This is a genomic window from Klebsiella sp. CN_Kp075 (genome assembly GCF_040065055.2).
GTDB classification, from domain to species: Bacteria; Pseudomonadota; Gammaproteobacteria; order Enterobacterales; family Enterobacteriaceae; genus Klebsiella; species Klebsiella aerogenes.
This window is the reverse complement of sequence record NZ_CM198050.1, coordinates 1,729,379-1,787,049: the sequence shown is the minus strand read 5'-3', so window position 1 is coordinate 1,787,049 and position 57,671 is coordinate 1,729,379. Positions and strand designations below refer to the sequence as shown.

The window sequence follows — 57,671 nt, the reverse complement described above, 5'->3', positions numbered from 1 at the left end:
CATCCGCTCGCGGCGGCGGGCGGAAAAGATCCCATCGCAGGTATCCGCCAGGCCATCAAGATGAAAACCGCCGGTCAGCAGCGCCAGCGCCAGTACGGCAAACAGCGCGGCCAACGGCAGGCCGCACCAGGCATGAAGCGCCAGCATCACCAGCCCGGCAATCGCGCCAAGTAATAACCCCACCAGTGGGAAAGTGACGATCCCGCGCTCATATTGATCGATTTCCAGCCCCTGCGACCAGCGGGCCGGAACCGGCAAGCGGCTCATAAAAGAAAGCGTGGCGAAGAACGATTTAATCATTTGATTTTGACTCCTATCCCTGAAACAACCAGCCACACCTCATCGGCGGCCGCGGCCAGCATCTGATTCACGCGCCCGGCAATATCGCGAAAATGCCGCGCCAGCCGGTTATCCGGCACTATTCCCAGCCCCACTTCATTGGTGACCAACAGCACCGGCGCCGGGCAGGCGCGGCAGGCAGCAATCAGCAGAGTGGTTTCTTGCATGACTATCCTTTCCAGCGCTGCGTAATCCCATTCATCAGGATCCGTTTCCCCACCTTCAGCGAACAGAATATTGGTGACCAGTGTAGTGACGCACTCAAGCAAAATGGCTTCATCGGGTGCATTATCGGGGGTAATAAGTGGCGCCAGGTCACGGCTGCGCTCTGCAGTACGCCAGTGCGCCGGACGGCTATTACGGTGATGTTGAATGCGTGCGGCCATTTCATCGTCAATAACGGCTGAAGTGGCGATATAGAGCACCGACGCGCAGGATTGGAGTAAAGATTCGGCGTGACGGCTTTTGCCGCTACGCGCGCCGCCGGTAATTAGTATCATCGCGGCGGTACCTGAAGCTGGGACTGCATGTGATAAACCCTTCCGGTATCAATAAGTTCACAGCGGCAGTATAACAAACTGTCGGCTTAAAGGGCGATGCTTATACGGAGGTTTAAGGCGGGAAGATGGAGGAATCCGGCGGCCTGCTATGCCGCCGGAAGAAGTGGGTATTTTATTCGCCGACTTTGGCTTCACCCATCACTTTGAGTTTTTTGGAGATATCGCGACGCTCTTTCGACAGCTCGGCGTTTTTGATGATGTAATCGTCAACGCGGTCTTCGTAGTCGGTTTTCATGCTAGCGATGATACCCTGAATGGCTTCAACGCTCATACCCGGCTTGATGTAATCGCTGAGGTTGTCCAGCAGCAGGACACGCTTCTGGTTATCACGGATCTTTTTCTCAACGTCCTGAATTTCACGCTGCAGTTTGTTCTTACGACGGAACAGACGAACAAACTCCAGAACGTCCTGGAAAGAAGGCTTAGTTGTTTCCATTTTTACACCCCTAATATTTGAGATTCGGATTCGCTAAAGCGACTGCCCTATAGGGCTAACATAACTGCTAGCAGTCGCTGATGACAATGTTTTTTCCTTTGCGTTTATCATAACCCTAAATGCTGCTGAATCGAAGCAACCTGTTCACTTCGCGCACGTATCTGCCTTTTATTTGCGCAGCGCGCGGCAAATAAGGTGCGACAGCAGCTCAAGCTGGCGCGCCAGCTCAATGGTCAGCCAAACATAGCCGTGAATCGGCGTTTCCGACAGATTATCGTCCTGATGCTCTTTGATAAGCTGTCGCAACTCGACCACGATCTCGTTGAGCTTCTCGGTGTTGGCGCGAACAGGCTGCGGGTTTCCCTCATACAGGGCATGGGCGATAGTCAGCAACGTTTGCTGGGTCATCCGTTGGGTTTCGCGCAAAGTCTGGGCGTTAAGCATCACAAAATGGCCCTGACGAGAGGCCCAATAAGCGTTGATTTGCAGTTCCAGCATGCATACCAGATTACGGCTGACGGTCTGGATGGCTTCGAAGATTGCTTTCTGAATATGCGTTTCTTTGCTGGCCGGGGTTATCAACCCGCGCATTTTCACCACGTCATTGAGCGCTTTCTGAAGATGTTTTTCCAGCCGCGGGCGCTCAACCAGATTTGGCGAAAAACCGGCCTGATACAGCCGATTAAACGTTGTGACATAATTCGCCATCTGGATGCGCCAGTGCAAAAACGCCCGCTGCGGCCAGATACCGGTAAACAGCATCGCCAACAGTGAACCAAAGATAACATCGCCGCTTCGCCACAACGCGGTGTTCATATCGCCCGGCGGCGCGCCCACCACCACCGCCAGCGTAATGCCGATAAGCAGCGCCTGATAGGGCCGCTTGCCGAGCGCCAGCCAGCCGCAAAGGAACATCGCCACCGCGCACCACAGCACCATGATTGGCAGTGAAATAAGCTCAAGTTTGAGCGCTACCAGCCCCAATACCGAACCAAGGATAGTGCCGCCAATACGTTCGAAGGCCCGCGGCACCACATTGCCCCAGAAAGAGATAGGCCCCATCACCACCACCAGGGTGATCAAAGGCCAGGTGCCCTCCGGCACGTTCAGTAGACGCACCAGCAAGAAGGTCAGAACAAAAGCCAGCGCGATGCGGATACCGTGCACAATTCGGTAATGACGATACAGTCGGATCTCAAATGGCTTAAGTGATTTATCAGCGCGCACGGCCTGCTCCGGCAAACAGAAAAAGCCAATTGTAGCCGCTTTTTTCGCAAGCGCACTGCGCTAGTGTAAGAAACCTTGTCAAAATCAGGGATAAAGGTTTATTAGCCGACGCGATTCACCGCTACGTACATCTCAATATCCCAGTGACCGTCCTGGTTGCCGTCGTTAAGGTAGATTTCAAAACAGGGTTTATCGGCAATTTGAAGATCGCTGCTCTCCAGCAGGCTGTCAAAGAACTGCAGCCACGGCGTGGAGAAATCATGGTTAATGACCCGCGCGCTGGCGCAGGCGTAGTCGCCGCCGGCGATCGCGGTGAGGATGACTCCTTCGCTATTCGGCGGGATGACGTAATCATCCGCCACGGTAACAACGGTGTCACAACGCAGTTTTTCCGCGGGCACCTGCTGCGGATTATCGTAATAAACCGCGACCCACTCCTGCGCCGGCACCTGGTGGTGACTGACCCACGCCGCCAGTTGTTCAAACCCCTGCTTTACGGTCTGCTCCCACGGGCCAACCATATGAAACCCGGCAATCTTGCGGGCGTCGAGAGATTGAATGCTGTAGTTCATAGCGCCTCCAGTGTTGATAGAATACTGTATAAATATACATCAAATTTAGCAGGCGGATGAACAACAGTATGTGCGCGGATTCACAGAGTCGCCACAAGCGCGAAATGAATGAAGCCCGCCGCAGAGCGCGGCGGGCCCATGGGTGCGGAGATTAAATGCCGTGATGCAGATAATCGCTCAGACGGGAAAACATCCCGCCCTTGCCAACGCTTTCAAGCGTCACCAGTGGCCAATGACCGACCACTTTGTCGCCATCGTAAAGCGAGATTTCGCCCACGCGTTGGTTAGCGGCGATAGGCGCTTCCAGATCCTTAGTATCCAGTACATATTTTGCTTTGATACGTGGAACTTCAGATTTCGGGATCGCGAGCCAGAAGTCCTGATCGGTGCCGAGCTTGATCTGCTCTTTGTCGCCATACCAGATATGTTCGACGCCAACCTGCTTACCTTTTTGTAGCACCTGGACGGTGTCAAAATTCTGTTGGCCCCAGTGCAACAGCTTAGCCGCCTGCTCTTCTCGCCCTTTTGGACTATCGGCCCCCATCACCACGGCAATCAAACGACGCTGTCCATCGACCGCAGAGGCAATAAGGTTGAAACCCGCTCCTGAGGTATGGCCGGTTTTCAGACCATCGACATTCATGGTTTTGTCCCACAGCAAACCGTTACGGTTCTGCTGGGTGATACCGTTCCACGTCAGGCTTTTTTCGCTATACATGTGATAGACATCCGGCTCGCCGTGAATAATCGCCCGCGACAACACCGCTAAATCATAGGCGGAGCTATGCTGGCCAGGCGCGTCGAGTCCGTGGACGGTTTCAAAATGGGTGTCTTTCAGATGCAATTTTTCAACGTAGCTATTCATCAGCGCGACGAACTGCGGTTGACCGCCGGCGACATAGTCAGCGAGCGCGACGCAGGCATCGTTACCGGAATCGACGATCAGTCCGCGGCTAAGATCGCGGACGCTAACGCGATCGCCCGCTTTAAGGAACATCAGCGAAGAACCGTTAAACACGGGATTGCCCTTGGCCCAGGCGTCTTTGCCGACGGTGACCATATCATCAAAGGTAATACGATGGCTGTCGATGGCGCGGTCGACGACGTAGCCGGTCATCAGTTTGGTCAGGCTGGCGGGGTTACGCTGTTGGTGTTCATTACCGGCGGTCAGGATTTGACCGGTAGTGTAATCCATCAGCACCCAGGAACCGGCCTGGATCGAAGGCGGCGTCACGGTGACGGGCAAATCAGCAGCGGCAAATGCGCAGGAAACGCTCGAAGCGAGCAAAGTTACAGCAAATAAAAAACGGCCTTTCAACGGCATATCCTCAAGATTTACAGATTCGCCGTCCTTTTTACGGAAGTTCGCCTGAGAGATCAGGGTTAAATTGCAAGAAAATATGACATGGTAGATTTATCGATGCTCATAATGAATAAAAAGCATAACAACTAACCTATCTAATAGAACGCCATTTATTTTAACGAGGCTATTAACACCCATAATTAGCATGGGATTTAAAAACACTCAAACACAAAAAGTAATTAAGAAAAAACCTAAAAATGCATGTCATAAAAAATTAATATGAAAAACCTTCATGAGGTTATTCTTAAATACTTTCCATAAACAATTCCTATGTAGACATTTCAACTGATCATATATTATCTATTAACATCTAATTCACAAACATATTCATTGGTGTAACGATGAGCCAGAATAAAAACTGGTCTCCTGAGCTTGATGGCTTACGAGGCTACGCTTCCTTGTGGGTCCTGCTCGGTCACATTTGTATTTTGACACGATGCAACATCCCTATCCTGAGCAACCCGGATTTTGGCGTCGATCTTTTCATTTTGCTGTCCGGTTATCTGATGGCTAAAAATTACATTGAAAGGCAGCATGTCGAACCCTGGATGTCCGTTAAAACGGTAACTTCATTTTGGACAAGGCGCTTTTTCCGAATCGCTCCGCTTTATTATGTCCTTCTAATTGTGGCATTTATTTTCGGTGAAACCTTTGGTCACTACCGGGATGCTATCGCGCTGGCATGGCCTGAAACGCAAACTGAGACCGCGAGATATACCGACTCATCAATGGCGAACGTGTTAACGCACATCTCATTCACCTTTGGTTTCCTTCCTTATTATTCATTCAGGACAGTCCTTCCTGACTGGAGTATTGGGCTTGAAATGCAATACTATGCCCTTTTCCCGTTTATCATGATGCTGGTCATGGGGATTGGTTTCATTAGGACTTGCCTGGCATTGATTGTAATGTGCGTAATGGCTGCATTTATTTTCCCTGGATATTTCGCAGCATTCCCGATGCCCTCGATGATTTTATTCAAGCTACCTTTATTTACATCAGGAATGTTGCTCTATAAAGCCGTAGCAGAGAACCGTAAGATCTACGTTATGGTTGCATTACTTTCTCCACTCGCTGCATTTTTGATGGGTTACTTTACTTCACCTATCCGTATGATCATTGAGGTTATGATAATCCTTGGGATGTCGATTCTTCTGATGCCTCATAGCGATAAATCGCCACTAAAAGGTATTGTCTTCTTTAGCAGAAAGTTACTTTCCGCCCGCTTCAGTCAGTTCCTCGGTGACGTATCATATTCGGTATATCTGTTGCATTTGATGATTGTTATTCCGATGATTGGATGGCTTGTTCAACATCAGTCCTACGTGCAACTTCCTGCATTGCTCCGTTTTGTTATTGCTGCTGTGATAATTTTACCAATAACTTATAGCATTGCCATCAATCTATACAAATACATTGAGAAGAGAGGAATTGCACTGGGTCGTAAAATTATTAAGCCTAACAGCATAAAAGTGAATGAAGCGGCTTAAACAACGGCTATAAACAATGTGAGGACGTGGCGATATTATTTAAAAATAATATCGCCACGACATTAAAAACCGCGACAAACTTTAGTTGCGCCTTCAATGTTAATAAGGGAAAATCAGGCTATCAAATAGATTATCAGAGCGATTACATTTCAATTATGGCTGACCGCGAACAACAATCCTTCCTCTTCCACGACTACGAAACCTTCGGAACCAGCCCTTCGCTCGACCGACCGGCGCAGTTCGCCGCCATCCGCACCGATAGCGATCTGAATGTCATTGGCGAACCGGAAGTCTTCTACTGCAAGCCTGCGGACGACTATCTGCCGCAGCCGCAGGCGGTAATGATTACCGGTATTACGCCACAGGAAGCGCTGGCCAAAGGTGACAACGAGGCCGCTTTCGCCCGCCGCATCAACGATCTGTTCACGGTGCCGAAAACCTGTATCGTCGGCTATAACAATGTCCGCTTTGATGACGAAGTCAGTCGCAATATTTTTTATCGCAACTTTTACGATCCCTATGCCTGGAGCTGGCAGCATGATAATTCGCGCTGGGATCTGCTGGATGTCATGCGCGCCTGCTATGCCCTGCGTCCGGAAGGTATCAACTGGCCGGAAAACGAAGAAGGATTGCCAAGCTTCCGCCTTGAGCATCTGACCGTCGCAAACGGTATTGAGCATAGTAATGCCCACGATGCGATGGCCGATGTGTACGCCACCATCGCGATGGCGAAACTGGTGAAGACCCATCAGCCGCGTCTGTTTGAATATCTGTACAGTCATCGTAATAAACGCAAGCTGGCGACGTTGATCGACGTGCCGCAGTTAAAACCGCTAGTCCACGTTTCCGGTATGTTCGGAGCCGCCCGCGGCAACACCAGCCTGGTCGCGCCGCTAGCCTGGCATCCGGATAACCGCAATGCGGTGATTATGGTTGATCTGGCGGGGGATATGTCGCCGTTGTTGGAGCTCGATGCCGATACACTGCGCGAACGCCTGTATACTCCACGAGATGAAATCGGTGATTTACCGGCAGCACCAATTAAGCTGGTACATTTAAATAAATGCCCGGTGCTGGCGCAGGCCAATACGTTGCGCCCGCAGGATGCCGACCGTTTAGGTATTAATATTCAGCGCTGCCTGGATAACGCCCAACTGCTGCGCGCAAATCCGCAGGTACGCGAAAAGGTAGTCGCGCTGTATGCCGAAGCCGAACCGTTCACGCCATCGGATAATGTTGACGCCCAACTTTACAACGGATTCTTTAGCGATGCCGATCGCGCGGCGATGAAAATTGTGCTGGAAACCGAACCCCGAAATCTGCCGGCGCTGGATATTACCTTTGCTGATAAACGCATTGAACGCCTGCTGTTTAACTACCGCGCGCGTAACTTCCCCGGTACGCTTGATGAAAACGAACAGCAGCGTTGGTTAGAGCACCGCCGTAACGTCTTTACGCCGGAATTTTTGCAGGCCTATGCCGATGAACTGCAGATGCTGTATCAACAGTATGCTGACGATAGTGAAAAACAGGCCCTGTTGAAAGCGCTGTGGCAATATGCGCAGGAAATCGTTTAACCCGGGCCAGGCCGTAACCGTAGCCCGGGAATACTGACTTAACTTTTCGCGCGGCTGGCGATGATATCGTCGGCCACGTTACGCGGCGCTTCCGCGTAATGATGGAACTCCATGCTATAGGTCGCGCGGCCCTGCGACATCGAGCGCAGCGTAGTAGAATAACCGAACATTTCGGCCAGCGGCACATCGGCACGAATAATCTGGCTACCGAAACGCTCCTCCATCCCCTGCACCATCCCGCGACGGGAAGAGAGATCGCCCATAATATTCCCCGCGTACTCTTCCGGCGTCTCCACCTCGACGTGCATCACCGGCTCCAGGATCACCGGGTCCGCTTTTCGCGCCCCTTCCTTGAAGCCGAAAATTGCCGCCATACGGAAAGCCATCTCGGACGAATCGACGTCATGATACGAACCAAACGTCAGAGTCGCTTTAACGTCGACGACCGGATAGCCCGCCAGCACGCCGGCGCCCATCGCTTCACGCAGCCCTTTCTCCACAGAAGGAATGTATTCACGCGGTACCACCCCACCTTTGGTGGCATCTTCAAATACAAAGCCGCTCCCCGCCGCCAATGGCTCCAGTGTCAGCACGACGTGCCCATACTGCCCCTTACCGCCGGACTGACGCACAAATTTACCTTCCACATCCTTCACCGTTTTACGGATGGTTTCCCGATAGGTAACCTGCGGACGGCCAATATTCGCCTCAACGCCAAACTCGCGTTTCATACGGTCGACGATAATCTCCAGATGCAACTCCCCCATCCCGGAGATAATCGTCTGTCCGGACTCTTCATCGGTGTGCAGGCGGAACGACGGATCCTCGGAAGCCAACCGCTGCAGCGCAATGCCCATTTTCTCCTGGTCGGCCTTAGTCTTCGGTTCAATCGCCAGCGAAATGACCGGTTCCGGGAACTCCATGCGCTCGAGAGTGATGACCGCATCCGGATCGCATAGCGTATCGCCCGTCGTGACATCTTTTAGACCAACACAGGCGGCAATATCGCCGGCGTGCAGCTCGTCGACTTCGTGGCGATCGTTGGCATGCATCAGCACGATACGCCCGATACGCTCTTTCTTGCCCTTCACCGGGTTAAAAACCGCATCGCCCTTTTTCAACGTCCCGGAATAGACGCGAATGAAGGTCAACTGGCCGACGTAGGGATCGGTCATGAGTTTAAACGCCAGCGCCGACAGCGGCTCATCGTCGCTCGGGTGACGTTCCGCCGGTTGCCCCTTGTCATCAATACCCTGAATAGCCGGAATATCCAGCGGCGACGGCATGAATTCAACGACCGCGTCGAGCATCCTCTGTACGCCTTTATTTTTAAAAGCGCTACCGCAGAGCACCGGCTGGATCTCGCCGCCGACCGTGCGTTTGCGTAGTCCGGCCACAATTTCCGCTTCGCTCAGTTCACCGCTCTCTAGATATTTATCCATCAGCTCATCACTGGCTTCCGCCGCGGCCGAGACCATTTTTTCCCGCCACTGCCGGGCCGTCGCCAGCAGGTCATCAGGTACAGGCGCGTAACTGAACGTCATCCCCTGCGTTGCATCATCCCACTGAATGGCCCGCATCTTTATCAGGTCAACGACGCCGGTGAAATGCTCTTCGGCGCCAATGGGGATCACAATCGGCACCGGATTGGCCTTCAGGCGGTCGATCATCATTTGCACCACGCGGAAGAAATCGGCGCCCGGGCGGTCCATTTTGTTGACGAAAGCCAGTCGCGGTACATGATACTTGTTGGCCTGCCGCCAGACGGTCTCCGACTGCGGCTGCACGCCGCCGACCGAGTCATAGACCATCACCGCGCCGTCCAGCACGCGCATCGAGCGTTCTACTTCGATAGTGAAGTCCACGTGCCCCGGAGTATCAATGATATTAATACGATGGGGCTCAAAGCTGCGGTCCATCCCGGGCCAGAAACAGCTTACCGCTGCGGAAGTAATGGTAATCCCACGTTCCTGCTCCTGCGCCATCCAGTCGGTAGTTGCCGCGCCATCGTGTACTTCACCCAGCTTATGGCTCATTCCGGTGTAAAACAGAATGCGCTCAGTGGTGGTGGTTTTACCGGCATCGATATGCGCGGAGATACCGATGTTGCGATAACGTTCGAGGGGGATGGGTCGGGGCATGATGCGTCCTTAGTCATTTTGACTGTCAATGAGCGGCTAAATCCGCCGCGGTTAGGTTTACGGCATCTATAATAGTACAACTGTACGAGTATATTCGAACTGTTTTCTCTATCACTGTTATCGGTCAGGTTGCGACGGCGCGCGTGGCGCAAGAAAAGGAGTTTGGGTATATTAGCCGCCAGCCGCCGATACGGACTGCTGTTCGCGTAAACAGCACAACCGCCGACACAGGAATATTATGATCGCCAATCACCCCGAACGTGAACAAATTCGCCTGGAAAATGTCCTTTTTGCCCTGGGTAACCCCTTGCGGCTGGAAATCATTCGCACGCTCGCCGACGGCAGCGAGCAGAGTTGTAACGCGCTACGCAAAGAAGATATCGCTAAATCCACCATGACTCACCACTGGCGGGTACTGCGCGACAGCGGCGTGATCTGGCAACGTCCTCAGGGGCGGGAAAACTTAATTTCGCTACGCCGCGACGATTTGGATGCCCGCTTTCCAGGACTGCTGGATACGCTGCTTAACGTGATGCGACAGGAGAAGTAAGCGCTCCATCCCCTGCCCCCCGGCCGCCACCGGGGATATTCAGCGGACGCCAGAAACAAAAAAGCCGGAGGTTTCCCTCCGGCTTTTGTTAGCATAAAGCGTGATTACGCAACGTCTTCGTATTGCGGTACCGGGTTGCGGAAGCTTTTGGTTACACACGCCAGGTAAATCAGACCGATACCGGCCCAGATCAGACCCAGGATCATCGAGCTCTCTTCCAGGTTAACCCACAGCGCGCCTACGGTCAGAGCGCCGCACATCGGCAGGAACAGATACTGGAAGTGGTCTTTCAGCGTCTTGTTGCGTTTCTCGCGGATCCAGAACTGCGAGATAACCGACAGGTTAACGAAGGTGAACGCCACCAGCGCGCCGAAGTTAATCAGCGCGGTCGCCATTACCAGGTCAAAGTTAATCGCCAGCAGCGCGATCGCGCCAACCAGGATGATGTTCATCGCCGGAGTGCGCCAGGTCGGATGCACGTAGCCGAAGAAGCTTTTCGGGAATACGCCATCGCGGCCCATTACGTACATCAGGCGCGCAACGCCAGCGTGCGCCGCCATACCGGAAGCCAGCACGGTGATAGTGGAGAAGATCAGCGCGCCCACCTGGAAGGCTTTACCTGCCACATACAGCATGATTTCAGGCTGTGAGGCATCCGGATCCTTAAAGCGCGAGATATCCGGGAAGTACAGCTGCAGGAAGTAGGTAGCAAAAATGAAGATCAGGCCGCCAATCAGCGCAGTCAGGAAGATAGCGCGCGGAATAACGCGTTCTGCATCTTTGGTCTCTTCAGACAGATTGCTGATGCCATCAAAGCCGGTAAATGAGAAGCAGAGTATCGTCGCCCCGGTAATCATCGGGATAACGTGCGCATCGCCGGACCAGAACGGACGGCTGCTGGCCAGCGTACCGGCGCCTTCGCCTTCAAATACGCCATACACCACCATGCCGAGGATCACGGCAATCAGTACCACCTGCAACACCACGATAACGGTATTGAAGTTGGCGACGGACTTGATGCTGCGCAGGTTAAAGGCGGTCATAAATGCGACCAGCGCGATAACAAACACCCACGATGGAATCGAAGGCACCAGCGCTTCAAAGTAGATTTTCGCCAGCAGGATATTGATCATCGGCGCGAACAGGTAGTCGAGCAGAGAGGACCAACCCACCATGAAGCCAACGGTCGGGCTAATGGATTTCTGGGCGTAGGTATACGCTGAACCCGCGGAAGGATAGCGGCGTACCAGCTTCCCATAGCTCAGCGCAGTAAAAAGAATAGCGATTAACGCAAAGGCGTAGGCCGTCGGCACGTGGCCGTCGGTCATACCAGAGACGATACCGAACGTATCGAACAGCGTCATCGGCTGCATATAGGCCAGGCCCATCATTACAACCGGAACTAACGTAAGGGTTTTACGTAATTCCACGCGAGAGGTATTTGGAGTAGCGTTATGCGACATAGTTATCCCCTTTTACGGCGAAGGCCAGCGCGTAAGCAAAAAATTGCCCCATTTCTTTCTATTCCTCAGCGACAACGACTGTCGGTTTTTAGTAAATATCTATCCGGTACGAAGCCCGGCCTCTTGGTATTGAATGATGTGTCTTTCGACCAAAAAAATAACCGACACTTTAAAAAAAGCGTCGGCTAGTCTCTGGTTTTCAGGCTGCGTATTTTGCAACAACTTCTGGCTTAATGACAAGATGTTGTAAGGTTTATTAATAGGCTAAGAATTCTAACCGCCTAATATTCATACTATTTTAGTATTGTAGATCTGACGAATAGCACTATTTGCTAATATCGCTTGTAACCACCATTGCGCGGCAAGGCCAAAAACGTCTTCATTCCAGCCAATCCATGCCCGATGCAGCCGCGCGGGTGTGGTAATGCGTTTCTCGACCAATTTGCCCTTCTCCAGCCAGGCCTTAGCCAGATAACGCGGCAAGTAGGCCCAGCCCAGCCCGGCGCATACCAGCTCCAACAGGCCGTTCATATCAAAAACCGTCACACTCTCCTGCTTTTCGCTTCGCAGCAAACCGGCATCGCAAATAATCGCCCGATATCGCTGTAACACCCGCAAATTCAGCGGTTCCTTAGCCTGCGCCAGCGGATGATTAATCGCGACCACAAAACACAGATCCAGCTCGCCAAGCAGACTAAAACCATAACCCACCAGCGTTGGCGGCTCGTTAAGCGCGCCCAGCACCATGTCGACCTCGCCTGCCGCCAGAGCATCCCAACCTCCAGCATTGGTGAATTGCAAACGGGTCACGTTGTGCTGTTGATAAAACTGTTCCATGAGTGAAGTTAAAAGAGAGAAAGGAAAAGTCATATCGACGCTAATGGTCAGGGTATTTTCCCAGCCCTGATGTAACCTGATAGCCTGCAGCTCAAGTTCACGAGCGGTATGAAGTAGCTCACGCCCCTTTTCCAACAGCATCTGCCCGGTGCAAGTAAAGCGCGCCCGATGGCCGCTACGATCCAGCAGTTGGATATTTAGATCGCTTTCTAGTTTATGGATGGTGTAGCTCAGCGCCGAGGGGGTTTTATAGAGCTTTGCCGAGGCCGCGGCAAAGCTCCCCTCTTTTTCTAAGGCATCAAGAATAACGAGGACATCCAGCAGTGGTTTCATCGCCCCCCCTTACGGTACGCGAATGCCTGCTGGTGGTTACTCCATCGGCATCACCAGCGGATCGGGGTACTGGTATTCAAAGCCAAGCTCATAGCAGATCCGGTTGCCATCAATGATTTTGCCTTTACCGCCTTCCGGGTTATCGGTAAATACCGGTAACGGCAGCCCAAGTTCACGGGCCATCTGCGGATAAAAGACACCTCGCGCCGGATGCATTGGCGCACATATATTATAGATGTGTCCGCCTTTCGGAGCCTGAAGCAATAACTCAATCGCGGCAATAACATCCTGCAGATGCACCAGATTGACCCCGTGCTGGCCATCCGGAGCCGATTTACCGGCAAAGAAACGCCCCGGGTGGCGAGAAGGCCCCACCAGCCCGGCGAGACGCAGAATATCCACCGAGGTACCCGGCAACGCATGCAGCCAGTCCTCCAGCTCTTTCAGAACCCTGCCGCTGGCGGTTTGCGGATCGCGCGGCGAATTTTCCTTCATCGTCCCTTCAGTATTGCCATAAACCGAGGTCGAACTGGTAAAAATAATGCGTGGAATATGACGCGAGAGCGCGGTATCGACAATCTCCTGCACCGCCTGTAGATAAAAATCTTCCCCGGGGCCGGTGCGCCGCGCTGGTAACGTGATGACCAGCGCATCGACGTTCATCATCGCGTCCAGATCCTCAGCATCACAGATCAGCTGGGGGTCAAGACGCAGCGGATATCCTTCAATACCGCACATCCGCGCCGCCTCTACGCCATCCTGCGTCGTTTTACTGCCGGTGACATGCCAACCACGCGCGCGCAATGACAACGCAAGCGGCATGCCCAGCCACCCTAATCCGACAATCGCGACCTTTTTCATACCCTGGCTCCTGACTCATTCGCTGTGCTGATACTAGGCTACGCCAGCCTGCGAGACCTGACAATTTGTTCGACGAATATGAAATGAATTAATGATGGAAAAAAGGGCTTGCTTTATGCGCCGGAACTGGTTTAGGTTAAAAGACATCAAATGCATAGTCATTCAAAGAGAATTTTATGAACAGCGTTCAATTTAAAAACCACCATCATCACCATCATCCTGACTAGTCTTTCAGGCGATGTGTGCTGGAAGACGTTTGGATCTTCCAGTGGTGCATGAACGCAAAGAGAGCCCCCGGAAGATTCACTTCCGGGGGCTTTTTTTTGGACCGAATTCGGACAGATTCAGACAGGTATTCAGAGGAAAACAACAATGTTAGACAACACCCGTTTACGCATAGCTATTCAGAAATCAGGCCGTTTGAGTGAAGATTCACGCGAACTGCTCGGCCGTTGCGGCATTAAAGTCAACCTGCACACCCAGCGTCTGATCGCCCTTGCGGAAAACATGCCGATCGACATTCTGCGCGTTCGCGATGACGATATTCCGGGGCTAGTGATGGACGGCGTTGTCGACCTTGGCATTATCGGCGAGAACGTGCTGGAAGAAGAGCTGCTGAGCCGCCGCGCGCAGGGCGAAGACCCGCGCTATTTCACCCTGCGCCGTCTCGATTTTGGCGGATGCCGCCTGTCGCTGGCGACACCGGTGGATGAAAACTGGAATGGCCCGGCGGCGCTGGACGGTAAACGCATCGCCACCTCTTACCCGCACCTGTTAAAGCGCTATCTCGATCAGAAAGGTATCTCCTTTAAATCCTGTCTGCTGAACGGCTCCGTCGAAGTCGCCCCACGCGCTGGCCTTGCCGATGCCATCTGCGATCTCGTTTCTACCGGCGCAACCCTCGAAGCCAACGGCCTGCGCGAAGTTGAAGTGATTTATCGTTCCAAAGCCTGCCTGATCCAGCGCGACGGTGAGATGGACGATGCGAAACAGCAGCTGATCGACCGTCTGCTGACCCGTATTCAGGGGGTTATCCAGGCCCGCGAATCGAAATACATCATGATGCACGCGCCGACCGAACGGCTGGAAGAAGTGGTGGCGCTGCTGCCGGGCGCAGAGCGGCCAACTATTCTGCCGCTGGCAGGAGACAAACAGCGGGTAGCGATGCACATGGTCAGCAGCGAAACCCTGTTCTGGGAAACCATGGAAAAACTGAAAGCGCTGGGCGCCAGTTCTATTCTGGTGCTACCGATAGAGAAAATGATGGAGTAATCCAGCAATTCGTTTACGGGACAAACAGGGGAAATGACCATGAGCTTCAATACCATTATCGACTGGAATAGCTGCAGCGCCGCACAACAGCAACAACTATTAACGCGCCCGGCGATTTCAGCTTCCGAGAGCATCAGCAAAACGGTAGCCGGGATCCTCGCTAACGTAAAAGAGAATGGCGATGCCGCCTTACGCGAATATAGCGCCAAATTCGATAAAACCACCGTCACAGCGCTCAAAGTGTCTGACGAAGAGATTGCCGCCGCCGGCGCGCGCCTCAGCGACGAGCTCAAACAAGCGATGGCGGTGGCGGTCAACAATATCGAGACCTTTCACAACGCGCAGCAGTTGCAGGTTGTCGATGTTGAAACCCAACCCGGCGTTCGCTGCCAGCAGCTTACCCGCCCTATCGCTTCCGTCGGCTTATATATTCCGGGCGGTTCGGCGCCCCTGTTTTCAACGGTGCTGATGCTCGCCACACCGGCGCGCATTGCCGGCTGTCAGGAAGTGGTACTTTGCTCGCCGCCGCCGATTGCCGATGAAATCCTTTATGCGGCGCAGCTTTGCGGCGTGCGTAATATCTTTAACGTCGGCGGCGCGCAGGCTATCGCGGCAATGGCCTTCGGCACGGAATCGGTGGCGAAAGTCGCTAAAATCTTTGGCCCTGGCAACGCCTTCGTCACCGAGGCCAAACGCCAGGTCAGCCAGCGCCTTGACGGCGCGGCTATCGATATGCCCGCTGGCCCGTCGGAAGTTCTGGTGATTGCCGACAGCGGCGCGACGCCGGATTTCGTCGCCTCCGATCTGCTCTCGCAGGCGGAACATGGCCCGGATTCCCAGGTTATCTTGCTGACCCCGGACGCCGACATAGGCTCCCGGGTCGCCGCAGCGGTTGAACGTCAGCTAGCGGCCCTGCCGCGTGCCGAAACCGCGCGTGAAGCGCTTTCCGCCAGCCGTATTATTGTCGCCCGCGATCTCGCCCAATGTGTAGAGATCTCAAATCAGTACGGACCGGAGCACCTGATTATCCAGACCCGTAACGCCCGTGAACTGGTTGACGGTATCACCAGCGCCGGTTCGGTATTCCTCGGCGACTGGTCGCCAGAATCGGCAGGTGATTACGCCTCTGGTACCAACCACGTGCTGCCGACCTACGGCTACACCGCGACCTGTTCCAGCCTCGGTCTGGCGGATTTTCAAAAGCGCATGACCGTACAGGAACTGACGCGTGAAGGCTTCGCCGCCCTCGCCCCGACTATCGAGATCCTGGCCGCAGCCGAACTGCTGACCGCCCACAAAAACGCCGTAACGCTGCGCGTAGCCACCCTTAAGGAGCAAGCATGAGCATTGAAGACTTAGCCCGCGCCAATATCCGCGCGCTGACGCCGTATCAATCCGCCCGCCGTCTTGGGGGGAAAGGCGACGTGTGGCTGAACGCCAACGAATTCCCCACCGCCGTGGAATTCCAGTTGACCGAACAGACATTAAACCGCTATCCAGAACCACAGCCGAAGGCGGTTATCGAAAACTACGCGCAATATGCCGGCGTAAAACCAGAACAGGTACTGGTGAGCCGCGGTGCTGACGAAGGCATCGAGTTGCTGATCCGCGCCTTTTGCGAACCGGGCGAGGACGCTGTCCTTTATTGCCCGCCAACCTACGGCATGTACAGCGTCAGCGCCGAAACCATCGGCGTTGAGTGCCGTACGGTGCCGACGCTCGCCGACTGGCAGCTCGATTTGCCGGGTATCGAAGCGAATCTCACCGGCGTGAAAGTGGTGTTTGTCTGCAGCCCCAATAATCCGACCGGGCAGATAATCAATCCGCAAGATTTCCGCGCCCTGCTGGAAATGACGCGCGGTAAAGCAATCATGGTAGCGGATGAAGCCTATATTGAGTTCTGCCCCCAGGCATCTCTGGCGTACTGGCTAAACGAGTACCCGCACCTGGTTATCCTGCGCACTTTATCGAAAGCCTTTGCGCTGGCCGGGCTGCGCTGCGGTTTTACGCTGGCTAACGCAGAGGTGATTAATGTACTGCTGAAAGTCATCACGCCTTATCCGCTCTCGACGCCGGTCGCCGATATCGCCGCCCAGGCATTAAGCCCGGCAGGCATTGCCGCTATGCGCGCGCGCGTGGCGCAGATCATTGATGAACGCGTATACCTGGTCAATGCGCTGCGCGGCATCGCCTGCGTCGAGCAGGTTTTCGATTCCGAGACCAACTACCTGCTGGCGCGGATAACCGCCTCCAGCGCGGTGTTTAAATCTTTGTGGGATCAGGGCATTATCTTACGTGACCAAAATAAACAACCCTCATTAAGCGGCTGTTTGCGTATCACTATCGGTACCCGTGCAGAGAGCCAGCGCGTGATTGACGCTTTGACTGCGGAGAATGTATGACCCAGAAGTTTCTCTTTATTGACCGTGACGGTACGCTTATCTCTGAACCGCCGGTTGATTTTCAGGTAGACCGGTTTGAAAAACTGGCCTTCGAACCGCAGGTGATCCCGACGCTGCTTAAGCTACAGCAGGAAGGCTATAAGCTGGTGATGATCACCAACCAGGATGGCCTTGGTACCGATAGCCTGCCGCAGGAGGAGTTCGACGGCCCGCACAACCTGATGATGCAGGTCTTCTCCTCGCAGGGCATTAACTTTGAATCCGTGCTGATTTGCCCGCACATGCCTGGTGATAACTGCGACTGCCGTAAGCCGAAGACCCAACTGGTATTGCCGTGGCTGGAAGAGGGCGTAATGGATAAAGCCCACAGTTACGTCATCGGCGACCGCGCCACCGATATAGAGTTAGCGGATAACATGGGCATCATCGGCCTGCGCTATAACAGTGAAACGCTGAACTGGCCGACCATCTGCGAACAGCTGACCCGTCGCGACCGCTACGCTCACGTTGAGCGCATCACCAAAGAGACCCAGGTTGACGTTAAAGTCTGGCTGGATCGTGAAGGCGGCAGCAAGATCCACACCGGCGTGGGTTTCTTCGACCACATGCTCGATCAGATTGCCACCCACGGCGGCTTTCGCCTGGAGATTAACGTCGGCGGCGATCTTTACATCGACGATCACCACACCGTAGAAGATACCGGCCTGGCGTTAGGCGAAGCGCTGAAGCTGGCGCTGGGCGATAAGCGCGGCATTAACCGCTTTGGCTTCGTGTTGCCGATGGATGAATGCCTGGCGCGCTGTGCGCTGGATATCTCAGGTCGCCCACACCTCGAATATAAAGCTGACTTCACCTATCAGCGCGTCGGCGACCTGAGCACCGAGATGGTCGAACACTTCTTCCGCTCGCTCTCCTATACCATGGCGGTGACGCTGCACCTGAAAACCAAAGGTAAGAACGATCACCACCGCGTCGAGAGCCTGTTCAAGGCCTTTGGCCGTACGCTGCGCCAGGCCATTCGGGTCCAGGGCGACACGTTGCCATCTTCAAAAGGGGTATTGTGATGAACGTGGTGATCCTCGATACCGGGTGCGCCAACCTCAACTCGGTGAAATCTGCAGTGAGCCGCCATGGCTATGAGCCAGTGGTCAGCCGCGAGCCGGATGTTGTTCTGCGTGCCGATAAACTTTTTCTGCCCGGCGTCGGCACCGCGCAGGCTGCGATGGATCAGCTGCGCGAACGCGAGCTCATTGACTTGATTAAAGCCTGTACCCAGCCGGTGCTGGGGATTTGTCTCGGCATGCAGTTACTCGGTGCGCGCAGCGAAGAGAATAACGGTGTTGAGCTACTGGGCATTATTGATGAAGAAGTGCCGAAAATGACCGACCACGGACTGCCGCTGCCGCATATGGGATGGAACCGGGTCTATGCCAAAGCCGGCGATCGCCTGTTCCGCGGCATTGAAGAAGGCGCTTATTTCTATTTCGTCCATAGCTACGCCATGCAGGTCAATCCGTACACTATCGCCCAATGCAACTACGGCGAGGCCTTCACCGCGGCGGTACAGAAAGATAACTTCTTTGGCGTACAGTTCCACCCTGAGCGCTCAGGTAGCGCCGGTGCGCAGCTGCTGAAAAATTTCCTGGAGATGTAATGATCATTCCAGCTTTAGATTTAATTGACGGTACCGTGGTGCGCCTGCATCAGGGCGACTATGGCCAGCAGCGCGACTATGGCAACGATCCGTTACCGCGCCTGCAATCCTATGCGGATCAGGGCGCAGAAGTATTGCATCTGGTTGATCTGACTGGGGCGAAAGATCCGGCAAAACGCCAGATTCCGCTGCTTAAGACCTTAGTTGCCGGCGTTACGGTACCTGTGCAGGTCGGCGGCGGCGTACGTACGCAAGAAGACGTTGCCGCACTGCTTGATGCCGGCGTGGCGCGCGTGGTGGTCGGTTCAACGGCAGTGAAATCGCCGGAGGAGGTCAAAGGCTGGTTTAAACGCTTTGGCCCCGAGCATCTGGTGCTGGCGCTGGATGTACGCATTGATGCCGAGGGTCATAAACAGGTGGCGGTGAGCGGCTGGCAGGAAAACTCTGGCGTCACTCTGGAAGAGCTGGTGGAAAGCTATCTGCCGGTCGGCTTGCAACATGTGCTGTGTACCGATATCTCCCGTGACGGTACTCTGGCGGGTTCCAACGTCTCTCTATATGAAGAGGTCTGCGCGCGTTATCCGCAGGTGGCGTTCCAGTCTTCCGGCGGGATCGGCGGTCTCAGCGATATCGCCGCGCTGCGCGGAACCGGCGTTCGCGGGGTGATCGTCGGCCGCGCGCTACTGGAAGGTAAATTCAACGTAACGGAGGCCATTCAATGCTGGCAAAACGGATAATCCCCTGCCTGGACGTCCGCGACGGTCAGGTAGTAAAAGGCGTGCAGTTTCGCAACCACGAAATTATCGGTGATATCGTTCCGCTGGCAAAACGCTATGCCGATGAAGGCGCGGATGAACTGGTGTTCTACGATATTACCGCCTCCAGCGATGGCCGGGTAGTCGATAAAAGTTGGGTATCGCGCGTAGCGGAAGTGATTGATATTCCGTTCTGCGTAGCCGGTGGAATTAAGTCGCTGGAAGACGCGGCGCAGATCCTCTCCTTCGGCGCCGACAAAATTTCAATTAACTCGCCTGCGCTTGCGGATCCAACGTTAATCACCCGTCTCGCCGATCGCTTTGGCGTGCAGTGCATCGTGGTAGGGATTGATACCTGGTTTGATGAACAGACCGGAAAATATCACGTTAATCAGTACACCGGCGATGAGAGCCGAACTCGCGTCACCCAATGGGAGACGCTGGATTGGGTACAGGAAGTACAAAAGCGCGGAGCGGGAGAAATTGTTCTCAACATGATGAACCAGGACGGCGTGCGCAACGGTTACGATCTGGATCAGCTCAGAAAGGTCCGTGAAGTGTGTAACGTTCCGCTGATTGCCTCCGGCGGCGCCGGTACCATGGAGCACTTCCTTGAGGCATTCCGCGACGCCAACGTCGATGGCGCCCTCGCCGCTTCCGTGTTCCATAAACAAATTATTAATATTGGCGAATTAAAAACGTTCCTGTCAGCCCAGGGCGTGGAGATCAGGGTATGTTGAGTGAACAGCTGGATTGGCAAAAAACCGACGGCATGATGCCGGCCATCATACAGCACGCTGAATCTGGCGAAGTGTTAATGCTGGGATATATGAATGAGGACGCGCTGGCGAAAACGCAAGAAAGCGGCAAAGTAACCTTCTACTCGCGCACCAAACAGCGCCTGTGGACAAAAGGTGAAACCTCCGGCAACTTTCTTAATGTGGTCAGCATCACCCCGGATTGCGATAACGATACCCTGTTAGTGTTGGTCAACCCGATAGGCCCGACCTGCCACAAAGGGACTTCAAGCTGCTTTGGAGAAACCGGACACCAGTGGCTGTTCCTCTATCAACTGGAACAACTGCTGGCCGGGCGCAAACATGCAGACCCGGAGAGCTCATACACTGCGAAACTGTATGCCAGCGGCACCAAACGTATTGCGCAAAAAGTTGGGGAAGAAGGCGTAGAGACCGCCCTGGCCGCGACGGTAAATGACAAGTTTGAACTGAAGAATGAAGCGTCAGACCTGATGTATCACCTGCTGGTACTACTTCAGGACCAGGGGCTGGATTTAGGGGATGTTATCGATAATCTTAAGTCCAGACATAAGTAAATCGAAACATGCATTGAAGGGACTCTGGTTTAATATGATCATCCTTTAAACCAGAGTCTATGTATTAACCGCCGATTAAGGATGTTGCGGTAAGGGCACATCCCTTAATTCAGAGAAACGAATAGCGTCTTCTTTTTCATTCAGCACGAAATCAGAATTTTTTACCGCGTCTTTCATATGCTCATCAGAAACAGCATAACCCATCATTTCTAACACCAGGAATTTGGTTAAATCAGATGAGAAGTAGTGGTTGTTGTTGCGCAATTGTTCAGCCTTCGCACACCAGGACGCATCATTCATCAGCAATGGAATTTTATACATTTCATTATCACTGGATGGAAAACCATGTCCCTGCCCCACAACTTCCCCATGGTCTGATACATAAACCAACTTGTAATCTTTAAGATAGGTATCAGCAAGGGTAAAAATACTCTTTAAGGTATCATCGACGTTATAAATAGACGCATCATAATCATCAACCATCGGGTTGTCCGCTTCCCCTCTACGGTCAGAATAAGGCAAATGGTTACCCATCAGATGAATGACGTAAAAATTTCTCTCTTGCGATTGCTTAAAATAATGCTTGATTGCCGGTAATAACTTTTCGTCCTGCCCCTCGTTAACTGGGAAACGGGTATTATTATCTTCCGGAGTTTGCAGTACTTCAGCATATTTTGCCAGATAACCGAAAGGCTTGTTCCACATGTTGTTTTGCATCTGAGAGTCGAACCAGTACGTATGGTAGCCCTGCAATTGTGCCATCTCGATAAGATTCTTAAATTTAAACAAGTTGCCACGCTGCAAGGGTGTTTCAAAAGAAACCAGCATCGGTACAGCAAGTCGTGTTTGCGCAGCCGGAGAGTGAACGTTATTAACGACACATATTTGTCCATCTCTATCCATCTGCGATAAGTTTGGCGTAGTATCTTTTCCATAGCCGTAAATACCATAGCGGCCAGGGTTAGATGATTCGCCAATCACATATATAATGTTCTGGCTACCTGCAGTCTCTTTTTTAATATAATCAGGATATTCTTTATGCTCTATCTTTTTGTATTTAACATCATCAACTATATTTTCAGCGATAATCGACACTGAGGAAACAAGAGGTCCAAAAAAAATCTTGTACTGATCGATGTATGGCTGCGAAATAAAAGTTGGTGAATATTCGATATTATTGATAAAGAATTTAGTCCCCCAAAAACTAACACCATCTATTACAGGCTTTGAAAGAATAAGGATAAGACTAATAGTCAAAATAACACGTTCTTTAACAGAATAGCGTGCTTTTGGTATTTTAATCGATAACAACGAAAGTGCAAAAAGTATGAAAAGAAAACCTACCAGAAATTTTAGACCAAAGGTTTGTACGGTACCTAATGAAACGGAAAGGCCAACCCCGAAGGTTGACATAACCATACTGGTTGAGAGTCCACCATATTTCTGATAGATAAAGTAAGTCAAAAACGTGATCAATGAAACAAAAACCACCAGACTATTTCTGATTATTTTATTACGAATACAAAAAATCAAACGCAAGAAAATAAAAACAGAGAAAAAAGTGGTAAAAAATATATTTGTAGGTTCAAACCAACACAACACAAGGGACAGAAAAAACAGTATAAAATATAAAAAACGTCTGGTTTTTAAATACTCTAAACATCTAAAAAAAACGCTCATGCAAACTCCGAAATAAAGCAACTTATTATTGTGCATTGTAATGTTGCTATTTTAACACACTGAACCTCACTGACAAATATCACTCCATTGATCCTGGATAATGAAAGCGTTTAAAAATAATTTATTCGGCATGATGGGTGCTGCACTCCGGGCTTAATTTCACATACTTAAGCAAATTTAATGTTAAATCAACTATCGTGAGACCGATCACAACAACAAAAAAATAACTACCAGTTAACATCAGTGTGGTAATATAAACAAATACCGTCAGGTTCTGCTTCTTGACGCGTTGGTTATGGAACACAACAAAAATAAAGCCAAACAGGCTACGGGGTCTCACTTGCAACATTATAAACATCTCGACGGACTCCGCGGAGTCGCGTCGCTTGTCGTCGTGCTTTACCATATGGATGTATTTATGGGGGTGCTGGTATCGCCAAATGGATTATATTCGCAAAACTCAGTATGGTGGCAGATATATCGAAGGATTTTGGATGGGAACTTCTCAGTTTGTCTATTTTTCGTAATGAGTGGTTATGTGTTGCTCATTGGCTTTTATAAGCGGCAAAACGACCTTTCTTATCTTAAAGAAAGCTTTATAAAAAGATACTTTAGACTTACCCCACTGGTACTCGCTTCAGTCATTCTGGCTGTTGTTTTACAAAATACGATAGGCTTCCATAATGTCGAAATGGCGGCGATCGTAGGTGGGCACGAGTGGTTAAAATCTAACTATCAATCAGAACTCACACTAACTGGAGCCATATACAATGGTCTGTATTCTGCTTATATAGGCGATACCTCCTATAATGGCCCACTCTGGACGATTAAAATAGAGTTAATGGGGTCACTTTTTCTGTATCTCTATGCCGCATTATTTTTTGTCAAAAAAAACGGTGCCCACATCATAATATCAGCAATACTAATCTATCTGATTGAACCGACACTTGGCTGCTATTTGATACTATTTATTATTGGCGGTACTATTTTGGTATATAACATAAAACTTGAACCTAAGTTTATTCTTCCAGCCAGTATATTAACAGTTGTTCTTGCAACAGAAAATCCGTGGACAATTGAAATTAACTTCTTAAATGAACTCACAAGTTTTAGTAAAGAAGGTTTGGCCACGTTGTGTCACTCAATCGCAGCAGTAGTTTTATTATTAATAGCTAATACATCATCAAAACTTTCAAATTGTCTGTCCAGACCTGTTTTTACTTTTCTGGGTAAGATCTCATTTTCCTTATATGTATTTCATATCCCTATTATCATGAGTATTGGAACGGCATTATTTGTTTATTTACATGATGCAGGTATTACTAACCAATTTGCTAGTATAATAAGCACATTAGTCAGTTTATTATTTTGTGTGCTTATCTCATGGTTTGGCTATGCATTCATTGATAAACCATCTACAAAAATTGCATCTTTAGTAGGCGACAAGCTGAATATGAGAGCCAGCCAATTATAAAAAAAAAGCCGCGAAAGAAATCTTTCGCGGCTTTTAATAAGGTGGAAGAGTTAGAATGTTTTGGCTTTTAGTAGCTTTAAATAAAACATAAATCTTTCTCTTCCTTTATTTTTGGCTATTACCAGCATATCAAATTTAGACAAAATCTTCTTAGATGCAAAAATTTGCGCCAGGACCTGCTTAAAATATTCATCCTTGAATTTAGCTTCAATGACACTCCAGGCCCAGAAGTGGACATCGAGTTCTAACTCAAATAATTTACGCTCTTCATCATAGTTGAACGTATCCGAGTTACGACTGTAGATCCAATCAAAAATAGGGAAATGAACATAAAGTCGGTCATCTCGCACAGAAATATCCTGACCTAAGCGCCCTTGACGATAATAGTAATAATCAAAAGGTATATTAGCAATAATCTTGGCGTTTAAAAAAGTCTCGAACTGGAAAGGTAAATCATCAAACCGACGAATATGCTCAGGGAAAGAAATTCCTTTGTTTTTCAGCATGTCAGCAGAGTAAATACGACGCCACATTGTTGGGCGCTCGCGTAGTAAATCCAGACGGCTGAGATTAATGTCCAGGGGGAATTTAACTATTTCACCGGTCTCATAAGCTTCTTTATAGCCACACTGGGAAATGTCAGCATTTTTCATCACCGCGGCACGGAACAAATCTTCATACATCTGAAGATCGCACCAATCATCGCCGTCAACAAAACCAATATATTGCCCTTTGGCCTGGCTAACGCCGGCATTTCTTGCCGTCGCGCACCCACCATTGGCTTTATGGATAACTTTCACTCTGCCTGGGTATCTCGCAGCCCAGGCGTCAGCTTTCTCACCAGAATCATCCGGTGTACCATCATCGACGACTAAAATCTCTAAACTTTCAATAGACTGATTTGCCAGGGACTCAATGCACTGGTCGATATAGGCGCTGATATTATATGCGGGTACGACCACTGAAACTTCATACTCATACTTCTGGCGACTACCCGCGAGAGGTTGGTGTTGATCCTGAATGCGCCAGTAAAAAGTATCCGCCGCACGCGCGCATTGACGATAAACAATTAACGGATCAACATCGTACTGATTGAATTCACCACAAATATGGTCAAGTTTCCACTGTGCAGTAACATACTCCAGAGCTGCCCGGGTAAATGCAGGAAGAGAAATACGAACACTAACGTGACGCTCACCAATCAACTCATTAATTTCAGGGTTGGAGAAATTATCAAACAGATAGACACGTTCTTTCAATTCAGGGTTTTTATTTAATAGTTCCTGAATACGTTTAAACTTGCTTGCATTAGATTCAACAACAATTATCGCGCGCGGCTTGCTGTTATAAAATGCAACCAGGAGCTCCAGACCAGTATAAGTACCGACAAAAGCCAAAACATCACTTTCGCAAGAAAGCAAATCTACGCCAAAAAAGCTTCGCTCGATGATATGCTTGTGTTGTGCTAACTCATCATGGCTAATTGCTGAAGGTAGTTTATTTAGATATGCATTCAATTGTGTTCTATTGATCATTTTATTAACCTACTACCCGTTTTCCGAACTTATTTTTTGCAAATCGCAAAGCTTTTTTGAAGATCAATTTATTGACATCAATGTTTGCAGTAGAAATAGCCTTCAACAGTTTAAATTTTGTTGATAGCGTTTGCTTACCAGTACTGTACTCTGTAAGAAAATCCGTTGCGCCATTGAAAAATGCCAACATGAGAATAAACTCTCTGTTACGCTCCGCAAAACCTAAGGATGTTTTTAAGCGCGAACGCACGCCCGGATTTGATACAGAAAACAGTTCCACACCTTGCTTGAAGTAACGACGTCGATCACTCAGAGTTGTATATCTACCACACCAGAAAATCATTTTAAATATTAGCGACATTACGCAATATTGTTGATATGCATTGAGACCTTTAACTTCAGGCTTCTGCAATAACTCTTTCGCGGTCTTAATTATATCAAATCGCTTTTCGCTTTTTTGATCCGTAATCTTTCCTTCACGATTAACTCGATAAAAATAGCCGACAGTATCTATCATGCCAATTTTTGTTGCGTTAACCAGACTTACAATATGAGGAGTAACGTCTTCAAAATGAATCCCTACCGGGAAGATAGTTATATACTTGTCAAAAAACTCTTTCTTAAGGATTCGGTTGTTGGTATTAGGTTCAAGACTGAGGATTTGCGGATATGCTGCAATATTTACTGTCTTCTTCAGCTCACCACCTAAAATGTGATCCCAAGTCGCTGCATCATAGAACGGATACGAATCTTTTGTTTGGTTGTCGTAAACGTATGAACGATATAAGACAATATCAAGATCGTCAGACTCGGCAAATTCCAGGGAATCAAGAACAGCTTTTTCGTTCAACCAGTCATCACTATCACAGAAAGAAATATATTGGCCATTCGCGTAGCGTAAGGCCGTGTTTCTGGCCTCTGATAGCCCTTTATTTTCCTGTGATACGAAAATTGCGTTACCTTTATAGGTATCAAGCCATTGCTGAACAACTTCGACACTATTATCAGTACTGCCATCATTTACAATGATAAGTTCTATTTGATCATTACCATTTTTATCAAATGAAGATAAAGTCTTCTCCACAAAACCAGAAGTATTATAGACTGGTACTATAATAGACAATTTTGGTATAACCTTTGATTGTCGAGTATCACAAACTATCATGTCGCTCATTACTGTCTCTTGTATAAATATATTTAACTTCAGACTAGATTGTAGAAACTAGCCAAATCAAAATGTGTATCTTCCGTATAAATAAATATCCTAAACTCTATCCGCAAGAGAAATATTTAACTATGACAATATTATCATTACGAATAAAGAACAAGCCATCAATATTTAAATAAAATATTTCTTCCAAAAATTCTCAGACGTTAAGTACGAGATCTTATTTCCATACTCTTCTGCAATAGCATTATAGGTAAAGAACCCTTTGCTAATGGCCCACAATGTTTTGATGATCAACTTAGCACAGCGTAATTTATCCTGCTTCAGTACGATAAAACTACCCTCAGTAGTTTCATAGTAAACTTCAGCATTCAAAAAAACCTGTTTTGTCGGATGAATTTCTGTGTTAGGGATTCGTACCCTATTTCCAGCCATAATAAACCGAGGAACCAGATGACCATTGAGAAGAAACAGCCTGATTATCTTCGCCCATTTGGACTCGGGGCTATCACGGTCAGTTTTTTTCACGCCATTACCCTGCTCTACTTCACCTGGCAATTCATCTTTCGACAGCTCACTAATCCGTCTACGCGCTTTTTGCGCATCCGCATCGTCAATCCAGAAATCAGGGCCTTGCATAACATCTGAATAAGCTTCAATGATAGCCTCAGCCGAAGAATAACGGTATGAAAAGCATAGCAAAAGTACTTTTGCTAATATCCAAAAAGCTATCTGTCTTCTTTTATGTGATGACGGGTATACAAATGCAGGAACCAACAGACCTCTAACGCTCAAATATTCAACTAATGCGCTATATTTTTGATTAAAATTCATCTGCCACGACGCAATACCATTGAGAGTAACGATCGGGTAAGCATGCATTATCCCGAATAAAATGTCATCGCCGCGGACGAAGAAAGGAAAAGCATAGTATTTTATCGCTGATACTTTAAAAGCGCAGAACCACCATGCTGCGTAATTGGCTTGTCCGTCCTCTTTATTAAACACATCCAGGCCACTTGGTGTTGAGACATCAACACCATTTTTTAAAGGCCGCATTCGTATCTGTTTATAAGGATAAATAGCACCAGCCTCGTAAACCGTTTGAGGTTTATCCTCGTATAGCATACTGCCTGCTATCATCTGTTCATCTTTTTTTGAAAAACACATGAACCAATATGCTCTTTTAATACTTTCGATTTCACAGGATGCGTCATCATCCATAAAGATACAATAAGTTTCTCTATTGTTCTTTTTCACCTCAAATAAACCACGAGTGAAACCACCAGCCCCCCCCATGTTTTTATTTTTTATATAGGTAACATTAGGTCTTGGCTCTAAATCTAAATTGCATCCATTATCAATAACATACACATGAAATTTTGACTGACCGACACTATCGGCAAATAAGTTTTTCTCAAATCTCGACAACGTCGATAATAATGCTGCCTGTCGATTATAAGTCGTGATGACAATCGCTAACTTACCAAAATCCTCTACTGCCCCATATGTAGTAAAAGAAAAACTCCTGATCTCACTATCATCAATTGACGACCAGTAAAAATAAAGCCTACCGTCACGACATTCATTTAACTCTAAATTATCTAGCGTGAATGCCCCTTCAATTTCGCGTTGAAATACTTTCTTTAATTTATCATTCGTTTTTAAGAAAATTGTGGCAATACCTCTACCAACAACATCAACTTTGAACCCAATCTGTTTAACTGTAGTGTATTTTGACCACTTTTGGAGATCAAATGAATTGTAAAAAGTATCAAAGCAAACGTCATGATTCCTCGATACTCTGACGTACCCTGCATCACTATAACATGTAGATACATTATCGGATAAAAAATACAGAGCGCTAATTTCACGGTGGTGTATATCAGGGAATACTGATGACTGTAATGCAATATTATTATTCATAACCTAACCGCATGAGTATTTTTCAGCGCTGAAACAGCTCTTCATATACTTGTAATGTTTTATCAATAACAATTTCTGATGTATAATGATTGACAATATTTTCCCTGGCATTGATACCCATTTTCTGTCTGTCAGCATCTTCATTTATTAATGCTTTAATTCTCGCGGCCAGTTCTTTGACATTTTTGCGTTCAACTATATAACCATTATAGCCGTCTTTAATTAGTGAATTGCACCCACCATTATCATAGACAACACAAGCTCTACCCACAGCACCAGCCTCAAGCAGAATTCGCGGTACACCTTCGGGATATACAGAAGGAAGAGCAACAATATTTGCCCCAGCAATCAATTCTCTAATATCATCTCGAGTACCTAACCAGACGATATCGCCTGCTGCGTGCCATTTCTCTATTTGTCCCAAGGTAATCCCATCGTCATCATTCTCAACAATGATACCTGCAACCTGAATAGTACAATCTATCCCTTCTAACTTCAGGATCCTTTTTGCCTTAATGAGATCAAGTAATCCTTTACTATGTAGCATACGACTGGCAAAAAGTATTATTCCATGAGTCAATTTCGGTTCTTGCTGGTATGAAAAATAACTGATATTAACCCCGGCGCCATCAATGACCTTTGCTTTCTCTTCTTTGACTCCCAGCAGAGAAAGTATTTTTCTTTTATCTTCTCGATGTTCAAATATTATTTTACAATCAACATTTGAGAACAAATATCGATACAACCTGAGGACAAGCCAACGTAATATTTTAAAAATGAGTTGCTCACTCTCAAACACTCGCCCTAGCCCTACAAAACTATAAACAAGTTTAGTTTTGTGATATTTGGCCCACAGACAACTTATGATCCCAGGTTTAATCGTAATGCAATGAAGGATATCAGGATTAATGCCTTTCAATATCCTCGATGCATTAATAAAGCCTTTGATAAAAGCAAAAGGATTGATGCTTTTCTCATTAATTTGGCTATTAACGCAGTGAAATCCTAATGCGGTGAGTCTGTTTGAAATTGCATCATCTACAAAATTTGCAATAACATAGACATCATATCCATTATTTAATGCAGCAATTCCTCTTTCGAGCCAATGAAGTTCAAAATACCAGGCAGAGTTAACAAAATAGCATAATTTATTTTTCATAGCGGATTATGCACCTCTACCTTTTGGCTTCCAGAAACCATCCTTGATTCCATTATAGACATTAATCATACATTCTTTCCGCTTTTCATGCTTCAGTGCTGTAAATATATACTTCAACAACCTTAATGAAACATCAAATAAGGTGAAAGGCGAATTGTCCTGGAATATTTTACGGGACAAGATAAGGTTTCTACTTAAATAATATAGTTTCCATGGGGCTATTAATTGATTAGTAGTATCAATATCATGGACAATACATAATTCAGGAAGGTAAATAATAGGCGTACGCTGCAGGACCAGATGATGACCAAAATACACATCGTCAAAATAGATAAAAAGCTCATCATATATAAACGATATAGATTTCTTTAGTGTCTCCTGACTTATCAACATTCCTACAAATGAAACGCTCACCACGGTCTCTTGCTGGCTTCCGTCAGGAATAAAACGTGCAGGATTAACTCTGTAAGCGATATTTCCCCAAAAACCATTAGGAATTTTCTTCCAGGGTATATTCATCTTGCAGCATTTGTCTGATGTATCCACCACCGTGCAGACATAGACATTTTCACTCGATAAATCAAGTGACTGAAAAGCTACGCCAAAATCTTTCTTCGGATACGCATCATCATCGTAAAATAGAACCCAATTAGTGTTCAAATTTTGCGTTATCCATTGCGCTCCATATTTAAAACCGCCAGCCCCGCCATCATTCATCTCCCGATGTAAAACTATAACGCGTTCATCGCAAACAGAATTAAGATAGGCTTGAGTGTCGTCGGTTGATGCATTGTTAACCACAACTATATATTGAAAAGGCAACGCCAGCGTTGCCTCTATTGTTGTTTTTAACTTTTCTAACCGATTATAAGTGACGATTAGAGCAGCTACATTCATCTGACTTTGACCGTGAACACAGGCATCACAGAATTCTGTTCTAATGACTTAAGATAAGTTCGCCCAGTTTCCAGAGCTTCAGCAATAGTTACATCCATATCAAGATAGCGGTATGTACCCAGACGACCAACAAAGGTAATATTCGCTTCTTTTTCGGCGCGATCGAGATAGTTTTGCAGCATAGCCATCTCCCCTACCTGACGAATTGGGTAATACGGAATATCCTCAGGCTCACATGAGCGACTAAACTCACGATAGCAGATTGATTTTTCATGACTTTCCCATGGTGCAAAGTACTTATGCTCAGTAATACGAGTATAAGGCACTTTTTGCTCACCATAATTCATTACCGCACATCCCTGATAATCACCGTCGGTTCGGAATGCATCGAAATCCAGGGTACGATAGCCCAGACGTCCCATATCATATTTATAAAAACCATCCAGCGCGCCACTATAAAATACATGGTCATATTCGCCACGAGTGGTTTCATCAAACAGGGTGTTTAAAGCCACTGAAATATTTTTATGATCTAATATCTTATCTACGATTACCGTGTAGCCGTCTTTTGGCATCCCCTGATATTTATGATTAAAGTAGTTATCATCATAATTAAATCGTACAGGCAGACGCTTAAGAATTGAAGCCGGGAGCTCCGACGGAGACATTCCCCACTGTTTGATTGTGTAACCTTTAAAAAAGGCTTCATAAAGTTCTTTGCCGACAAAACGCAGTGCCTGCTCTTCAAATGTTGCAGGTTCTTCTATCGTTTTATCACTCTTTTCATCAATTAATTTACGTGCTTCGGTTGGGGAGCACGTGGTATGGAAGAACTGATTAATTGTGTGTAAGTTGATTGGTAAGGAAAATACTTGCCCATTGACCGTCGTCTTCACCCGGTTCACATAAGGCATCATTTCCGTGTATTGGTTGATGTACTCCCAAACCTCAGCATTGTCAGTATGGAAAATATGAGGGCCATAGGTATGAACCATAACGTTGGTTTCACTATCCCGCTCACTATAGCAGTTACCAGCAACATGCGGCCGGCTGTCAATAATCGTCACCTGATGACCTGCTTCAGCCAATAAGCGACCAATAACCGCGCCTGAAAATCCTGCGCCGACAATAAGTACATTCTTCTGCATTAGTTTTTCCATCAAGCCATTGAGGCTACATATTCATCAACAATAGAGCTTGCCTCACCGATAGCTTTCAACCGGTGATTTTCAACCCACACAACTTTATCGCAAATCTGCATAACATCTTTCATGCTGTGGCTAACAAACAGGATTGTTACCCCACGTTTTCTGAACTCATTGATTGTTTCAATACATTTCCGTTGAAATGCGATATCCCCAACCGCGAGAACTTCGTCGATAATCAATACATCTGGATCAACCTGGCTAATAACGGAAAAGCCCAGCTTCGCCAGCATGCCACTGGAGTATACGCGAATAGGCTCATCAATGAACTCACCTAGCTCTGAGAACTCGATAATTTTATCAAGCCGTTTATTAACTTCTGCTCTGCGTAACCCCAGTAAGGTGGCATTAAGTTTGATGTTTTCACGCCCGGTAAGTTCCGGATGAAAACCGCCTCCCAGCTCCAACATCGAAGCCACGCGTCCGACAACTTTTACCTCGCCCTTACTTGGCTTTAGCACACCCGCAACGAGACCAAGGGTCGTACTTTTGCCTGCGCCATTGCGACCAATCAATGCAACTGATTCACCCTTATTGACGGTGAATGACACGTTCTCGATAGCCAGATACTTACGGCCTTTTAGCAAATTAAAGGCCCGACGCGGATGAAAAAACAAATCTTTAATGCCAGAGCCAATATGATGATATAGAGGATACTCTTTTGTTACATTGCAAAATTCAATAACAGCGGTCATCACAAAATCTCTGCAAATCGATATTTTAATTTATTAAAGACCCACACTCCTAGCAGCAACACAACCATGCCTGATGAGTATAGATAAGTGATATGCACATAATCCAGGTTGCCATTCATAAGCAGATCTCGCCAGGCCATTATCATGCTAGCCAGTGGGTTATAATCAATGATCCAGGTAAATTGTTGCGGGATCATATCTGAATTATAGAGTATCGGGGTACAGTAGAACATCAACATAATGCCCAAGGCGACAAATCGCTCCAGGTCACGGAAAAACAAATTCAGCGTTGAGAAAATTAGAGCAAATCCAAATGTAAAAATAATCTGTCCGATCGCCAGTAGAGGAATGCCCCAGAACCAACTCAGCGACGGTGACATACCATAAACATATAGAAACACAGCGATTACAGGAATTGTACACAAGAAGTGCAGCCCTTCCATCATCACATTACTCAAAGGAATAACCGAGCGCGGAAATACTGTTTTTTTAATGATCTGCGCATTAGAAATAAATGAGTACAATGAATTGGTTGCCGAACTTGCGAACCATTGCCACGGGAACAACCCAGTAATCAGGAAAACGGTATAATTTGGAATTTGTACTCTCATTACCATTTTAAAAATAAAATAGTAAATCATCGCAAATAATAAAGGGTTTGCGATAGACCATAAATATCCAAAGATGCTACTTTTATAGCGAACTTTTAAATCTTTATTAGTTATCACAACAAGTAGATCAAATAAATATCCTAATTTAAACTTCATTATTTGCACTCATTTTTTTGAAATCGACCACGCAATCATTCTTTCCTCTGGCACCTTGAGGAAATTGTGCACAGCTATAATATCAACATAATTATAATAAATTAGCCAAAAGCAGTCGTTGCCTCTATATCCACGGTATAGAGAAACCCTTCTTAGCAACCATAAGCGGTTCCATATAATAGCGTACTCTATACCATCATTTGGAGTATGTTACGGGGGTGACTATACGACTACAAACGATTAGCTTTGTCTAGTTGACTCGCAACAGCCAACGATCACATCAATCAGAGACACGCTACCGCCATTGGCTATCGCAACCAAAGCGCGCAAAACAAGCTTAGCATTTGATAAATCGTCATAAACCTCAAAGCACTACTACCGCAAGAGTCCATGATTTTGCTCTGTCTCAAGCCTCAAGTTGAGCTCAATCTGAGAGCGGTCACTCTCGCCGCTTTAGAGGCAACTTGCCATCAGGTTAGTCTCATTTCAGGCAACGGACCTGGCAACTGAGTTACTTAACTTTATACAAGTTGCCCTATTCAGCAGCGTCATTAATGTCAGTGGTATACCTGCCTATTATGGTAATAAAATCAGAAAGTTGCAATGTGGGCATCTTAAGTTAATACCATATGAATGAAACAGCAGCATAGTATACTCCCGGACTATAAGATTAAAAGCGAAAAAGCAGTATTGGCTGGCAAAGAAGAGATATATACCAGGTAAGTACAATGCCGTTTAAACATTTGTCTACAACTAAAAACACTTGCTAACCAATGAGAGTGATTTTCACTCTCATATTGGAGATGGCGTCCTTGCTACGGTAGGTTTAGCTTTAAATGTTATTATCTCCAACCTTTCCGAACCAATCAGTAAACAAGATGATCGATACCTCCCCCCTGTGTAAAATAGGCCCTTATAGGCAGTGGGACATAATGATCCTGGAGGATATAAATGAAATTTTTAGTCACTGGTGCTGCTGGCTTCATCGGCTTTCATGTATGTAAACGCCTGCTGGAAGCTGGTCATGAGGTTGTCGGAATCGACAATATGAATGACTACTACGATGTGAGCCTCAAACAAGCCCGCCTGGATCTTCTGAAAGCACCTTTGTTCAGTTTTCACAAAATTGATCTCGCCGATCGGGTCAGCATGGAGCAGCTTTTTGCTACGGAGAAATTTAACCGCGTAATCAACCTTGCCGCTCAGGCCGGCGTGCGTTACTCGCTGGAAAACCCACACGCTTACGCTGACGCTAACCTGATGGGCTTCCTGAATATCCTTGAGGGTTGTCGCCATACTAAAGTTGAGCACCTGGTCTACGCGTCATCCAGTTCCGTCTATGGCTTAAACCGTAAGATGCCGTTTTCAACCGATGATTCGGTAGACCATCCTGTATCGCTATACGCGGCAACCAAAAAAGCCAACGAATTGATGGCACATACTTATGCGCATCTGTATGGAATTCCAACAACCGGGCTGCGGTTTTTTACCGTCTACGGACCCTGGGGACGCCCGGATATGGCACTATTCAAATTCACGAAAGCCATGCTCGAGGGGCAATGTATAGACGTCTACAACTACGGAAAAATGAAGCGGGACTTCACCTATATTGACGATATAGTTGAAGCAGTTGTTCGTGTTCAGGATGTTGTTCCGCAACCGAATCCAGACTGGACGGTTGAAGGCGGGTCTCCAGCGACCAGTTCCGCCCCCTATCGGGTATATAACATTGGTAATAGTTCGCCTGTAGAACTGATGGACTACATCACTGCGCTTGAAGAGGCGCTGGGAATGGAAGCTAAGAAAAACATGATGCCGATGCAACCAGGCGATGTTCTGGAGACAAGCGCTGAAACCCAACCGCTATATGATCTTGTTGGTTTCCGGCCACAAACCACAGTTAAGCAAGGAGTGAAGAACTTCGTGGATTGGTATAAAGACTACTACGCAATTTGATAGTTTCTTATCTTCTATTTTACCGCAATCAAAAGATTGCGGTATATTAACCGCCAATAGTGTAATCAGCCTAGTATTATCCCTACGCTATATATATCTAATTCGACAGGCGTATCTTTCGATGTAGAAGACAGAGATAGTCTCGCAAATGCCACGGTAGCATTAGTATTTTATTTCAGCACATAATGATGCTGCGTTTTTTCTTTATAAAAAATTAAGACAGGTAATTTTGCAAACTACCTGTCATTATGGAAAGTTAATCGTTACCAAAGAGGTCACGCGTATATACTTTATCTTTCACATCCGCCAATTCTTCTGCCATGCGGTTAGAGATAATAACATCTGATTCCTGCTTGAAAGCATCAAGGTCGCGAATAACGCGTGAGTTAAAAAACTCATCTTCCTTCATCACTGGCTCGTAAATAATTACAGGTATACCTTTCGCTTTTATCCTTTTCATTATACCTTGAATAGAGGAAGCACGGAAATTATCAGAGCCGCTCTTCATAATTAACCGATACACACCAACAACTTTCGGGTTTTTCGCCAGAATGGAGTCTGCAATAAAATCTTTTCGGGTGCGATTAGCATCAACAATTGCCGAAATAATATTATTGGGCACCGACTCATAATTCGCCAGCAACTGTTTGGTATCTTTCGGTAAGCAGTACCCACCATAGCCAAAAGAGGGATTGTTGTAATGATTACCAATTCGCGGATCCAGACATACACCCTCAATAATTTGTTTACTGTTTAGTCCCTGGCTTTCGGCGTAGCTGTCTAACTCATTAAAATAGGCAACACGTAGTGCTAAATAAGTATTAGCAAAGAGCTTAATAGCTTCAGCTTCAGTTGAATCAGTAAAAAGGGTCGGAATGTCTTTTTTTATCGCACCTTCTTTCAATAGGTCTGCGAATCGCTCAGCACGAGCAGAACGCTCACCAATGACAATCCGTGATGGATATAAATTATCGTACAAAGCACGCCCCTCGCGGAGAAACTCCGGCGAGAAAATGATATTTTCAATGCCAAGGCGTTCTTTTATGCCACGAGTGAAACCAACTGGGACCGTTGATTTTATAACCATAACAGCTTTCGGATTGATAGCAGTCACATCACGGATGACAGCCTCAACAGAAGACGTATTGAAGTAATTTGTCTTGGGATCATAATCTGTCGGCGTAGCTATAATAACGTAATCAGCGTCATGATACGCATCGAGTTTGTCTGTTGTTGCACGAAAATTAAGCTTTTTTTCCGTTAAATATTGTTGGATCTCATTATCTGCTATAGGTGAAATTTTCTGGTTAAGCAAATCTACTTTGGCCTGAATGATATCCAAAGCAACCACTTCATGGTTCTGGGCAATCAGAACACCATTCGATAAACCAACATAGCCTGTACCGGAAATAGTAATTTTCATAGAGCAACACTTCTACAGTTAACGGGTGATGGCAAATCGCCACAGTAATCATGGATACTGCTGGCGTTTTACTCTTTGCGAATAGTGAAGTCAAGACGGGGACGGGTCTTAAGGGTCCCCTTCATGTGAGCATACAGATTGAAGCGTAGTATCGATACGGGTTTCAGAGATGCAAAAAACAAACTATTTTACACTCTTTCTGTTTCCGACTTCATAGCTTAACTCAAGAACGATGGAAATACCCCGCGACTTGCATAATATCTTTTTCGCTCAGCGTACCTGAATCTCCAAGCAACGTAATCCAGGCCTTAATATACGTGTATTTGGCCTCTGCTAAATCTCGCTGTGCAGCGTAAAGCTGCTGCTCCGCATTAAGCACATCAACGTTAACCCTTTGCCCTGCAAGCACACTTTGCCGCGTGGCCTCAACCTGCGTCGTTGCAGACTTTACAGCCAGTTCGTAAGCCCTAAGCTTCGCCTGGCTACTAATACATTGATTAAACTGTTTACGCAGATCGTTCATTATCGAACCGACCTGGGCGTCCAGTTCATACTTGGCCTGACCATAACGTGCCGCGGCCTGCCTTGTCGAGGCAGCAACCCCCCCGCCAGAATAAATTGGCATTGATACCTGAACCCCAACGCTATCTGTTCGATATTTTTGATTTACGGTGTTGTCGCTGCTGGAATCATTTTCCGAATGTGATGCGTATAGCTGTACCTGAGGCATAAATCCAGCCCGGTTGCGTTCTACATCATAACGCGCTGCATCCACGCCATGACGTGATGAAGCTAGTTGGGGATTTCGTTCCATGGCTAATTTTTGCCAATCATCGAATGCTGTATAACGTAGCGGCGAGACCTGAAATTTGCCTTGCCGTAACGTCTGCAATGCATCTAACTGATCAAGTGGAATTCCGATGATGACTTCAAGTTCCCGCTGAGCTGAGTCTAAGACATCCCGAGCCTCGATAACCTGAGCTTCGGCCAAACTGTACCTTGCTTGAGTCTCAGCAACGTCCGTTACAGTACCCTCGCCAGCGGACATCAGGCGATCATTTAAAGCAAGCTGTTCTTTATAAGCAGCTTTCTGCGCCTCAGCGAGTGCAATTTGATCTTTTGCATATGCAACACTGACATAAGCCGAAATGACCCGGACTGCAAGATCGAGATATTTACTGCGATATTTTTCGTCGGCCATCAAACTTTGTGCGACTCCCGTTTTATATTTCGCATAAGCCTCATAATCAAATAGAGGTTGCGTTAAGGTCACGGAACCAGCATAACTGCGGTACTGCTGTCGTTTAGTCACATCGCTGACATTGCCAAAAATATCACTCGTCTGATATTTTTGAGTCTGCCAATTTCGTGGTGCATTCTGATAATTGAGAGAGACTTTTGGTAGCAACCCTGCTCGTCCGATATTCCTTGCCTCATCACCGGCTTCTTTTTCTTTAATCGCCGCCTGAAATGTTGGGTCTTTTTCCAATGCAAGCGAATAAGCATCCAGAATACCCAATGCATGCACCGGTGAGGATATCACCCACACTATCGAACTAAGGGCTAGATTAATCATCTTCCTTTTCATGAAAATCACGATTATTCCTCGGTCAATGAAGTACGCGCACGATCCAAAATAGGTTTAAAGAGATAACTTAACAACGAACGTGACCCCGTCCTTACGAACACCTCGACAGGCATCCCAGGTTTTATTTCCTCGCCCTGGAGCATTTTAATGCCTTCCGGAGTGACGGTTACCTGCATCTGATAATAAGCTTCCCCATTTGCTTTATCGATTAAACGGTCTGCAGAAACGAGCGTTACAGTACCAGGTATTTTAGGGGTCCTGTTCTGGTTAAAAGCAGTAAACATAAGCTCAACGGGAAGTCCGGTATATACTTTATCGATTAATTGTACTTTTAATTGAGCATCCACAACCAGCGCAGCTTCACTGGGAACCACATCCATAAGATGGTCGCCTGCACCCACTACTCCCCCTTGGGTAAATATATTCAGCCCAACAACTGTTCCATCAACTGGCGAAATAATTTCCGTATTCCCTAGTTCAAAATTAGCCATATCAAGTTTGTTTTTATAATCATTTACATCCATTTGCGTTTGCGCTAACTGCGTTCTTACTTCACGCTGATAATCCGCATAACGCTGGTCTATTCGCTGTTGCGACTCTAGCAGTTGTTTTTGAAGCTGTCCGATCCTGCCAATCGTCTCATCAATGCTGCTACTGATTTCTGCAAACTGACGTTGAGCCTCCAGATAACGATTCCTCGGCAAATACCCTTCAGCAGAGAGCTGTTTCATACTGGTCATCTGCTCACGGATACTGTTTAGCTGAATCTGTTTATTCGCCCGGGAATCCTGTAATCCCTTAAGCTGGAAACGGATGCCATCAATAGATTGTTTAAAACCATCAACTTCACTACGTAATGCCTGTCGGCGCGAAATAAAAAGTTGTTGCTGCAAGGCAATGATTTCCGCTGCACGAGGCTTGTCTTTGATAGCATTGAAAACGTCAGAGAATTTTATGGTATCCAGGTTATCTCTTTCGGCCAACAGACGCCCTTCTGTTGCCAGAGTGGTATAATATTGAATCTTCAGAGAATCCACCTGCGCCTGCGCCTGAACCTGGCTCATTTGAACCAGTACCTGCCCGGCTTTGACCTTATCCCCTTCTTTAACCGCAATATTGCTAATAATACCGCTAGTTGGAGACTGGATTGTTTTACGGTTTCCTGAAACTGTTACCGACCCTTGAGAAGCAACGCCTTTATCCAATGGGGCAAAAGCTGCCCATAAAAGGAAACCGCATAAACCAATGGCGATCACCAACCAACCGAAACGCGTATACTTCCGCTCATCAGTAGAATCTGATGAGGTATCGCCACGAAGAGACTGATTAATGTGAGAAGACATATTCCCCCCTTTAACAACAGATAGTTGCAGCTATTATTTGAGAAGCCGTATTTTAGTTTATTTGTGTTTTAGGGGGTGCCCCGTTGCCGTCATGCGATTCATTATTAACTGCATGCATTGCCTGTTGCTGTGCTGACTGAGTTCTCTGAGCATTATTCAAAGCCTGAAGTACCTGCTGGGTGGTACCAAATGCGTTAACCTTACCAGTGACTAACAATAACAACTTACTGGTCATTGAAAGCAAGTTAGTTCGATGCGTAATCAGTACCACCGTTTTTTTCCGCTCTCTAAGAAAGGCAATAGCCTTATTAAGAGCTAATTCGCCAGCGTCATCCAGATTAGAATTAGGTTCATCAAGAACAATCAACGAGGGATCGCCATATAAGGCCCTTGCAAGACCAATTCGTTGCTTTTGACCTCCGGAAAGTCCGTTTCCTCCGTTGCCAATAACTGAGTCATAGCCATGTGGAAAACGTAAAATCAGTTCGTGTACCCCTGCCAGTTTCGCGGCAGCAATCACTTTCTCAGCATCGACATCATTAAATCTCGCGATATTCTCCGCTATGGTTCCGGCGAACAATTCAATGTCTTGTGGTAAATAGCCAATATGGGGGCCCAGTTCATCTTTATTCCACTGATAAATATCTGCGCCATCCAAACGAACAATTCCTTCACTAACCGGCCAAATCCCAACTAATAATCGTGCCAGGGTCGATTTTCCGGATGCACTAGGGCCAATAATGCCAAGCACATCACCCGCCTGTAAATTAAATGACACAGCGTGTAGTACCGGTTCACCCTGCGCGCCCGGCGGTTTCGCAGATACATTTTCTACGCTCAGTACTCCTTCAGGCTTCGGTAGAGACATCCCGGTGCCACGGGGTGGATTACTATCGAGTAACTTCACCAACCGGCCATAAGATAGTTTTGCCGAACTCCAGCTTTTCCAGACGTTAATCACTTGTTCTATCGGAGCAAGCGTTCTTCCCATCAAAATAGAACCTGCGATCATCATCCCCGGAGTAATATGGCCATCAATGGCCAACCAGCCCCCCAACCCGAGCACCAAAGATTGCAAGGAAAGACGCACAAATTTTGTAATAGAATTGATACGGGAAGCTCGTTCGCTCGCGACTCGCTGACTGTTCAGAAATCGTTGATGTAAACTAAACCATCGTCCCTTGATATTTGGCAACATTCCTAATGCTTCTATAACTTCCGCATTACGCAAGTTGGTGCTGGCAAGACTTCCTGATTGCAACGCAAGCTTACTCGCTTCAGCCAATGGTTCTTTTGAAACTATTTCATTCACCACGGCCAACGCTATCAGTATTAGTGAGCCAATTAATGCAAACAACCCCAACCAGGGATTAAACAGAAAAATGACCAACAAATAAATCGGGAACCAGGGTGCATCAAAAAAAGCAAAAAGCGCGCTGCCGGTCAAAAACTGACGCATGTTAGTAAGATCGTTAAGCATTTGCCCGGCATCAGCAGATTTGTTTTTGAGATTATCTTCGTATGCTGCGGTATAAATACGTGTATTTAAACGCATATCTAGCTGTGCGCCAATCCGTATTACCACCATGCTACGGACGTACTCCAGCAATGCCATCATACCAAACATGGCAAGCATGATGAGAGTTAGCATCAGCAGAGTGATTTCATTACCAGAGGGCAGCACCCGGTCGTAAACCTGGAGCATATAAATCGAAGGTACCAACATTAAAATATTTATGAATGCGGTAAAAACACCAACGGTCCAGAATATTTTACTGCGTGTGCGTATAACATCCGCAATTTCATTGCGCGGTAAATAGTGCTCCACTGCTTTTTCCCTTAATTTTTGTGTACCTTCAGCCACACCTCTACCGACAGTAGAGCAATCAGATCCCAACAACTCAGGCTGGAGATATTTATAATATATAGATAGGAAAGCACTAAAATATCAAGCTACCAAAAAAATATTTTTTCATAATCCATGCGAAAATTAATGTTAATAAAAATACGACAGAGATCACAATAAAAAGGGGGAAGAGCGTCCTCCCCCTTTCTTTATAAAACATCCATCACATCACGCTACTTAAGCGTAGTGCAAAGTATCAACCAACTGCTGATGAGTTTGTCCATTGAGGTATACAACGGTGTCACTCGCATCCAGAGTATGGTTGTTGTTGTTATCAACAATCAGGTAATTACTAGCCTCGTGGGAGTTATCAGTCCAGACAACCGACGCTACCCCCACCTTAGCAGTAAGATCCCCATTCCCACCAATACCAAGGATTTGCCCTAACAAGCCGACAACGCCGCCAACCACACCACCAACCAATGTACCTAACAACGCGTCAACAACATCAGTCGTACGTACACCATAATCAGCAACTTGGGTATGCGTGACATCATTGTTAATAGTCAGACCTGAAGCAGTGTCAAAAATGCTATCTTTTCCGCTATTAAAATCTGAAATGGTCACACCAGAGCTGACGGTGCTCGCTTTCAACTGGTAAAGGTTCGCACCGTCACCACCTGAAACAATGGTGTTACCGAGAACCTTAAAGGTATCCGCAACGCTAGTTCCTTGAACCGATAAGTTATGCCCACCACCTAACCCCAACAGATTAATAATCGTTGTTGTCACACCTGCAGCAGGAAGAATGGTAAGGAGTTGATAAAGGATCCCTTTACCGGTTCCCCCCACATTAGCATCCAAATTCAATCCTGCGGAATTTGCCGAAGCATTGATAGTCTCCAGGTTGCCGTAACCTGTGCCTACCGTCAGATTAAGCAAATGGTCTCCAGTAACATTAATTGTCTGTACTTGACTATTGGTTCCCGCCAGCGCAATGGTGTTTGCAAAGCTGCCTGTACCACCAGAACCAATATTCAATGTTGTCAATGCGGTACCAAGTAGCGAATTACTGCTATTAAGGGCCAGTGCTCCCGCATTAATATCGCTATTACTGGTTGCTGTAAAATTAACATTAAAGTGATCCGTGATATCCTGTCGGAATGTAATATCAACGCTGCTTGCTGCAGTGGCGTTACCGGTGACCTCAAGTTGCGCGGAATTGCCACCTGCCGCATTAATCACATGGACGTTACTTGCCAGACCCGATAGCACAAATCCTTGTGAGCCGACTGTTGAAGTTCCAGCCTGGGTGATATTTGTCCCAAGAGTACCAGTCAAACTCGATTCGGTGGTTGCATTACCCGTTAATACGCCAAAGTCAAATGTATGGGCCTGCGCAGTAGATCCAGAACTAACAGTTGCCTGCCCTACATAGCCAGCAAGATCCAGCTTTTCGAAGTTACTAAATTGCGCGGAGTTAGAAGTGATGACCGCAGTTCTGTTTAGAATAGTCCCACCCATAACGACATTTTTCGTAATAAAGTTAGCCGAAATGGTATCAATCCCAGCTCCACCATCAGCGGTGACAGATGTGCTCACCGTATTTGCCCCGCCAGTAGAGTTACCGGCCCATTTCAGCGTATCGTTACCCGTTCCGAGGTTAAACTTAGCCGTGGCGGTGGTCATATTAACAAGGTTACTCACAAGAACATCATCAGCGCCGGAACTGGCATTGAGGATCACGCTGCCGTTGTTAACAACGATGTCCACTCCAGGGTTTACCCCATTATCGGACAGGTTAACAGTGGCTGCGCTTGAACCATTAATGGTGAGATTAGCCAAATGATCCGCGAATTTGAGGTTAACGGTGCTCGCCACGTTAGCATTGAGTTGCGCGTTAGTCAGAACCGCAGTTTCAGCATTGGTGAGCTGATGGCTGGCATTAGTGTTAACAGTACCTGTCGCGTTTCCGCCTGCGGCGCTGGCGCTGAGGACTGCGCTGGTTTTATAAAGTAGCCCGGTGCCAATCTGGTATTCAAAAGCATGCTGATTGGTTACAGTTGCCGCATCTGTAGCCGTAGAACCGCGTAAATCGTTAATGATTGCCTGAGTAATGGTTGCCTTATTGGTACCAAGAGCGCTGTATTGCGCTAAAACCGCTGCGCTAGGCGCGACGCCGTAAATTCCTTGATAAACATGTGTGATAAAGGCATCACCAGTTAAGTTAGATCCCTTGCTTTGAAACTCGGAAGATGCGATTAATTTTGTCAGTAATGAACTATATGTATTCCCACCGGTGGCGAGATAATTAGTCCAGTCGCCAAGCCCACCCATATCAACTGAACGGCCAACTAAAGAAATGTACGCAGCTTCGACTTGCTCCTTGCTACTTAAAGCGACGCTCCATGTATTCCAGTTCGCTGAGCCATAGTCTTTGTACATGACTTTATTCAGTGCATTATCAAAGCTATTTTGTGCAGTTAGGGTCGCAGAATCGAATCCTGTATAATTAAGAACGCCATTAATTACATTATTAAGTGCAGCATTTAAATTTGAGCCTGTTAAAAAGGTTTGGGCGACACTATCTGCTGGGGTACTTCCCCAAATGGACGCATAGACAAGTTTAACTATCTCAAGGTCAGTTTTGCCAGAATACAAAGTCTGACCCGCGGTGGATGCTAACAGGTTAGAAATATATTGTTCTTGGCTAATCGCCCCCGTACGAAACTGGCCTGCTACGGCATCATAGGTGGAAGCCGTCGTATAGGTGTTTTTCCCAAGAATTGCAAATTGTATAGCTGCAACTGCTTTTTGTGTGAGTAGCACTTGAGTAACCATTTAAGAATCCTCAAAATTTCGTATCAGGAGCAATCCAGGCCCAGAGTTATTGGGAGTACATTGGAAGCGTTTGCATCAGCATAGATGCACCTTCCCCTTAATAAGAAAAGTCTAAAAAAATCACACCGTCAACACGCCCGAATAAAAAAATAAATCACGAATAGTTTCCATAAGTTATACAGCTATAAATTAAAACCAGAGCTTCCCTCCCCCCACTAAATTCAGTAGGGGAAAACGCAAGAAGGATAAATTCAAATTAGAAACGACAAATACCACCACTTATAACAAGGGTATTTTATATGTTAACAGAATTGCGGAATTTTTTGAGGATAGGGCCAGAGGATGGTGTAGTAAATGCAGGCTTAGCAGATGTAGCCTAATTGAGGTCAGAGCAAGTCAAGGCGGGTAAAATGTTAATTAACTGCAATAATTAACACCATTATTAATAAAGCAACTTTGTTGACAATGAATAACTTGTAACACACTCGAGAGTGTATAGTGAATAAGCTATTCAACTTTAGTAATAAGCATATTCAGTGTTTCAGCGGAACGCTCCCAGGAGTATCTCAGCACATTTGCTCTACCTTTACTAATCAACAACTTACGGTCTTCAGCGCTATTGTTTAATTTTATGATAGCTTTGATAAGCTCATATTTTGAGTCTGGATCAAAGTACAATACACTATCACCTAAGGTTTCTTTGAGGGAAGCTCTATTTGAAGAAATAACTGGGCAAGAGCATGATTGAGCTTCCAGTGGGGGTATACCAAATCCTTCATAAAAGGATGGAAATATAAAAGCTTTCGCACCTTTATATAATGAAATAAGTTCATCATCAGATACACGCCCTAAAAAATCTATTCTTGGATCATTAGTTTTTATATTTACACAATTAAACACTGTGTTCCTGTCACCTATTATCTTCAAGTTTATATTTAAATCTGCAGATAGTATAGTTTCAATAAGACCATGAATATTTTTATGATGATTAACCGAGGATACAGTCAGGAAGTAGTCACATCCACGAATCTCATTAGTCTTAACCGTACTGTCATGTGGTTTAAAAAAATTATTACTCACAGCATTCGGAATAATATGAATCTTACTGGCATCACAATTATAATAATTTACTAGCTCACTTTTAGAAAAATCACTAACCGTCACTATTAATTTAGAGTTCTTTAGTAAAATAGGGGTTATTAATGAATATAACCATCTGAAGCCAAATGAAAAGCTTTCTGGGTAACGTATATAAGTAATATCATGTTGCGTAATAATCTGCCTTTTGAAAAGCAAAGGACCAGTGTTGCATAAGTTGATTAGCATGCAATCTTTTTGTTTTTTTAAAAAAAGAGGTAATGTGAATTGTTCCCAGAAATGGCCTCTACCCCCTGAGATTTCTTTAATATTAAAACCTGAAATGTTATAGCTTTTATCAATGGCGGACATATTGGGTACCAAGACCACAACATTATGTCTCAATTTCGATAACCGAAGAGTCATTTCATAAGCAAATCGCTGCACACCGGTAAGTTTTTGAGTAAGAAAACGACCATTAACATAAATCATTAGCGACCTACTTGAGGTTTATTATTATAAGACACTCATTATGACAGGATTATAAATTGAAAAAAACCATTTTCGAACAAAATATAATATCTAAACAGATATAGATAAAAAAAAGCCCTGTAAAAACAGGGCTTAGATAGCAAATCATTACTAACTTAGTTAATCCATTCAGTATGGAACACACCGTCTTTGTCAGTGCGCTTATAAGTATGTGCGCCGAAGTAATCGCGCTGAGCTTGAATTAGGTTCGCTGGCAATACAGCAGAGCGATAGCTGTCATAATAAGCAATAGCAGCTGAGAATGTCGGAACAGGGATCCCATTTTGCACCGCATAAGCTACGACATCACGTAATGCCTGCTGGTAATCATCAGCGATCTGTTTAAAGTACGGGGCTAATAACAGATTGGCTATTTTATCATCCTGATTATAAGCATCGGTGATCTTCTGAAGGAACTGAGCACGAATGATGCACCCTGCACGGAAAATTTTAGCAATTTCACCGTAGTTGAGATCCCAATGATACTCATTCGAGGCAGCTCGCAACTGAGAAAAACCTTGGGCGTAAGAAACAATCTTACCTAAATATAATGCTCTACGGACTTTCTCGATAAATGCAGTTTTATCACCGGCAAGTTTAGCCTGTGGGCCCGTCAAGACTTTAGACGCTGCAACACGCTGCTCTTTTAGGGACGAGATATAACGAGCGAAAACTGATTCCGTAATAAGGGACAAAGGTTCGCCTAAATCGAGAGAACTTTGGCTTGTCCACTTACCGGTGCCTTTATTCGCGGCTTCATCAAGAATAACATCTACCAGATAATTACCTTCTTCATCTTTCCTGGTGAAGATATCTTTTGTAATATCAATAAGATAACTGCTTAGCTCACCTTCATTCCATTTGGTGAAAGTTTCCGCCAATTCGTCGTTAGAAAGATTTAAACCACCTTTCAACAATGCATAGGCTTCAGCGATAAGTTGCATATCACCGTATTCGATACCATTATGAACCATCTTAACATAATGGCCAGCCCCATCAGCTCCGATGTAAGTTACGCAAGGTTCACCGTCTTCCGCAACAGCAGCAATTTGTTTAAGAATTGGCGCAACAAGTTCATAAGCTTCTTTTTGACCACCCGGCATAATTGAAGGGCCTTTCAACGCACCTTCTTCTCCGCCGGATACACCTGTCCCGATAAAATTGAACCCTTCAGCAGAGAGTTCACGATTACGACGGATAGTATCCTGGAAGAAAGTATTACCCCCATCAATAATGATGTCGCCTTTTTCCAGGTATGGCTTAAGAGATTCAATAGCACTATCAGTGCCGGCACCGGCTTTAACCATCAACAGGATGCGTCGAGGGGTTTCCAGAGATTCAACAAACTCTTTCACTGTGAAATAAGGGACTAATTTTTTGCCTGGATTCTCAGCAATAACTTCTTCAGTCTTTTCACGGGAGCGATTGAAAACAGAGACGGTATAGCCACGACTTTCGATGTTGAGCGCAAGGTTTCGGCCCATCACCGCCATACCAACAACCCCAATCTGTTGCTTGGACATTACTTACTCCTGTCTGGTGTGGTCACTGCGACACGTTCGCAGTTTAAATGTGATGTTTATATTAGCTCAAAGCCTGTATGACGTATAGTGTAAAAATGTTCACAAATTAAGAATGGCAGCCATAACCCATTGAAAATTATTGGTTTTAATTCTGCCTTTTAATACCATTACCGCAACAAAAGCCAAGTTGCACAAAATTGCTTAGTTTTTATTCATTTATTAATAGATAATTTTTTTATTTTCCACAAATTCACAATATTTAGAATTGACGTATTCAGAAATTTCCTGATTAAACCGCTCGGTTGAAAATTTTAGCGCATGAGCACGACAATCATTAGGAAGAATTTGATCCTGCATAGTTTCAAACTTTTGGACAGCATCAATGACAGAACCTATATCCTGTTTGTCAAAAAGGATACCTGTTGGATTATCTACACCAAATGGTCTTACTGTTTCAAGTGAACCACCTTTGCCAAACGCAATAACAGGCGTCCCACAAGACTGCGCTTCAACAGGAGTAATTCCAAAATCTTCTTCTGCCGCAAAAACAAATGCTTTAGCATTTCTCATATGTTCTTGCATGACTTCATTTGATTGATAACCCAGGATTTCAATGTTAGCCGTGGCTTTAGACTTTATCTTTTGCATTTCCGGCCCATCACCAACAACAACAAGTTTACGGTTTGGCATGTGACTGAAAGCCTCAACTATCAGATCAATACGCTTATATGGAACAAGGCGTGATGCGGTAAAGTAATAATCTTCTTTAGCTTCATTCAGAAGAAAGCGATTGACATCAACAGGCGGATAAATGACATCAGCCTCTCGCCCATAAACTTTTTTAATCCGCCGCGCGATAAATTGTGAGTTAGCAATAAAATGATCAACGCCATTTGCAGTACGGTAGTCCCACATGCGCATTTTATGCAAAATCAATTTTGCAATCATTCCTTTGACTCCATGATCTAAACCTGCTTCCCGTAGATATTGATGCTGGAGATCCCATGCATATCTTATAGGGGAATGAACATAACTAATATGCAGTTGATCAGGCCCCGTCAAAACCCCTTTAGCAACAGCATGGCTGCTAGAAAGAATGATATCATGGCTGGATACATCAAGTTGCTCAATCGCTAATGGCATTAAAGGAAGATATGTTTGATATTTTTTCTTCGCTTTTGGGAGGCGTTGAATGAATGTTGTGGTTATTTCTTTATTCTGAAAGTGTTTTTTATTTTCAGAGGAAAGAAAATCCACAACAGAATACAAGTGTGATTCTGGATATGATTTAATAAGTTCCGCTACTACTTTTTCAGAACCAGCATAAGTAATAAACCAATCAGCAACAATACCAACATTTAAATCGCGCATAAAAATCCATCGTACATTTATAATTTAACATGCAAAATATAAAGGTGCTCCAGATTTGAAAAGCACCTTTAGTAATTTAAATTTAAGCCCTTAACAAGGCTAAAATCTCTGCAGTTTTTTCTTTCATTAAAGTAACATCACTTCTGGATTCCACATTTAAGCGAACGACAGGCTCAGTGTTAGAACTACGTAGATTGAAGCGCCAGTCCGCAAATTCAAGGCTTATACCATCCGTGTAATTAATATCAAGAGCTTCATTCTGATATCGCTCAAGAACCCGTTTGATCGAGGATTGCGGATCGCTAAGGGAGCTGTTGATTTCTCCAGAGGCAGGATAAGCTTGCATCCGTGCACTAACTAATTGGTTTAGCGTTTTATCCTTGATACAGAGCAATTCAGCGACAAGGAGCCATGGGATCATTCCGCTATCGCAATAGGCAAAATCGCGGAAATAATGGTGGGCGCTCATTTCGCCGCCGTATATTGCATCTTCTGCACGCATACGTTCTTTAATGAAAGCATGACCTGTTTTAGACATCACAGGAATACCGCCAGCATTTTTTACAATATCAATTGTATTCCAGCTTAAACGCGGGTCATGAATAATACGAGAACCAGGATTCTTTTCAAGAAATGCGTCAGCCAAAAGACCAACAATATAGTAGCCTTCGATAAAGTTACCCATATTATCGAACAGGAAGCATCGATCGAAATCACCATCGAATGCAATACCCATATCAGCATTATTTTTTATGACAGCGTCAGTGGTATCTTTTCTACACTCTGGTAATAATGGATTTGGTATACCATTTGGGAAGGTCCCATCGGGTTCATGGTGCACCTTTATAAATTCAACAGGAACATTATGTTTTATAAAGCGCTTCTCAAGGGCATCAATAACATGACCAGCGGCGCCATTACCAGAGTTAACAACTAATTTTAGCGTTCTATTGATATTATGAAGATTGATATAGCTCAATAACTTATCAATATATGCATCTAATATAGAAATGGATTGATAACTACCTTTAGGCTGCGATGAATTTATAGCAAAATTATTCTCTTCGGCAAGACGCTGGATCTCCCTTAGCCCAGTATCACCACTGATTGGCTTTGAGTTCTCGCGGACGAGTTTCATTCCATTATAATCAATTGGGTTATGACTGGCTGTTACTTCCACTCCGCCATCAACACCGAGGTAAGATGTAGCAAAATAAATCTCCTCAGTACCCGATAAACCAATGTCTAAAACATCAGTACCAGCATCCTGCAATCCTTTGGCAAGGGCAAGTTTAAGGGATTCACTAGTTAGTCTAACATCGCCTCCGACAACCATTTTTTTAGGCTTAAGATACTCACCATATGCACGACCAATACGGTATGCGATGTCCTCTGTAAGTTCCGAGCCTAACTTGCCGCGAATGTCATACGCTTTAAAGCAGGTTAATAATTCCATCATTTTCCCCGTTTAATCAAATTCCATAATGATCTTTTAGACGAACAATATCATCTTCACCTAAATATGAACCAGATTGAATCTCAAGGATTTCAAGATCTATTTTCCCTGGATTTTCCAGCATATGAGTCGAACCAGCAGGAATAAATGTTGATTGGTTTTCAGTAAGCAAAAACTCACGTTCGTTTAAGGTAATCTTCGCTGTTCCTGATAATATAATCCAGTGCTCGGCCCGGTGGTGGTGCATTTGCAAAGAAAACTTACCGCCCGGTTTAACTGTAACTTTGTTAATGTGATATTTAGTTGTATTAACCACTTTATCACTATGCCCCCAAGGGCTATAGGATTCACGGTGGATCCTATACTCTCTACGCGAAGTCATTTTAAGATGTTCAACTACACGTTTAACGTCTTGCACCTGTGATTTATCTATAACGAGCACAGCATCTTTGGTGCTGACTACTACCAGATTGTTAACCCCAACGGCAGCTACTAGTTGTTCTTCGCTATTTATATAACAGTTAGAAGAATCATGAACAAAAACATCCCCGGATAGTGAATTACCTTGACCATCCTTATCGTTGACTTCCCACAGTGCTGACCATGAACCAACATCATTCCAACCTGCATCCAGTGGTACTACAGATGCAGATTGCGTTTTTTCCATTACAGCATAATCAACTGACTCATCAGGGCAAGCAATAAAAGCATCTTTATCAACACGAATAAAATCACGTAAAGAATCGGTATGCACAGTCTGCATTGCCTTTTTACATGAGCTAAGAATATCTGGACGGAACTCATCCAACTCTTGCAGAAAGCGTCTTGCTCGAAACATGAACATACCGCTATTCCAGTAATATTCACCGCTGTCCAAATATTCTTGTGCTGTATGCAAGTTAGGTTTTTCAACGAAACGTTTTACATCATAAGCTATATGATTATCGAAATGCTCTTCGTTACCACGCTGGATATAACCATATCCCGTTTCAGGGCCAGTAGGCACAATACCAAACGTTACAAGTTTCCCTTGATTTGCATAAACTACAGCGCTGTTGATTGCAGCTTGAAAAGCATCGTTATTCTCAATAACGTGGTCCGCGGCCAAAACAAGTAGCAATGGATCATCATCATCATGTGCTACTGCGTGTAATGCAGCAAGTGCAATTGCTGGAGCCGTATTACGTCCAATTGGTTCAAGGATAATGTTATTAGATAGCTTTTCGATTTGACGTAGTTGTTCTGCGACTAAAAAACGATGTTGTTCGTTACATATCACAATAGGTTCTTTAGTCTCTAAACCATTAAGGCGAGTAATTGTCTCCTGAAGCATTGATTGCTCGCCGTGTAAACGTAAAAACTGTTTTGGATATAGCTCTCGCGACATCGGCCATAAACGACTACCAGTACCTCCAGCCATTATCACTGGGAGAATCATGACTTAACCTCATTTAATATATTTACAGTTCGATAAAGAGACATTTAGAATAAAATTACACAACAAAACTTCTGCATTTATCCGCTAATTCATTAGCATATTGTTCATGCAATGTTTTATTTTTAATAATAGTATTCATACCTATTTTCTTACCATCAAATTCGAAGTTAGCAGTCGCATTGGCATTCATATCGACGTCAATTCTATTAAAGAAGTCAAATAACCCATCGAAACGGCAGTTATCAACTTTATTTTTAAAACCACCATTTACAAAAATAACTGGAGTGCCCATAGCCAGGCATGGAAGAGCAGTATGAATCCTGGAGGTTACTACCAGTTTTGCATTAGCCAATTTCCTCAGAAAATCATCGGCTAATTTAAAACCTTCGTCAGCGGAAAGGTACGGAATGATCTGTTTTTCATGTTTAGCATGCTTGAGTAATTCACTATCAAAAAACTGGTTTAGTACTTTGCTTCTATGATTAAATTCAAATGCCCGACCATTTAGCAAGCGTTTTCCGAAACGTAATGGTTGGCTCATTAACTCTGGTAATGACATTGAGTCATACATCACATCGATAAAATAAATATCATCAGTAACATTATCCCGTTTATATTTATTCCCCAACGTAAGTGTCATACAGCCTGAGTAATACGCATCAATCCCTTTTGAGATCAGCAAATCACGAGTGTAAAAATCACGGCAACCTATCGGCGCATGTTTTTTAAAGTGCGCAATACTCGCAGGTGTGAAAATTTTATCTACAATAGTAGAGTTAATATGGATTGACACATATAAAGGAGTTATATCTTCAGATGGCGGAAAGTTTTCTGGTATATCCATATACCACGCATTCATGATCATTTTTACTTTATTACCACTATAAGTATTCATATGATCTCGTGGTATATACTCATTCACGCAAGGTAAAAACTGGCGTGCTGCTGTACTTTGTACATAATCACCCAGATTGATCCAGTTTCTTTTGACATAGATGTCACTTTCGTACGTCAGGACGCCATATTGAGTATTGTTTACTTGCATGTTATTTCCTACCTAATTTTTTCTTTATTAAAGATGTTAAATATTTTCTTTCTGAACTAATTAGCACCAAATAGAAAAAGAGTATAGCCACTGAGATTGTGTTTAAGGCGATTAGAAGCAGTAATCCTAAAAAACCTACAGGAAGTACGGTGTTAATGTAAAATGAAATTGCAAATGATATTACAGAAACAGAAAATAAGCGCGGGAAAATATTAAGGAAAAATATTTTACTATTTAATCCAGTTACTTTTTCCACATACAAAACTCTGAACATAAGCATTGCAACTGCACAAAGTATACGACTAGACACCGCCACAACCAATGCAAAACCCAAAGAGTAAAGAGCATATGTTAATACCAAAGTTAAAAGCATTATTAATGATGCTATTAACTGATAGTTCCGCAACTTTCCCACTGCGTATGCTACGGTAACAAAAGGTCCTGATAGAGAATCAATGATGACATACAGTATGACAATTCTTACCAACACCACCAAATGTTCTGGAACTTGTTTCAACCATAAGTTAATAACAAAAGGCGCATCTACAAAGGCGGGTACTGCTGCAATCAGTACGATAAAGCCAGTCAACTTGCAGGATAAAGATAGAAGAGACGAAACCTCTTCGTGATTTCCAGTTGAATGCTGCTTTATCAGTTGAGGATTGAATGCGGTTTGCAAAGTACCTATGACACGGTTAAATGCAATCAGCACCTGCTCCGCTAACCAAACAGAACCATTTGCCACAACTCCGACAAAGAAATATGTCAGGAGAGCAATACCTTGAGAAAGTCCGACTAAACTCAATGAGCCCATCATTGACCAACTCGAGAAGGATAGTATTTCCTTGAGCAGTTCTTTATTTTCTTTGAAACTTACCTTTACAGTACATATATCTATTTTCTTAATGCAACTAACAAAATAGACAAAAAACACTGATATATATCCAAAAAGCAAGAATGTAGCATACCATATTAATTTCGAGTCGAATTCGAACAAGGTAAATAAATACACCATGCCCCAGCGCTGAATAGCATCAAATATCCCTATCTTAGCAAACAAATCCATCTTTTCAGTTGCAATTAACGCTGCAATAAATGGTGTTTGCATGATCTGAATAAGCAGAGATATGACAGACAACTGGTACACCCAAAATATTTCTGTCATACGCTCAACGGGAACTCTTAATTTATAGATTAAGAACCATAACCCAATTGTTTCAGCGAGGAATAAAACGGCACCACATATTATGAAATGGACCAATATACTTGTCGAAAAGACTCTTTTAGTCCAGGAAAAGTCCCTTCTACCTAAACCAACTGACAGGAACCTTTGAGTTGCCAAAGCTGATACGTTTTGAATGAACGAAAATAAAACGATAATACTGCCAATGACACTGTAAAGCCCAAAGTCATAAACCCCAAGCGCATTTAAAACTAAGCGTGAGGTATAAAAAGTTGCAAACATTATTAGTAACATCCTGCCATAAAGCATGAATGTGTTCTTTGCAACTATTTTTTTATTTGTAGCGTATTTTTCACTCATTTTTACCAACATTATCGTCAACACAGAAAAATTTCATTCTTGTTTTACGATTTCTATACTCTCAACTACTTGTTAGATACTTATTAACAAGTTCTGCGGTAGCACTCCAGGAATATTTACCGACCTGTTTTGAGCCTTTACTAATGAGTTGGGTTTTAAGTTCAATATCAGAATGTAATTTAGATATTGCAGTTGCTATTTGCTGTATATTCTCAGGGTCAACTACAAGTGCTGCGTCGCCAGCAACCTCACCGAGGGAGGTTGTTTTGGAGGTAATTACAGGTATACCACTTGCCATTGCCTCAATAACAGGGAGACCAAATCCTTCATAGAAGGAGACGAAAATCAATCCTTCTGCACCACGATAAAGCTCAGGTAATTCTTCGTTTTTGACAAAACCAGTAAATACAACCCTATCAGTAAGCTCATTGATTTCGATGAGAGTCGCTAACTCATCTGTTTTCTTGCCAGTAAAAACAAGTTTTACGTTTTTAGGGATATCTGCTCTGGCAAAAGCCTGAATTGTTCCAACCTCATTCTTATGACTTTTCCTGTTACTGACACATAAATAATAAGGATATCCAAAATCTTTCTTTTGTCCATTTGGTCGAAAATTGTTGGATACTCCATTCCCTACATTTACAACTTTTTCAGCAGGAACTCCGGACCATTGGATGATTTTTTGTCGAGAAAATTCGGAAACAGTAAAAATATACTTAGCTTTTCGACATCCTCTTTTTATAACAACCTTATAGAATATTTTTTTTAATAGACTCGAATTTTCAGGACGCTCCAAATGATTCAAATCATGGATTGTAAACACAAATGGTATTCTGGAAAATAATGGAGGAATATAGCCTGGAAAAAAAACTATACCATCACGCATCTTCAGCATCTTTAACGATGTTTTTATGCAATCAACAGGGCTGAATGGTTTGCCGGTGAAACCCGCACTCTTATAATTTGTTATTTTATTAATTTCTTCAGCAAATGTTCCGATTCCGCCTGAACCTGACCATCGGTCATCAATTAGAATGTTTTTCATAAATATCCATTGGTTAGTTGCCACTTATAATATCTTGCAGCTTTATCGATAAAGCGTCTATTTCTTCTTCTTCACTACCAGTTTTATATAAATAAATCTGAGGTATATAATCAAGCATGCCATCACGGGCAGGAGCTATAATCGAGACATTTGCCTTAATTGCTTCAAGCATGACGAGCGGTACTCCTTCATACAATGAAGGTAAAACTAATGCATCCACATCCTTGGTATAGTCCCATATATTATTCTTCCAGCCCATGTATTCAAACGTCACATTAGAACTCAGTGTGTCTGACATCTCCTTCATTTTTTTAAGGTCTGGGCCATCACCAATAACCTTAACTCTTATGTTTTTATTGACATTAATTTTTCTCAAAGCACCAATCAGTAGATGTTGCCCTTTTTGCCGAAAATAGATTCTTCCGGCCATTAGCAAAACAAATTCATTTTCACTTTGATGGTATGTGTAACCACTTCCTCTTACATTCTCAGGGTTAAAATTAACTATAACATTACGTAATACTTTTACACGAGCATTTGAATTTCTTTTCTTCAGCTCATTAGCAAATACATTGCTTATTGTGATGTATTTGTTGCATCTTTTATAAACGATGTTGGACAAAATATCCTTAACTAAGGCAAACTTGCTTCCCATTAAAGAAAAGCGATGTGTATAAGGGATATAACTAATTATTTTGTCTTTACAAATAACCGCCCCTTCATTTATTAATACAGAACCTAACTCAATATCACCTTGAATAATGACAATATAATCATAATCAGCACTTATTTTTTTTAAAAAATGTCTTGCCCGCATTCTATATTTTAGATTTAAAAAAGAGTGCAGAATTTCCAATCTTTTATGACATACTGCATGCGTATCATATACTACGCTTTGATTTGTAAGGATTTCTTTTAGTTGAGAATTATCCTCTGGTACAAAACATGATAAACTAAACCCTTTATTAAGAAATCGCTTTATATGAGCTATAGCCATTAATTCATGACCACCCACGATTGATGCAGTAAAAACAACCGCTGTTTTAATTTTATTAATCATTAGCACCTTCAGTTTTATTTTTACACTCTTGATTAAACCAAACTGTACATAACCCCATAATAATAAAAAGATTCGTAGCAGTCGGTGGCAACCAAAAAGCACCATCTGACAATGCGGCGCAAAAATATGCGACAAACGGCAAAATGTAAGGCGATCTCAACAACGGTTTTAACTTAATAAAAATAAAACTCAAGAAATATAAAACCATAGGCACACCAAAAATTTGTGCTATTGATGCCGGAAGAACTTCATAAATCTCATAAAATGTTCTATTGTAAGATAACATACCATTTAGCAAAATTAATGGATGTTCGGTAATAATATCAATATAGGATATAATCTTTTCAATTCTCCCGCTCCCTTGACTTAAGTCACGGTTAACCAATCTTTCATATATTATTTTTGAAAAAATATTATCGGTATTTAATAAAATCAAAAACATTACTGCCGAGACTACGATTACAAGTAGCATTACTATCAATGCCATTGGGGATTTTTTTTCTGCAGTAAAAAACATCCATAAAAGTGCCCCAATCATTCCAAGGTATATTGATGCTGAGGCTGTCAATAACACGACGACCCCAAGCAAAGATAATGGGACAAGTGTTCCTTTTAACTCATTTCTTAAATTTGCAATAACAGCGAAACCAATTAGTAATAGATTCGCGCCAAATACATTACCATTTTGGTATGTGGATGTAGCTTTAAGATAATGTATCCCCCAAATCATGTTATTTTTGTCTGCAAGAAAGTTTGGCGTTACTGCATCCTGAAAATTTGCTGTAATGCCGGGGATAACCACAGTATAGTCACCAATAATTTTTTGCATTAAAGCATAAATAACAAGGATGTAAAAAATTAATTTTAAATAACGTTTCCAATTATCAGCATTGTTGATACCAAGAGCACCATAA

At 45.0% G+C, this 57,671-nt stretch carries 49 protein-coding genes and 1 other annotated feature (2 of these 50 running past the window's edge); of the genes, 14 read left to right on the top strand and 35 right to left on the bottom strand.

The features are described 5' to 3' along the window. From cobS to dacD, 6 genes are all read right to left on the bottom strand, one after another. Positions 1–300, bottom strand: partial view of an adenosylcobinamide-GDP ribazoletransferase gene (gene cobS / locus ABLV78_RS08445; RefSeq protein ID WP_047045915.1) — the 5' portion only. Its footprint begins 441 nt before the window's first position; the window shows 300 of its 741 coding nt (coding positions 1–300); it begins with the start codon at positions 298–300; its stop codon lies beyond the left edge, outside the window. Further along, the gene (gene cobU / locus ABLV78_RS08440; RefSeq protein WP_047045919.1) at positions 297–839 is read right to left on the bottom strand and encodes a bifunctional adenosylcobinamide kinase/adenosylcobinamide-phosphate guanylyltransferase; all 543 of its coding nucleotides are present in this window, start codon (positions 837–839) and stop codon (positions 297–299) included. The genes cobS and cobU overlap by 4 nt, the downstream gene beginning before the upstream one ends. Positions 840–1,011: 172 nt before the next feature. Further along, positions 1,012–1,335: a DUF496 family protein gene (locus ABLV78_RS08435; RefSeq protein ID WP_015365834.1), complete on the bottom strand. Its 324-nt coding sequence runs from the start codon at positions 1,333–1,335 to the stop codon at positions 1,012–1,014. A gap of 168 nt (positions 1,336–1,503) precedes the next feature. Next, a complete protein-coding gene (locus ABLV78_RS08430) occupies positions 1,504–2,562 on the bottom strand; it encodes an FUSC family protein (protein WP_045391654.1) in 1,059 nt (352 codons plus the stop codon). A gap of 101 nt (positions 2,563–2,663) precedes the next feature. After that, positions 2,664–3,134, bottom strand: coding sequence for a DNA gyrase inhibitor SbmC (gene sbmC, locus ABLV78_RS08425; protein ID WP_047036583.1), 471 nt, complete (start codon positions 3,132–3,134; stop codon positions 2,664–2,666). Positions 3,135–3,285: 151 nt separating this feature from the next. Continuing rightward, positions 3,286–4,452 carry a serine-type D-Ala-D-Ala carboxypeptidase DacD gene (dacD, locus tag ABLV78_RS08420; RefSeq protein ID WP_015365831.1) on the bottom strand — a complete coding sequence of 389 codons (1,167 nt, stop codon included), beginning with the start codon at positions 4,450–4,452 and terminating at the stop codon, positions 3,286–3,288. Positions 4,453–4,838: 386 nt separating this feature from the next. Between dacD and ABLV78_RS08415 the strand changes: the two genes are divergently transcribed. After that, positions 4,839–5,987, top strand: a complete 1,149-nt coding sequence (locus ABLV78_RS08415) for an acyltransferase family protein (protein ID WP_047045923.1) — start codon at positions 4,839–4,841, stop codon at positions 5,985–5,987. A gap of 155 nt (positions 5,988–6,142) precedes the next feature. After that, positions 6,143–7,564, top strand: a complete 1,422-nt coding sequence (sbcB, locus tag ABLV78_RS08410; RefSeq protein WP_059355882.1) for an exodeoxyribonuclease I — start codon at positions 6,143–6,145, stop codon at positions 7,562–7,564. 38 nt (positions 7,565–7,602) lie between these two features. On the opposite strand, the gene fusA is transcribed toward sbcB, so the two are convergent. Beyond that, the gene (gene fusA / locus ABLV78_RS08405) at positions 7,603–9,705 is read right to left on the bottom strand and encodes an elongation factor G (protein ID WP_047045925.1); all 2,103 of its coding nucleotides are present in this window, start codon (positions 9,703–9,705) and stop codon (positions 7,603–7,605) included. Positions 9,706–9,943: 238 nt separating this feature from the next. On the opposite strand from fusA, the gene ABLV78_RS08400 reads away from it, so the two are divergent. After that, complete coding sequence (locus ABLV78_RS08400) at positions 9,944–10,255, top strand: ArsR/SmtB family transcription factor (protein WP_047045928.1); 312 nt, start codon at positions 9,944–9,946, stop codon at positions 10,253–10,255. Between the two features lie 104 nt (positions 10,256–10,359). On the opposite strand, the gene plaP is transcribed toward ABLV78_RS08400, so the two are convergent. The 4 genes from plaP to ABLV78_RS08380 form a co-directional block, all read right to left on the bottom strand. Further along, complete coding sequence (plaP, locus tag ABLV78_RS08395; protein ID WP_015365827.1) at positions 10,360–11,718, bottom strand: putrescine/proton symporter PlaP; 1,359 nt, start codon at positions 11,716–11,718, stop codon at positions 10,360–10,362. Beyond that, positions 11,708–11,770, bottom strand: coding sequence for a membrane protein YoeI (gene yoeI, locus ABLV78_RS08390; RefSeq protein ID WP_098949253.1), 63 nt, complete (start codon positions 11,768–11,770; stop codon positions 11,708–11,710). The genes plaP and yoeI overlap by 11 nt, the downstream gene beginning before the upstream one ends. Before the next feature lie 236 nt (positions 11,771–12,006). Beyond that, complete coding sequence (locus ABLV78_RS08385; RefSeq protein WP_047045931.1) at positions 12,007–12,888, bottom strand: LysR family transcriptional regulator; 882 nt, start codon at positions 12,886–12,888, stop codon at positions 12,007–12,009. Positions 12,889–12,924: 36 nt separating this feature from the next. After that, positions 12,925–13,749, bottom strand: coding sequence for an SDR family oxidoreductase (locus ABLV78_RS08380; protein ID WP_045391752.1), 825 nt, complete (start codon positions 13,747–13,749; stop codon positions 12,925–12,927). 176 nt (positions 13,750–13,925) lie between these two features. Between ABLV78_RS08380 and hisL the strand changes: the two genes are divergently transcribed. The 9 genes from hisL (at position 13,926) to hisIE (ending at position 21,165) form a co-directional block, all read left to right on the top strand. Further along, complete coding sequence (hisL, locus tag ABLV78_RS08375; protein ID WP_009654477.1) at positions 13,926–13,976, top strand: his operon leader peptide; 51 nt, start codon at positions 13,926–13,928, stop codon at positions 13,974–13,976. Beyond that, positions 13,952–14,074 (top strand) — a sequence feature (His leader region). Its footprint overlaps the gene before it by 25 nt. Positions 14,075–14,121: 47 nt before the next feature. Continuing rightward, on the top strand, positions 14,122–15,021 hold the full coding sequence (hisG, locus tag ABLV78_RS08370) for an ATP phosphoribosyltransferase (RefSeq protein ID WP_045379285.1): 900 nt from the start codon (positions 14,122–14,124) through the stop codon (positions 15,019–15,021). 39 nt (positions 15,022–15,060) lie between these two features. Beyond that, on the top strand, positions 15,061–16,365 hold the full coding sequence (gene hisD / locus ABLV78_RS08365) for a histidinol dehydrogenase (protein ID WP_047045936.1): 1,305 nt from the start codon (positions 15,061–15,063) through the stop codon (positions 16,363–16,365). Beyond that, positions 16,362–17,423 carry a histidinol-phosphate transaminase gene (gene hisC / locus ABLV78_RS08360; RefSeq protein WP_088389866.1) on the top strand — a complete coding sequence of 354 codons (1,062 nt, stop codon included), beginning with the start codon at positions 16,362–16,364 and terminating at the stop codon, positions 17,421–17,423. Before hisD ends, hisC begins: the two co-directional genes overlap by 4 nt. Next, positions 17,420–18,487, top strand: coding sequence for a bifunctional histidinol-phosphatase/imidazoleglycerol-phosphate dehydratase HisB (hisB, locus tag ABLV78_RS08355; protein ID WP_047045940.1), 1,068 nt, complete (start codon positions 17,420–17,422; stop codon positions 18,485–18,487). Before hisC ends, hisB begins: the two co-directional genes overlap by 4 nt. Next, positions 18,487–19,077, top strand: coding sequence for an imidazole glycerol phosphate synthase subunit HisH (hisH, locus tag ABLV78_RS08350; RefSeq protein ID WP_045391767.1), 591 nt, complete (start codon positions 18,487–18,489; stop codon positions 19,075–19,077). Before hisB ends, hisH begins: the two co-directional genes overlap by 1 nt. Further along, complete coding sequence (gene hisA, locus ABLV78_RS08345; protein WP_047045942.1) at positions 19,077–19,814, top strand: 1-(5-phosphoribosyl)-5-[(5-phosphoribosylamino)methylideneamino]imidazole-4-carboxamide isomerase; 738 nt, start codon at positions 19,077–19,079, stop codon at positions 19,812–19,814. The genes hisH and hisA overlap by 1 nt, the downstream gene beginning before the upstream one ends. After that, positions 19,796–20,572 carry an imidazole glycerol phosphate synthase subunit HisF gene (gene hisF / locus ABLV78_RS08340; protein ID WP_045391773.1) on the top strand — a complete coding sequence of 259 codons (777 nt, stop codon included), beginning with the start codon at positions 19,796–19,798 and terminating at the stop codon, positions 20,570–20,572. The genes hisA and hisF overlap by 19 nt, the downstream gene beginning before the upstream one ends. Next, positions 20,566–21,165 (top strand): bifunctional phosphoribosyl-AMP cyclohydrolase/phosphoribosyl-ATP diphosphatase HisIE, encoded by a 600-nt coding sequence (gene hisIE / locus ABLV78_RS08335; RefSeq protein WP_047045945.1) that lies wholly within the window; start codon positions 20,566–20,568, stop codon positions 21,163–21,165. Before hisF ends, hisIE begins: the two co-directional genes overlap by 7 nt. Positions 21,166–21,240: 75 nt before the next feature. Here the strand turns inward: hisIE and ABLV78_RS08330 are convergent, their stop codons facing one another. After that, on the bottom strand, positions 21,241–22,845 hold the full coding sequence (locus ABLV78_RS08330; protein ID WP_047045948.1) for a phosphoethanolamine transferase: 1,605 nt from the start codon (positions 22,843–22,845) through the stop codon (positions 21,241–21,243). A gap of 295 nt (positions 22,846–23,140) precedes the next feature. Between ABLV78_RS08330 and ABLV78_RS08325 the strand changes: the two genes are divergently transcribed. Then, positions 23,141–24,319: an acyltransferase family protein gene (locus tag ABLV78_RS08325; protein ID WP_072058220.1), complete on the top strand. Its 1,179-nt coding sequence runs from the start codon at positions 23,141–23,143 to the stop codon at positions 24,317–24,319. 50 nt (positions 24,320–24,369) lie between these two features. Here the strand turns inward: ABLV78_RS08325 and ABLV78_RS08320 are convergent, their stop codons facing one another. The 8 genes from ABLV78_RS08320 to ABLV78_RS08285 all read right to left on the bottom strand — a co-directional run bounded on the left by ABLV78_RS08320 (position 24,370) and on the right by ABLV78_RS08285 (position 33,671). Further along, positions 24,370–25,854: a glycosyltransferase gene (locus ABLV78_RS08320; protein WP_052766190.1), complete on the bottom strand. Its 1,485-nt coding sequence runs from the start codon at positions 25,852–25,854 to the stop codon at positions 24,370–24,372. 4 nt (positions 25,855–25,858) lie between these two features. Next, a complete protein-coding gene (locus ABLV78_RS08315; protein ID WP_047045955.1) occupies positions 25,859–27,028 on the bottom strand; it encodes a glycosyltransferase family 2 protein in 1,170 nt (389 codons plus the stop codon). A 165-nt stretch (positions 27,029–27,193) separates the two neighbouring features. Continuing rightward, a complete protein-coding gene (locus ABLV78_RS08310; protein ID WP_047045958.1) occupies positions 27,194–28,948 on the bottom strand; it encodes a glycosyltransferase family 2 protein in 1,755 nt (584 codons plus the stop codon). Between the two features lie 22 nt (positions 28,949–28,970). Continuing rightward, the gene (locus tag ABLV78_RS08305; RefSeq protein ID WP_047045961.1) at positions 28,971–30,107 is read right to left on the bottom strand and encodes a glycosyltransferase family 4 protein; all 1,137 of its coding nucleotides are present in this window, start codon (positions 30,105–30,107) and stop codon (positions 28,971–28,973) included. Between the two features lie 6 nt (positions 30,108–30,113). Next, positions 30,114–31,004 (bottom strand): glycosyltransferase, encoded by an 891-nt coding sequence (locus ABLV78_RS08300; RefSeq protein WP_047045964.1) that lies wholly within the window; start codon positions 31,002–31,004, stop codon positions 30,114–30,116. Then, positions 31,001–32,152, bottom strand: a complete 1,152-nt coding sequence (gene glf, locus ABLV78_RS08295; RefSeq protein ID WP_047045968.1) for a UDP-galactopyranose mutase — start codon at positions 32,150–32,152, stop codon at positions 31,001–31,003. The genes ABLV78_RS08300 and glf overlap by 4 nt, the downstream gene beginning before the upstream one ends. Before the next feature lie 11 nt (positions 32,153–32,163). Beyond that, positions 32,164–32,904 carry an ABC transporter ATP-binding protein gene (locus ABLV78_RS08290; RefSeq protein WP_045391802.1) on the bottom strand — a complete coding sequence of 247 codons (741 nt, stop codon included), beginning with the start codon at positions 32,902–32,904 and terminating at the stop codon, positions 32,164–32,166. Continuing rightward, positions 32,904–33,671: an ABC transporter permease gene (locus ABLV78_RS08285; protein ID WP_045391805.1), complete on the bottom strand. Its 768-nt coding sequence runs from the start codon at positions 33,669–33,671 to the stop codon at positions 32,904–32,906. The genes ABLV78_RS08290 and ABLV78_RS08285 overlap by 1 nt, the downstream gene beginning before the upstream one ends. A 951-nt stretch (positions 33,672–34,622) precedes the next feature. Here ABLV78_RS08285 and ABLV78_RS08280 point away from each other — a divergent pair. After that, a complete protein-coding gene (locus ABLV78_RS08280) occupies positions 34,623–35,627 on the top strand; it encodes an NAD-dependent epimerase (protein ID WP_045391808.1) in 1,005 nt (334 codons plus the stop codon). Between the two features lie 256 nt (positions 35,628–35,883). Here ABLV78_RS08280 and ugd read toward each other — a convergent pair whose 3' ends face one another. The 15 genes from ugd to ABLV78_RS08205 all read right to left on the bottom strand — a co-directional run. Further along, positions 35,884–37,050 carry a UDP-glucose 6-dehydrogenase gene (gene ugd / locus ABLV78_RS08275; protein ID WP_045391811.1) on the bottom strand — a complete coding sequence of 389 codons (1,167 nt, stop codon included), beginning with the start codon at positions 37,048–37,050 and terminating at the stop codon, positions 35,884–35,886. Between the two features lie 223 nt (positions 37,051–37,273). Then, a complete protein-coding gene (locus tag ABLV78_RS08270) occupies positions 37,274–38,638 on the bottom strand; it encodes a TolC family outer membrane protein (protein ID WP_228339515.1) in 1,365 nt (454 codons plus the stop codon). Positions 38,639–38,649: 11 nt separating this feature from the next. Further along, the gene (locus ABLV78_RS08265) at positions 38,650–39,981 is read right to left on the bottom strand and encodes an HlyD family type I secretion periplasmic adaptor subunit (protein WP_047078091.1); all 1,332 of its coding nucleotides are present in this window, start codon (positions 39,979–39,981) and stop codon (positions 38,650–38,652) included. Positions 39,982–40,033: 52 nt separating this feature from the next. Continuing rightward, positions 40,034–41,707 carry a type I secretion system permease/ATPase gene (locus ABLV78_RS08260; protein WP_264181656.1) on the bottom strand — a complete coding sequence of 558 codons (1,674 nt, stop codon included), beginning with the start codon at positions 41,705–41,707 and terminating at the stop codon, positions 40,034–40,036. 357 nt (positions 41,708–42,064) lie between these two features. Continuing rightward, the gene (locus ABLV78_RS08255) at positions 42,065–44,668 is read right to left on the bottom strand and encodes a beta strand repeat-containing protein (protein WP_047078093.1); all 2,604 of its coding nucleotides are present in this window, start codon (positions 44,666–44,668) and stop codon (positions 42,065–42,067) included. Positions 44,669–45,175: 507 nt separating this feature from the next. After that, positions 45,176–46,237: a glycosyltransferase family 4 protein gene (locus tag ABLV78_RS08250; RefSeq protein ID WP_047046493.1), complete on the bottom strand. Its 1,062-nt coding sequence runs from the start codon at positions 46,235–46,237 to the stop codon at positions 45,176–45,178. A gap of 155 nt (positions 46,238–46,392) precedes the next feature. Beyond that, entirely contained in the window at positions 46,393–47,799 is a 1,407-nt protein-coding gene (gene gnd, locus ABLV78_RS08245; RefSeq protein ID WP_045391829.1) for an NADP-dependent phosphogluconate dehydrogenase, read from the bottom strand. 219 nt (positions 47,800–48,018) lie between these two features. Next, positions 48,019–49,170, bottom strand: a complete 1,152-nt coding sequence (locus ABLV78_RS08240; protein ID WP_348865394.1) for a glycosyltransferase family 4 protein — start codon at positions 49,168–49,170, stop codon at positions 48,019–48,021. 82 nt (positions 49,171–49,252) lie between these two features. Further along, on the bottom strand, positions 49,253–50,626 hold the full coding sequence (gene cpsG, locus ABLV78_RS08235) for a phosphomannomutase CpsG (protein WP_088389864.1): 1,374 nt from the start codon (positions 50,624–50,626) through the stop codon (positions 49,253–49,255). Between the two features lie 16 nt (positions 50,627–50,642). Next, complete coding sequence (locus ABLV78_RS08230; RefSeq protein ID WP_047046485.1) at positions 50,643–52,064, bottom strand: mannose-1-phosphate guanylyltransferase/mannose-6-phosphate isomerase; 1,422 nt, start codon at positions 52,062–52,064, stop codon at positions 50,643–50,645. Positions 52,065–52,119: 55 nt separating this feature from the next. Beyond that, positions 52,120–53,109: a polysaccharide pyruvyl transferase family protein gene (locus ABLV78_RS08225; RefSeq protein ID WP_045391841.1), complete on the bottom strand. Its 990-nt coding sequence runs from the start codon at positions 53,107–53,109 to the stop codon at positions 52,120–52,122. Position 53,110: 1 nt separating this feature from the next. After that, positions 53,111–54,652: an MATE family efflux transporter gene (locus ABLV78_RS08220; RefSeq protein ID WP_047046505.1), complete on the bottom strand. Its 1,542-nt coding sequence runs from the start codon at positions 54,650–54,652 to the stop codon at positions 53,111–53,113. Between the two features lie 61 nt (positions 54,653–54,713). Then, complete coding sequence (locus ABLV78_RS08215) at positions 54,714–55,697, bottom strand: glycosyltransferase family 4 protein (protein WP_059342077.1); 984 nt, start codon at positions 55,695–55,697, stop codon at positions 54,714–54,716. A 13-nt stretch (positions 55,698–55,710) separates the two neighbouring features. After that, the gene (locus tag ABLV78_RS08210; RefSeq protein ID WP_047046479.1) at positions 55,711–56,757 is read right to left on the bottom strand and encodes a glycosyltransferase family 4 protein; all 1,047 of its coding nucleotides are present in this window, start codon (positions 56,755–56,757) and stop codon (positions 55,711–55,713) included. Then, on the bottom strand, positions 56,750–57,671 hold the 3' portion of the coding sequence (locus tag ABLV78_RS08205; RefSeq protein WP_047046476.1) for an O-antigen ligase family protein. It continues 305 nt past the right edge of the window; only the last 922 of its 1,227 coding nucleotides appear in the window; its start codon lies off the right edge, out of view — the gene reads right to left on this strand; it ends in the stop codon at positions 56,750–56,752. The genes ABLV78_RS08210 and ABLV78_RS08205 overlap by 8 nt, the downstream gene beginning before the upstream one ends.

What these genes read in the sequence shown, in the direction of transcription:
- cobU (WP_047045919.1), bottom strand. Translation starts at nt 839, where the DNA reads ATGATACTAATTACCGGCGGCGCGCGTAGCGGCAAAAGCCGTCACGCC.
- ABLV78_RS08435 (WP_015365834.1), bottom strand. Translation starts at nt 1,335, where the DNA reads ATGGAAACAACTAAGCCTTCTTTCCAGGACGTTCTGGAGTTTGTTCGT.
- sbmC (WP_047036583.1), bottom strand. Translation starts at nt 3,134, where the DNA reads ATGAACTACAGCATTCAATCTCTCGACGCCCGCAAGATTGCCGGGTTT.
- ABLV78_RS08415 (WP_047045923.1), top strand. Translation starts at nt 4,839, where the DNA reads ATGAGCCAGAATAAAAACTGGTCTCCTGAGCTTGATGGCTTACGAGGC.
- sbcB (WP_059355882.1), top strand. Translation starts at nt 6,143, where the DNA reads ATGGCTGACCGCGAACAACAATCCTTCCTCTTCCACGACTACGAAACC.
- fusA (WP_047045925.1), bottom strand. Translation starts at nt 9,705, where the DNA reads ATGCCCCGACCCATCCCCCTCGAACGTTATCGCAACATCGGTATCTCC.
- ABLV78_RS08400 (WP_047045928.1), top strand. Translation starts at nt 9,944, where the DNA reads ATGATCGCCAATCACCCCGAACGTGAACAAATTCGCCTGGAAAATGTC.
- plaP (WP_015365827.1), bottom strand. Translation starts at nt 11,718, where the DNA reads ATGTCGCATAACGCTACTCCAAATACCTCTCGCGTGGAATTACGTAAA.
- ABLV78_RS08385 (WP_047045931.1), bottom strand. Translation starts at nt 12,888, where the DNA reads ATGAAACCACTGCTGGATGTCCTCGTTATTCTTGATGCCTTAGAAAAA.
- ABLV78_RS08380 (WP_045391752.1), bottom strand. Translation starts at nt 13,749, where the DNA reads ATGAAAAAGGTCGCGATTGTCGGATTAGGGTGGCTGGGCATGCCGCTT.
- hisG (WP_045379285.1), top strand. Translation starts at nt 14,122, where the DNA reads ATGTTAGACAACACCCGTTTACGCATAGCTATTCAGAAATCAGGCCGT.
- hisD (WP_047045936.1), top strand. Translation starts at nt 15,061, where the DNA reads ATGAGCTTCAATACCATTATCGACTGGAATAGCTGCAGCGCCGCACAA.
- hisC (WP_088389866.1), top strand. Translation starts at nt 16,362, where the DNA reads ATGAGCATTGAAGACTTAGCCCGCGCCAATATCCGCGCGCTGACGCCG.
- hisB (WP_047045940.1), top strand. Translation starts at nt 17,420, where the DNA reads ATGACCCAGAAGTTTCTCTTTATTGACCGTGACGGTACGCTTATCTCT.
- hisH (WP_045391767.1), top strand. Translation starts at nt 18,487, where the DNA reads ATGAACGTGGTGATCCTCGATACCGGGTGCGCCAACCTCAACTCGGTG.
- hisA (WP_047045942.1), top strand. Translation starts at nt 19,077, where the DNA reads ATGATCATTCCAGCTTTAGATTTAATTGACGGTACCGTGGTGCGCCTG.
- hisF (WP_045391773.1), top strand. Translation starts at nt 19,796, where the DNA reads ATGCTGGCAAAACGGATAATCCCCTGCCTGGACGTCCGCGACGGTCAG.
- hisIE (WP_047045945.1), top strand. Translation starts at nt 20,566, where the DNA reads ATGTTGAGTGAACAGCTGGATTGGCAAAAAACCGACGGCATGATGCCG.
- ABLV78_RS08330 (WP_047045948.1), bottom strand. Translation starts at nt 22,845, where the DNA reads ATGAGCGTTTTTTTTAGATGTTTAGAGTATTTAAAAACCAGACGTTTT.
- ABLV78_RS08325 (WP_072058220.1), top strand. Translation starts at nt 23,141, where the DNA reads ATGGAACACAACAAAAATAAAGCCAAACAGGCTACGGGGTCTCACTTG.
- ABLV78_RS08320 (WP_052766190.1), bottom strand. Translation starts at nt 25,854, where the DNA reads ATGATCAATAGAACACAATTGAATGCATATCTAAATAAACTACCTTCA.
- ABLV78_RS08315 (WP_047045955.1), bottom strand. Translation starts at nt 27,028, where the DNA reads ATGAGCGACATGATAGTTTGTGATACTCGACAATCAAAGGTTATACCA.
- ABLV78_RS08310 (WP_047045958.1), bottom strand. Translation starts at nt 28,948, where the DNA reads ATGAATAATAATATTGCATTACAGTCATCAGTATTCCCTGATATACAC.
- ABLV78_RS08305 (WP_047045961.1), bottom strand. Translation starts at nt 30,107, where the DNA reads ATGAAAAATAAATTATGCTATTTTGTTAACTCTGCCTGGTATTTTGAA.
- ABLV78_RS08300 (WP_047045964.1), bottom strand. Translation starts at nt 31,004, where the DNA reads ATGAATGTAGCTGCTCTAATCGTCACTTATAATCGGTTAGAAAAGTTA.
- glf (WP_047045968.1), bottom strand. Translation starts at nt 32,152, where the DNA reads ATGCAGAAGAATGTACTTATTGTCGGCGCAGGATTTTCAGGCGCGGTT.
- ABLV78_RS08290 (WP_045391802.1), bottom strand. Translation starts at nt 32,904, where the DNA reads ATGACCGCTGTTATTGAATTTTGCAATGTAACAAAAGAGTATCCTCTA.
- ABLV78_RS08285 (WP_045391805.1), bottom strand. Translation starts at nt 33,671, where the DNA reads ATGAAGTTTAAATTAGGATATTTATTTGATCTACTTGTTGTGATAACT.
- ABLV78_RS08280 (WP_045391808.1), top strand. Translation starts at nt 34,623, where the DNA reads ATGAAATTTTTAGTCACTGGTGCTGCTGGCTTCATCGGCTTTCATGTA.
- ugd (WP_045391811.1), bottom strand. Translation starts at nt 37,050, where the DNA reads ATGAAAATTACTATTTCCGGTACAGGCTATGTTGGTTTATCGAATGGT.
- ABLV78_RS08270 (WP_228339515.1), bottom strand. Translation starts at nt 38,638, where the DNA reads ATGAAAAGGAAGATGATTAATCTAGCCCTTAGTTCGATAGTGTGGGTG.
- ABLV78_RS08265 (WP_047078091.1), bottom strand. Translation starts at nt 39,981, where the DNA reads ATGTCTTCTCACATTAATCAGTCTCTTCGTGGCGATACCTCATCAGAT.
- ABLV78_RS08260 (WP_264181656.1), bottom strand. Translation starts at nt 41,707, where the DNA reads ATGTTGGTACCTTCGATTTATATGCTCCAGGTTTACGACCGGGTGCTG.
- ABLV78_RS08255 (WP_047078093.1), bottom strand. Translation starts at nt 44,668, where the DNA reads ATGGTTACTCAAGTGCTACTCACACAAAAAGCAGTTGCAGCTATACAA.
- ABLV78_RS08250 (WP_047046493.1), bottom strand. Translation starts at nt 46,237, where the DNA reads ATGATTTATGTTAATGGTCGTTTTCTTACTCAAAAACTTACCGGTGTG.
- gnd (WP_045391829.1), bottom strand. Translation starts at nt 47,799, where the DNA reads ATGTCCAAGCAACAGATTGGGGTTGTTGGTATGGCGGTGATGGGCCGA.
- ABLV78_RS08240 (WP_348865394.1), bottom strand. Translation starts at nt 49,170, where the DNA reads ATGCGCGATTTAAATGTTGGTATTGTTGCTGATTGGTTTATTACTTAT.
- cpsG (WP_088389864.1), bottom strand. Translation starts at nt 50,626, where the DNA reads ATGGAATTATTAACCTGCTTTAAAGCGTATGACATTCGCGGCAAGTTA.
- ABLV78_RS08230 (WP_047046485.1), bottom strand. Translation starts at nt 52,064, where the DNA reads ATGATTCTCCCAGTGATAATGGCTGGAGGTACTGGTAGTCGTTTATGG.
- ABLV78_RS08225 (WP_045391841.1), bottom strand. Translation starts at nt 53,109, where the DNA reads ATGCAAGTAAACAATACTCAATATGGCGTCCTGACGTACGAAAGTGAC.
- ABLV78_RS08220 (WP_047046505.1), bottom strand. Translation starts at nt 54,652, where the DNA reads ATGAGTGAAAAATACGCTACAAATAAAAAAATAGTTGCAAAGAACACA.
- ABLV78_RS08215 (WP_059342077.1), bottom strand. Translation starts at nt 55,697, where the DNA reads ATGAAAAACATTCTAATTGATGACCGATGGTCAGGTTCAGGCGGAATC.
- ABLV78_RS08210 (WP_047046479.1), bottom strand. Translation starts at nt 56,757, where the DNA reads ATGATTAATAAAATTAAAACAGCGGTTGTTTTTACTGCATCAATCGTG.